The following is a 56978-nucleotide window of genomic DNA, read 5'->3' on the forward strand; positions in this document are numbered from 1 at the left end:
CGGCGATTCGGCCATGCCGCGCAATAGTGGAGTGTCCACCCCCATCGGGCATACGCAGCTCACGCCAATCCCCTTGTCTCCGTAGCAAATGGACAACCATTCGGCGAACCCGACGGCGGCATGCTTGGTCACGCTGTACGGTGCCGCGCCCAGCTGAGTGAGCAGGCCGGCGGCCGACGCGACGGCGACGAAGTGTCCGCTACCGCGCTCAAGCCATTCCGGCACAAGAGCTTTCGCTGCACGGATGTGGGCGCGCAGGTTTACATCGATGATCCGATCCCACGCCGCTTCATCGTCGCCGAGTCCGGATTCGCCGGCAATGCCGGCATTGGCGACGAAGATGTCTACCGGTCCGAACGCGTTGCGTGCGGTGTCGAGGAGGGTGGCGATACCGTCGACGCTCGAGGCGTCTGCCGCCACCCCGACGCCCCCGGTCACTGCGGCCGTCTCGGCGACCGTGTCGGCATGGACGTCACCGACCACGACCGAGGAACCGGCCGCTGCCAGTGCCACCGCAATGGCCCTGCCGATACCCGAGCCCGCTCCGGTGATCACTGCTATCGATCCGTCGATGTGCACGGGGACCTGTCTAGCGCACCGGAGAGGGTCGAGTGCCCCTTTCGCGAGCACGTGCACTACCGAACGTTGCTGTTGACAGTAATTAGCGCAGTTTTTCGAGCATCTGACTGGTGGTTTGCTTTTGTTCTTCTTTGCGCATCCGTTATTCTTGCTGAGGCCTTTGGTTGTCCCGGAGAGTTGTGCCACCGGACGGTGCAGGAAGGGGCCTCGATGCCCAAGACCGGCCGGGTCGCAATCGGTGCTTCGGTGATTTTCGCTGCGTTCGTGGTCTGGATCTTGAGTGGCTGGTCGCAGGGAGCGGCGGTCACGGCGGTCGACGACATCGTGTTCGTCGTGCTGAGTCTTGCGGGCGCTGTCTTCACCGCCCTGGCGGCGCGAGCAGTACACGGGCGGATGCGCGTCGCGTGGGCCGCCATGACGATCGGAATGGTGGGCTGGGCGCTCGGCGAGGTGCTGTGGGCGTACTACGACCTGGCTCTCGACGAACCGCCATTCCCGTCACTGGCCGATGCGGCGTATCTGGTCATGCCGGTCGGCTTCTGCGTGGGTTTGCTGCTATTCCCCGCCGACAGCCGCCAGTCGCGGGGACGAACGTTGCTCGACGGGGTGATCGTGGCAGGGTCGCTCTTCCTGGTGAGCTGGGTGACCATCTTGAGCCCCATCTACTCGGCCGGCGCGGAGAGCGCGACGGCGATGATCATTTCGCTGGCGTATCCGCTCTCGGATGTGGTGATCCTGACCATGGCGGCGATCGCGTGGCTGCGGGCGGCCGCTGACCAGCGTCGGGTGCTGAACGTGCTGACCTTGGCGATGCTCTTCATCGCAGTGTCCGACAGCGGCTTCGCCTACCTTTCAGCGAAGGACGGCTACTCCAGCGGAGGTCTGATCGACGTCGGATGGGTTGCCGGTCTACTGCTGATCATGGTCGCGGCCACGGCCAGTCGTGACGAGGTCCTCCTATCGAAGCCGCGAGCCGAAGTCACAAGCTGGGCTTCGGTCTGGTTTCCCTATGCTCCGCTGCTCGTGGCCGGCCTCGTGGCGGCTGCCGAACCAGCCACTGTGTTTCAAACCCCACTGGTGGGAACCGTGGGAACGCTGCTGATGGCTGCGGTGCTGGGTCGGCAGTACTTGGCGGTCACGGAGAACCGCCGGCTGTTGGCGACCGTGGCCGAACAGGCGCTACGGGACCCGTTGACGGGCCTGGCCAACCGGACGATGTTCTCCGACCGTCTCGAGGAGGCGATGCAGCGCCGTGAACGCGACGGTGGGACGGTGGCGTTGATCATCCTGGACCTCAACGATTTCAAGCGCGTCAACGACACTCTGGGCCACCCAGCCGGTGACGAACTGTTGAACCGGGCCGGCGAACGGATTCTGGGTTGCGTCCGCAACAGTGACACTGTCGCCCGTCTCGGCGGCGACGAGTTCGTCGTGCTCATCGACGACGACACCTTGCGCGAGCACGCCGATCAGATCGCGAAGCGGGTGGCGGAGTCCTTCGACAAACCATTCACCATCGACGGCCAAGAGCTGTTCATCAGGCCCAGCGTCGGGCTGGCGGTGGCGGGCGCCGACGAACCCGAGATAGCGGCCGGGGACCTGGTCAAACGGGCTGACACGGCGATGTACGCGGCCAAGAAGACGCGCACCGCCGGCGTGCAGAGGTACACCGATGATCTGCAGCTGACCACCTCGCCCGCCAACGGCCTGATCAACCGGTTGCACAGCACCCCCTCGCCTGAGGATGCCGCCGCGATGCAGCTGCTCGGTGAATTGCGCCAAGCCATCGATTCCGTCGAGCTCACGTTGGCTTACCAGCCCAAGTTCAACCTGATCACCGGCCAGATGGTCGGTGTCGAAGCCTTGATCCGCTGGCCGCACCACCGGCGCGGTCTGCTCAGTCCCGACGATTTCCTGCCCTTGGTTCGACACCACGGTCTGATGCGGCCGGTTACCGATCTGGTGATCGACACCGCACTCGACGCCGCGCAGAGGTGGCATCAGGCGGCAGTGCAGTTGCCTGTGGCGGTGAACATGTCGGCACCGCTGCTGGCCGACCCGCACCTGCCCGCCCGCATCCGTCGATCCTTGGCCGACCGCAGCCTGCCGGCGAGCGCGCTGACCGTCGAGATCACCGAGGACCTGGTGCTCGGCAACATGGAGGGCACCCGTGATGTCCTGAACCAATTGCGCCGCAATGGTATTCGTATCGCCATAGATGACTTCGGCACCGGCTACTCCACCTTGTCCTATCTGTGCGAACTGCCTGTCGACGAGGTCAAGCTGGACCGACGGCTCGTCGTGCAGATCATGGACGACATCCGAGTGGCGACCGTGGTCCGCGCGTTGATCGCGCTCGCGCACGAACTGGGCTTGATCGTCGTGGCCGAGGGAGTCGAGGACGCCGAAATCGCAGCATGCCTCATCGAATTCGGCTGCGATGTGGTGCAGGGCTTCTACTTCAGCGTTCCGTTGTCCGCCGACGAGGTGCTGCGGCTGGCTGCCGGTCCCGACGCCGCCTCGCCGGGCGAGAGCCCTGTGACGCTGGGAACACACCCTGCTCGATCCAGGCTTGATTTGGGATGATGGAAGGGCGATAACCGCTTGGGCGAGGAGGTTGCGATGACGCCGACTCACAATCCGCCGAGCGCGCCTGTGCTGTTGTACGACGGGGTGTGCGGTGTGTGCAACAGCGCAGTGCGCACCATTCTTCGATACGACGATCACGGAACCCTACGGTTCGCCGCTTTGGACAGCGATTTCGCCCGCGAGACGATCTCGCGGCATCCCGAGATAGCGGGTCTCGATACCGCCGTGTTCGTACGCGACCCGGGGCAACCCAGCGAGAGGGTGTATCTGCGGTCTGCAGCGCTGCTGCGGATCGCGGAGTACCTGGGGGGCTGGTGGCGATTGGCCTTGGCGGCATACGTGATCCCGGCGGCAGCGCGCGATTGGCTCTACGGTCGGTTTGCCGCCGTGCGGTATCGCGTCGGGGGCCGATACGACACCTGTCCCATACCGCCAGCTGATGTGCGGACACGCTTCCTCGACACCACCTACGGCTGAGCCGAGCACGCGATTGGGCCTCGGCGCGCAATCAATCGACCCCCTCGTCGATCGTCGATCAGCCTTCGCTAGCGTCACGTGAACATACGAACGGAGGTTCACATGGCCGGGCGCATACCGATGGTCGATTACCTGGTGCTCGACGACGGTGAACCGCACCTCGTGGCACATGAATGCACGACCTGCGGTGCTCGGTTCTTCGACCGGCGCAATGCGTGTGCGAAATGTTTCGCCACCGATTTCACTCTCGTCCCCGTCGCCAACGAAGGCACGGTGCGCGCGTTCACCATCGTCACCTTCGCCGCGCCGGGCGTGCCTGTCCCCTTCGTCGCAGCCGTCGTCGACTGTGACGGCACTCAGGTGCGCGCCAACCTCGTCAACGTCGAGCCCGACCCGGAACACATCCATGACGGGATGAACGTGCGCCTGAGCACCTACTCGCTCGGCGGCGACACGAACGGAACCGAGGCCGTCGGGTTCGGCTTCGAGCCCGTCGCCTGACTCCCCACCACTGAACCGCTGCAAGGAGATGTCATGAGTGCCAGCGACGAGATCTGGATCCTCGGTATTCGGATGACGAAATTCGGTAAGCACACCGATAAGGACACCGTTGACCTGGCCGCCGAGGCCGCAATGGCGGCGCTGCAAGACGCCGGCGTGAGCATGGCCGACATCGGCGTGTTGGCCGCAGGCAATCTCATGAACGCCAGCGCCGGAATCGGCCAGCAGCTGCAGAAGCAGATCGGCCAGACCGGGATCCCGGTGTACAACGTGGCCAACGCCTGCGCCACCGGAGCCACCGCACTGCGCACGGCGATCATGGCCGTCAAGGCCGGTGAGGTGCGCTACGGCATGGCTGTTGGAGTGGAAAAGCTCTCTGGTGCAGGACTTCTCGGCGCTGGCGGCCGGAAAAAGGACGATTCCGGCGTGTGGGAGCCGTCGGGCCGGTTCGGCGCCGTCGCGCCGATCGACGGGCGCATCGGCACCGAGGCCATGCCCGGGGTGTTCGCGCAGATCGGCACCGAGTACGGCCACAAGTACGGCGGCACAAGCTTCGAATTGTTCGCCAAGATCAGCGAAAAGAACCACGCGCATTCGACGTTGAATCCGCTGGCTGCCTACCAGAAGCGATTCACACTCGAGCAGATCATGAACGACGTGATGATCGCCTACCCCAACACTCGGCCGATGTGTTCCGCCAACTGCGACGGTGCGGCGGCGGCAATCGTGTGCAACGGCGAAACACTCAAAACGCTGTCGGCCGAACAACGTCGGCGGGCGGTCAAGGTGTCGGCATCTGTGCTGACCACAGACCCTTACGAAGAGGGCTGCCAGGTCCTGCCGAATGTGAACACCTTGACGCGCAACGCCGCCGCCACCGCCTACGAGCAGGCCGGCATCGGACCGAAGGATCTAGACCTGGTCGAATTGCATGACTGCTTCGCCACCGCAGAGTTGGTCCACTACGACAACCTGATGCTGTGCGACGAAGGCGGTGCCGCCGACTTCTTCAATTCGGGTGCCACCTGGCGTGACGGTGCGACGCCCGTCAATGTCTCCGGCGGTCTGGAGTCCAAGGGCCACCCGATCGCCGCGACCGGCATCGCCAACATCTGGGAAATCTGTCATCACCTGCGCGGTGAGGCCGGTGACCGGCAGATCGAAAATGCCAAGGTAGGCCTGGCCCACGTCATCGGCCTCGGCTCAGCCTGCGGCGTGCACATCCTCGAGAAGTCAGCGGCCTGAATCTGGTTGAGGCGCTGCTGAGTCCGCGCCGCGAAACTCTCACCCCGTAGTCGACGGCACGGCGATATCGGTGAGCGCTGTTGCGCGCCCGAACAGGTGGCCCTGCGCGAGTCCGCATCCGGCCATGAAGATGGTCTCCGCCTGGTCCGCGGTTTCGATACCTTCGGCAATCACGTTGAGGTTCAAGGCCTGACACAGTCCGATGACCGACCGGTAGAGGGTGAGATTGCGCCTAGGGTCGACGCCCAGAGCGAGGCCGCGGTCCAATTTCACGATCTGCACCGGCAACTCATGCAGGTAGGTCAGCGAGTTGTAACCAGCGCCGAAGTCGTCCAAAGCCACCCTGATCCCAAGGTCGTTCAAGCGCCGGATCGCGCCCGCTCCCTCGGCCAGGTCGACGATCGGAACCGTCTCGGTGATCTCCAGGACCAGCCGGGCCGCGGGTAAACCATGCCGGGCAAGTGTGCGGGTGATGACACCTTCGAACTCCGGGTTGCCGAGTCGGGCCGCTCCGATGTTGACATGGACGTCCAAGTCCAGATTCGCTGCTTGAATCTCCGCACAGGCTTGGTCGAGCACCAACGCATCCAATTGGGCGCCCATGCCGTTGGCCTCCGCCAGGGCGACGAAGGTTTGCGGGGGGATCTGCATTCCGCTCGGTGTCGTCCACCTCGCGAGCGCCTCCACCGCCACCGGAGTGCCCTGTGGGAGAGCGACGACTGGCTGATACTTCAGCCGGAATCCTTGCGGAATACCACCTTTCGCCTGCCGCAGTGCCGTCGGAAAGTCCTCCGAGACACTGAAGGCCGGCCGGTAGACCACCGCGGTGTCCTTGCCCAGTCGCTTGCCCGTGTACATCGAGATGTCGGCCTGCCGGAGCAAGTCGTCCGATGTCGGGGCAAGCCCGTGGTGTCCGGGGCTGACCAGGCCCATGCTCGCCCGCACCCGGATTGACGTCCCGTGCACCGAGAACGGACTCCGCAGCGCGACCCGTAACTGGTCGGCGATGATCTCGGGCGCTCCGACCTCACCGGCGATGAGGATGGCGAACTCGTCTCCCCCGATGCGCGCCAGCGTGTCGGCACGCCCGAGGCAGCTGCGAAGGCGGACGCTGATCGCACGCAACAGTTCGTCGCCGGCCGCATGCCCGAATCGGTCATTGACGTCTTTGAAGTCGTCGATGTCGACGAAGATCAACACGAAGGGCCCATCGCGGATCGCGTCGTCGAGCCGCTGAGCCAGAAGCAACCGGTTGGGCAGATTGGTCAACGCGTCGTGGTGTGCCTGATGAGCCAGACGGCGCTTGGCGTCGACCAGCTGTTGGGTCAGCATCCGCTGTACACGCATCGCCACCAGGTAGCGGGTCGCGACAAGCAACGCCAACGCGAGGTAGGTGCTCGCGAAGAACACGTCGATCCCCCGCCCGACGAGTACCTGAAACGTGAGCAGGGCCGTGCTGCCCATGAAGCCCACATAGGGCAGGGTCAGCTGCGCCCAGTTGGTGGGCAATTCGTTCTCGGGGCGGGGCCGCGGCGGCAGATCGAGCAGACTCCACGCGATCAACAGTGGCGCGAGGATGAAACCGGTGCCGATCCACAGATTCAGGCTCGCCACCTCGACGCTTCGGAGGTAGGCCAGTAGTCGATCGGACGAGACGAGGGTGATCACCGCGGCCGCGAGCAGCATGTAGTTCGCTCGCCCCAGGCGATACGGCGGGTACCACATCGCGACGAGGACAGCGACCATGACCACGACGAGTTCCACCGTCGCGATTCCGAATACGACTGCCGTGTTGGTCGATCGCGGCAACGCGGCGCTGTCCGCAGCACCTGGCCGGGCGAGGTAGATGAACTGAGAGAACGCCAGTGCGCTCACCAGTCCGTCGAGCACGGTGGTGAAAACTCGTGGCCACGCCAGCGCTCGGCCGGGCACGTAATAGTCCCGGCCGGCGCGGATCAGCAGGACCATCGCCGCACAGAAGAAGAACGCGCCGACGAAGTAGCTGACCACGCTCAGCCAGGGCGCAGTCGCGTGTCGGTCGGCGTCGCCCGTCAGTTGCCACAGGAGCTCGGCTCCCAGAAAGATGGCCACGGCCGTCACTAGCGCAATGCGCCACCACCGCGACAGGCCGGTCACGTGCGGTACGACGACCAGCCCGACGACCACTGCGGTAATACAGACGACCGTTTCCAGCGCGAATTGGACCCGTAGCGCCGTCGGCACCCCCCACAGGCCGAGCGCGTTGAACGCTGCCGCCGCAACGACGGCGGCAGTTAGCCCGCAACGCAGGCGGCGACTCCCAAGCGACAACGCGCCCCCTCCACCCTGCGACGCTGACCCCCAATATCGTGGCAGAATAGCGCGACGGCTGGACCGTTATCGGCCAACTGAGTACGCCCGGCGCTCAACCGGCAAACCGGTCAGGCGGCCCGTATGTATCGCTTCCCGAACGGGTACTTCAACGTTGATGAGGTTGATTCGGCATGAGTAACGGGCGCCCAAAAGTTCTTATCGTCGGTGGCGGCTTCGGCGGCCTGTTCTGTGCCCGCAGGCTCGGGCGGGTCGACGTCGACGTGACGCTGCTGGACCGCGCGGCCTGTCACGTGTTCCAGCCGTTGCTCTACCAATGCGCTACAGGGACGTTGAGCATCGGTCAGATCAGCCGGTCGCTGCGCGAGGAACTAGCGCACCACCGCAACGTCACGACGCTACTCGGTGAAGCGATCCGACTCGACGCCGATGCACGCCGGGTCACGGCTCGTCGGCCCGACGAATCGATGTTCGAACTCGACTACGACTACTTGGTGCTCGCCGCCGGCATGCGCCAGTCCTATTTCGGCAAGGAGGAGTTCGCTGCCTGGGCGCCCGGCATGAAGACCCTCGACGATGCGCTGAGCATTCGTCGCAGAGTCTTCGCCGCGTTCGAGATCGCCGAGACCTTGCCGCCGGGCCCCGCGCGCGATGAGTGGCTCACCTTCGCTGTCGCCGGCGCCGGTCCTACCGGCGTGGAATTGGCCGGTCAGATAAGGGAACTCGCTACCCGTGCGCTGGCCAATGAGTTCCACAGCATCGAGCCGGAGGAAGCCCGGGTGCTGCTGTTCGACGGCGGCGATCGAGTGCTCAAGACATTCGCCCCCGCCCTCACCGACCGCGCCACCCGCGAGCTCGAAAAGTTGGGTGTGGAAATGCATTTCGGCGTGCACGTCACCGACGTTCGTCGTGACGGGGTGACCGTGAGTTCGAAGGGCGGTGGTCCCGATAGGGATTACGCGACCCGAACGGTGCTGTGGACGGCAGGTGTCGAGGCCGTGCCGTTCGCCCGGCATGCCGCGGAAGTGATGGGCGCCAAGACCGACAAATCGGGACGCATCTCGGTCGATGCCGACCTGTCTGTGCCCGGGCTGCCGGAGGTGTTCGTCATCGGCGATCTCGCCGGCCGCGACGGGCTGCCCGGTGTTGCGGAAAACGCCATGCAGGGCGGTCTGCACGTCGCCGCGTGTATCAAGCGCGACCTCGGCCGAAGCGCACGGAAGAACTACCGCTATCGCGATCTCGGGTCGGCGGCATACATCAGTCGCGGCCACGCCCTGCTGCAGGCCGGGCCCATCAAGCTCAGCGGCATCATCGGATGGCTCGGGTGGGGGTTCATCCACATCGCCTTCCTCACCGGCGTCCGCAACCGATTCAGCACGGTCGCAACCTGGATGGCGTCCATCGCGCGAGCCAACCGCAGCGACCGCACGTTCATCCTGGGTGGGTCAGGCCACCCCGAGGAGCCCTACACCTGGGAGTCGCCGGTCCACCAAGGTCATCAGGAGCAGCGGAAGAACTCCGGCGGCGACTAGATCACCGGCTAGAGCTGGCCGAGCGGACGGCAGGCATTGGAAACCGGATTCCAGTACTGACCATTGCCGCAATCAGGCGGCAGCGGCACCAACGGCGGCTGGCAACTGTTGCTGACCGGATCCCACCAGTCGCCGTTCTGGCAACCCAGGGGCACCGGCCCGGCCGGCGGTTGACAGATGTTGGCGACCGGATCCCACCACTGCCCGTTCTGGCAATCGAGCGGTTCCGCGGAGGCCCCTGGAGCCAGTAACGACATCGCGGCGATTGGCGCAAAAGCAGCCGTCAGAATCATTGAACGACTCACGATCTTTCCCATGCCATCAGCCTGCCCCGTCATCACGCCTTCCAAACGGGCTCAGATATGCCGCTGCACCCCGAGGTGACGGGCGAGAAACCGTGCCGAATCGTCGCGCAGGTAATCGGGTGTCGGCCAATACGGGCCCGGGTAGGCGTGCAGGGACTTCTCGCTCGAGCCGAAGGCCTCGAATAACGCCACCCCGGATACCCGGTCGAACTCCCGGTCATCCCAAGGGATGTGGTAATCGACGGGGATCGTGACCTGCCGGGCGGCCCGGGTCAGAGCGTCGTCGACGAAGACGCCGCCGAAGCTTGCGGCGGCGACCCGGGATTCGGCGGCCGCCAACATCACTCCGGTCACGACACCCGTTGTGACGCCGGCGTAGCCCACCGGTGCGTCGCTGCCGATATCGGGCAGCGACTGCAGGACATCGAGCGTCCGTTGCCATTCCGGAACGGCCCGCTCGGCCAGTGACATGCCGTATTCGATGACGAGCGGGGCGATCGGCCCGCCCGCCGCACGAGCCTGATGGATCGCCTCGACCCATTGCCGGTCTCGGCCGTTCCGCGGCCGTCCACCGTGTCCGGGCGCGTCGATGGCGGCGACACTGAATCCGTGAGCGGTCACCATGTGGATTGCGGTGGTGACGAGCCCGGGGGCCCTCTTGTGCATGCCGCCGCCGTGCCCGGCGAGCAGCAGCGGTGAGCCGACGGTGTCGGATGTCGGTGACCACAGGACACCGGTGATCCCACCTAGCGAGAAGTCTCGTTCGAGAACACCGGATGACGATGTCGCAGAAGTGAATTGCATGATGGTGCCTTTCGGGATGCGTTGTTCGGACGCTCCCGGCGACACCTACGGGTATCGCTCGACCGTGAACGCGCGTGGGAGCACCCACATGGTTCGTTCGTTCATGGGTCTCACCTCCTCGCGTGGTGTCACGGTCTGGCGCACACTATCAATCGGTGCCGGATGACGTCCACGCATTAAATGGTGATGGTCACTGCGCCGCGCCCGTCTGGACCCAGCCATCACCATGGCTTCGTCGGTATGCGTCGGCCTGGATGCGCTTGGCATCGAGCGGTAGCCTCCCCATACCCCACGGGAAGGATTGCGATGTCGGGCCAGCTTCACCACGTCGTCATGTGCAGCCACTCTGCCGAGGTATTCGTTGCCTTCCTGACTGAGGTGGCCGGTCTGACGATCCAGCAGCAGTTCTACGTACCGAGCGAACTTCTCGAGTCGACCCTGGGCTGGCCGCCGTCGGACGGAACGCAGGTGACGATGGTGGGCACTGGCGACAGCGGTCTCATCGAGGTTCTCGACGTGCCTGTGTCGCTGCGTGAAACGGTGCCCGAAGGCCTTGCCGGGCTGTCTTTCTTGTCCGGCGACGCCGCCGGCGTGCGGGCGCGCGCCCAGGCGTCGGGTCACGATCCGAGGCCGATCGACGTCGGAGTGCCGGGCTTCGATCTGTTCTTCTGCACCGTCGGCGGTGTGCCGATCGAATTCATGGGCGGATTCTCGGAGACCATAGACCTGGGCGAGGCCGCGCAGGCCTGAGGCCCGCGTGTGTGCCGTCGGAGACGAGGGTCAGTTACCGGCGTCGACCTGGGCGGCGGCTTGGAGCAGTGTCGCTGCCGGAGCGCCACCACCGACCTTGCCCGCCACGAAGTCGGCGGCCTGGTCGGCCATGCCGTTGCTCTTGTACGCGCTGTGTGCGGCGCGGTTCAGCCCACCCGGGTAGCACACCGGATCACCAGTGGCGCACAGCTGCATCGTCTTGCCGGCGTACAGATCACCGATAGTGATCGGGGGTGCGTTGCGGTCAGCCAAACCCAGGAACCAGTCGTCGGGAGTGCCGAACAAGGCCACGGCCGCAACATGGGAAGCAACGGACGCGGGCAACGGGCCGGAGATGCCGGCGGGCAACGCGATCCCAGCCGGAACGGTGCTGGACGTTGTGTATCCCGCCACCGCGGCGCCCTGCGAATAGCCGCCCAGGACAATCTGGGTCGACGGGCATTCCGTCGCAACAGACTGAATTCTGTTGGCGGCGTCGGCAACTCCGTCAATCGCCTGCCCGAAGTCGAGCGATGCCGGATAGTTCACGCCGCAGGCCTCGACCCTCTTACCCGGGAGCCGGGCGGTCAGGGCGTCGACGAACGCCTGCCCGGTGGCGCCCACGCCCGGCGCCTCGAAGGTGCCGCGGGCGAAGACGACCTCCACCGCGGCGCAGGAGCCTTCGGCGGCGCTGGCGGTTGCGGCGGGACCGGCGAAAAGACCGGCGATGACTGCGAGTGATGCGAGAGCGCTGAGCGCTGCCGTTCGAGGGGCAAACGCTGTGCGTGCCGGCGGTGTGTTCATGGTGGGCATCCCGTCCTTGCAGTGGCTTCTGCCAGCTACAAGCCGCGAGCTGCTACCTGCGATTCCGCAGATGTCAAGTGATCTATCTCACCGGAGGAGAAGCTCTGTGCCGGGATGGTTCGCGGTCACCCCGGCGTTGGCACCGGACTCAGTCAGAGTCCATCTTCAGCCGTCGTAGGCGCGCAGCAGTGCCCGCGTTCGAGCCCGGCCCTCGGGAGACGGATCGAAGGGCGCGGCGACGTACTCGTCGACTCCGGCCGCCACCAACTCGTCGAGGCGGGACCGGACGGTCTCCTCGTCACCGATGATCGCGGCGTCCTGCGGACCCGCATAGCCCTCGCGGTCGAGCATCGCCCGATACGACGGCAGCTGACCGTAGATCGCGAACTGCTCGGCCGCCTGCCTGCGTGCCGCGTCGACATCGTCGGTGACACTGATCGGCAGTGACGCCGCTACCCGTACGGCGCCCTCGCGGCCGGCATCGGCGGCCGCTTGCCGCAGCGCGGGCCCGACGTGCTCGGCCAGCGTCTTGGGCCCGGTCATCCAGGTGCAGGTTCCCGCGGTGCGTCTCCCGGCGATCTTGAGCAGCTGCGGGCCCAGGGCCGCGATGTAGACATCGGGTCGAGGTGCACCCGAGATCATCAGAGCGCCTCGGGTGGTCACCGTCTCCCCCGCCGCGTCCGCGGCTTCACCGGCTAGGAGGGGCAACAGTCCGTCGAGGTATTCGTTGAGCCGGCGTACCGGCTTGTCCCACGGGATGCCCCACATACCCTCGGTGACCGCTTGATGGGTCATGCCCAACCCGAGCGTGAAGCGGCCACCGGATGCGAGGCTCAGCGTGAGCACACGCTGGGCCATCAGCATCGGATGCACGTTCTGAATCGGCACCACGCCGCTGGCCACCTCGATTGTGTCGACCTCATGCAACGCAATTGCCAGAACCGTGAGAAGGTCTGGCTCATAAGGCAATTGACTCATCCAGACCCGCTTGAAGCCCTCGTCGCGCAGCATTGCGAGGTTGGCGATGGTCGCGTCGATCGGAGATCCGTCGCCCGATCCGCTGAGTTGCCCGAACATGGAAATCTGCATCACCACCACGCTCCTATGCGTCACCGTCCGTCATCGCGTCGATCCGCTCGTCGACCCGATCCGTTCACCACTCTGCTGCACGCGGACTCCGCACATCAAGCGCCCGACGATGGCATCGGTCAACCGTGACATCTCGGTGACGAACGCGTCAAATGCATTCCCCGGCTTCTCGATCTTCTACAAGCTGTCCGGAACATGGTTGCTGCGTCGGAAGCGAGGTAAGGCGCTGTGCTGCAACGGATGGCCTTATTGGCTCTGGCAGCACCAGGTCGGATTGTCGCGGGCGCGGTGTTCGTGATGATCCTGGCTGCCCTGATCGGCGTGTCGGCCGCGGGCAATCTCAAGGCGGGCGGATTCGTGGACACCCACGCGGAATCCGCAGCGGCGACACGCATCCTGACCGAGACGTTCGGGCAGGGCGACATGCAACTGCTGTTCGTCGTCACCGATCCGCAGAATGCTCAGAGCCCGGCCGCCCGCGCCGTCGGGCAAGCCATTGTCGATCGAGTCAGCACCGATCCCGCCGTCGCGGCAGTGGCCTCGCCGTGGACGACGCCGCCCGCCCTTTCCGGTCGACTGATCAGTGAAGATGGACGCTCAGGACTCGTGGCGGTGGCTCTTCGCGGCGGGGAGGACGCAGCGCCCGAGCACGCGCAACGGCTGGCCGACCTCGTCATGGCCGGTCGCGACGACAAGTATCAGCAGGTCGACGTGATCGCGGGCGGCTCGGCGATGGTGTTCTCGCAGATCAATTCCCAGACGCAGCGCGACGTCGTGGTCATGGAGTCGATTGCGATTCCGCTGACGTTTGTGGTGCTGATCTGGGTCTTCCGGGGCCTGGCCGCCGCGGTGCTGCCGGTGTCCGTCGGGGCGTTCTCGATCGCAGGCTCCATGGCGTTGCTGCGCATCATCGCGTCGTTCACCGATGTGTCCGTTTTCGCGCTCAGCTTGAGTGCGGCTCTGAGCCTCGCACTGGCGGTGGATTACACACTGCTGCTCCTCAGCCGCTACCGCGACGAGATCGCCGCCGGAGCATCGCCCGAGGGCGCTTTGATCACCACCATGGTGACGGCCGGGCGAACAGTTCTGTTCTCGGCGCTCACCGTGGCGATGGCGATGGCCGCGCTGGCGCTGTTTCCGCTGTACTTCCTGAAGTCGTTCGCGTACGCCGGCGTCGCCACCGTGGTGCTGTGTTCTCTTGCGGCGGTGACGATCACACCGGCCGCGATCGTGTTGATGGGCAGTCGGGTGACCGTGCAGGACGCGGTTGGCAGACACCGCCGGGTGAACGACCGATTCTGGTACCGCACAACGGTGTTCATGACCCGCCGGGCCAAAATAGTCGCAGTTGCCGGCTCGGCCGCATTGCTGGCCCTCGGGTTGCCGTTCCTGGCGGTTCGATGGGGTCTGCCGGATGAGCGAGTGCTGCCGAGTTCGGCTTCGGCCTACCGCGTGGGCGAGATGCTGCGCACAAGTTTTCCCGAAAACGCCCAAGATGCGATCAAGGTCGTGCTGCCGGACGCCCGAGGGTTGTCGAGCCAGGACATCGACGCCTACGCCCAGGCCGTGTCGCGGGTTCCTGGTGTCGCCGACGTCAGCACGCCGACAGCCACCTTCGTCGCAGGCGCACGCGCCGGCCCGCCGGCCGGAACCGCAGGCGTTCGCGATGGCGCAGCGTTCCTCACGGTGAGCACCAGTGAGCCGGCCTTCTCCCCCGCCGCGGTCAGCACACTTCAGGGTGTAGACGCGGTGCCCGGTCCCTTTGGGCGCGACGTCTGGTTGACCGGTCCGACCCAGGTCAGTCAGGACAGCCTGGCGGCGATCACCTCGCGGCTGCCCGTCGTGCTCGGCGTCGTGGCCGCGGTGATGTTCGCGGTGATGTTCGCCCTGACCGGCAGCGTGGTGTTGCCGATCAAGTCCCTGATCCTGACCCTGCTGTCGCTGACGGCATCATTCGGGGCGCTGGTCTGGGTCTTTCAGGAGGGCCATCTCGGTGCGCTGGGTACGACGGTCACCGGGACCTTGGTCGCCAACATGCCGATTCTGCTGTTCTGCATCGCGTTCGGCCTGTCGATGGACTACGAGGTGTTCATCATCGCGCGGATCCGCGAGTTCTGGCTGGCCAGTGGTCGATCACGGCACGACAATGACGAAGCCGTCGCGCAGGGCTTGGCCCACACGGGCCGGGTGGTCACCGCCGCCGCGCTGATCATGACGATCTCCTTCGGCGCGCTGTTCGCCGCGAAGGTGTCCTTCATGCGAATGTTCGGCGTCGGCCTGACCTTGGCCATCGTCCTTGACGCCACGGTGGTGCGGATGATGCTCCTCCCCGCTTTCATGCATCTTCTGGGCCGGCGCAACTGGTGGGCCCCGGCTCCGTTGGCCCGCTGGCATGAGCGCCTGACCGGCCGGCACACGCCGTCGGCCACCTCCGTCAAAAAAGAACCCATCCATGAGGGCGTCGACTCCGAATGACGGATGGCATCGTTTGTGACAAGGAAGGGATTGGCCGTTGACGAGCGGTGACCGAATCGGCACACCTGTGATGACACACGTCGAGCCGTCGGGTGCGCGCCATGCCCCCAGTACCGAGGCCGCCCCGCGGCCGCCGCGCTGGCTCGACGATATGCGCACGGCGGCCCGAGCCCACATCGGCGACTTCGTTCGGGCCGAGTGCGTGCCACGACTGGCGCATTCCGGGGTCGACATCGCGGGTGAGGTGCTGCAGGAGTTCGTCGACGGCGGAAAGTACCTCCGTTCGACGTTCATGTACCTGGGGTGGTTGTCCGGTGCCGCCCCCGATGAGCCCGCGTTGCGGGCATCCGCAAGCCTGGAGTTACTCCACGCGTTTGCCCTCATACAGGATGACGTGATGGACGGTTCGGTCATGCGGCGCGCGATGCCGGCGGTGCATGTGCGGTTGCGGCATTGGCACCGCGACCGCTCCCTCGGCGGCCCCGCCGACCGATTCGGAGAGTCGGCCGCGACGCTGCTGGCCGACCTGTGCCTGGTGTGGGCCGAACAAATGCTGCGACGAAGCGGAGTAGACGACGCCGCCCTGGCTCGAGTGTGGCCGCGCTATGACGATATGCGGGTCGAATTGGCGGTCGGCCAGTTCGCCGATCTGGTGGCCGGAGCCGGCGGCCTGCCCAATCTGGACGCTGTCCTGGAGATGCTGCGCCGGAAATCGGGGAACTACACGGTGCGGCGGCCCCTGGAGCTCGGCGCCGCAATGGCCGGCTGCGACGCCGACGTTCTCGATGCCCTCTCGCGATACGGCAGTGCCATCGGGGAAGCCTTCCAGCTGCGCGACGACGTGCTCGGTGTGTTCGGATCCCCGGAACTGAGCGGGAAATCGGCGTGCACCGACATGGAGTCCCGCAAAGCGACCAGCGTGCTGGTGGCGGCGCACGAGCTGGCGGACCCGCGCGTGCGCTCCGAACTCGACGAGGTGATGGCCCTGCGAGAACTGGACGACGAAGCGATCGAGCGCTGGCGTTCGTTGGTGCGTGCCAGCGGCGCCGTGCAGTGGGTCGAGGAACGGATTGCCCAGTTACGCATTCGTGCGCTGAATTCTATTGAAGGGCTTGACATTCCGGAACAACCACGCAGCGCATTGGCCGGGCTGGCGCACGCCTGCACGGTGCGGGTGGCGTAATGATCGGTTCCGAACTCGACGCCGCCGGCGTGCGTCAGCCAGAGCTGCGCGAGGCCTATCGGCAATGCCGCGTGATCAACGCCCGCCACGGCAAGACCTTCTTCCTGGCGACCAGACTGCTCGCGCCGTACCAGCGGCCGGCGGTGCACGCGCTGTACGGGTTCGCTCGCCAAGCCGACGACATCCTCGACGATCGCGACCCGGGCCGAAGTGCCGATCAGCGGACCTCGGAACTGACATCGCTGTCGAATAGGTTGTTCAACAGTCTGGTCGAACACGAACCGGGCGACGACGACCCGATCCTGGCGGCGGTGGTCGACACGGCACGTCGATACGAGATCGGCTGGGAGTTGTTCGACGACTTCTTGGCCTCGATGCGCATGGACCTCACTGTCACCGACTATCCGGATCGCGCCGCCCTGGAGCGCTACATGTATGGGTCGGCCGAAGTCATCGGCTTCCAGATGCTGCCGATTTTGGGCACCATCGTGCCGCGAGAGGAGGCGGCGCCCTACGCCGCGGCACTGGGAAAAGCCTTCCAGCTGACCAACTTCCTGCGTGATGTCGACGAGGATCTTGCGCGCGGACGGGTGTATCTACCCGCCGACGAGCTGGCTGCTCATGGAGTCGATCGCGACCTGTTGTTGTGGTGTCATGAGAACCGGCGCGTCGACGCACGGGTGCGTGCGGCCCTGATCGAACAGCATGCCATCACCCGTGACGTCTATGCGCAGGCCTATCCCGGAATCACGATGCTGCAAGCCATTTCACGACCGTGCGTCGAAACTGCGCTCAATCTGTACTCAAGGATTCTGTCCCGCATCGAAGCGCTGGACTTCGAGATCTTCGCGCAGCGGGCGAGGGTCGGCACACCGCAGCGTGCCGTCGTCGCCGCGGGCGGCCTCGGACGGGCGTGGGCCGCCCGCATCCGGGACTGGAGCCGATAAGGTGCGCACCCGTTTCGCCAAGACCCGGGCCGTGCCGCGATGTCGGTAATCCTGGCTTACACCGCACCCGCGCTGGGCCATCTCTTTCCGTTCTGCGCGTTGTTGACCGAGCTCGCTGCGCGCGGTCACCGGGTGCACGTGCGCACCCTTGCCGGAGGAGTGCAGCTGTGCCGCCAGCTGGGTTTCGACGCGCACGCCGTCGATCCGCGCATCGAGGCGTTGCAGAGCACGGAGCCGGCTGCCGGTGGCGTGCTGCGCGCCGCCGGCAACACCGTCCGAGTGCTCGGACGGTGCGCGGAGTACGAGGTCGAGGATTTCGGCGATGCGGTAGCCGAGGTCGAGCCCGACCTCTGTTTGATCGACGCCAACTGCTGGGGAGCCCAGTCGGCCGCTGAGACGATGCCTGGACCGTGGGTGGTGCTCAGCCCGTTCATCCCCTACCTTCGTTCACCCGGCTCGCCGCCGTTCGGCGCGGGTGTTGCACCGCGGCCCGGCCCTCTCGGCTACGTCCGCGATTGCGGCATACAAATGGTGACCAGCGCGATCTTCGACGTGCCGTTCCGGGCGGAGATAGCCCCCGTGCGGGACCGTCTGCGATTGCCCCGGGTGCGAAACGCCGGCCAGCTGCTCCGACGCGCGCCGTTGCTATTGGTCGCCACGGGTAAGCCGTTCGAGTACCCGCACACCGACTGGGGACCGAACGTCGCACTCATCGGTCCGGCAGCCTTCGACCCGCCGAGCACTGACGACGAATCATGGCTGCACCACATCGAGGCGCCGATCGTGCTCGTGACGACCTCGTCGCTGGCCCAGGCCGACACCGCTCTCGTCGGTACTGCCATCGAGGGCCTCAAGGGATTGCCGGTGCATATCGTGGCGACGCTGCCCGGTGGCGGCAAAATCGATGTGCGACAAAGACCCGGCGTCACCCTGTCGCGATTCACCGCACACTCGGCGATCCTCGAGCGCTCGGTGTGTGTCGTCACCCACGGCGGGATGGGCATCACACAGAAGGCCTTGGCACACGGAATTCCGGTCTGTGTGGTGCCTTTCGGCCGTGACCAGTTCGAGGTGGCGCGCCGAGTCGAGATCGCGCGGTGCGGGACGCGGTTACCCGCGCGCCGCCTCACGGCGGAACGTCTGCGGTCGGCCGTCGAAGAGGCGATGACGATGGGCGACGGTGCGGCTGCGGTTGCGGCCGGGTTCGAGGCGACCGGCGGGGTGCGTCACGGCGCCGACCGGGTGGGGAGTCTTCTGCAGAGATGGCCGCTGCGGACGCGGTGACGCAACAGCTGCGAGGCTGAGATTTCCGTCGTGCCGATTTTGGCGCGGAGCTGCCGGGTCACCGATTGTTCAACAAGTGAACGCTCGAATGTTTGCCCGCACCTGCTACGGTGCACGCCGCCGCGCGGAGCGGCAGCGTAAGCGAACAGGCGGTGTTGACGGGAATGAGCAGAGGCGAAGTGAGTCGGCGCCGACTGTTGTTGCTCGCAGCGACGGTGGTCACCGGCGGCACGGTCATCGCCGCGGACTGGATCTATGACCGACAGCCGCGCGCAGTTGCCGGCGGGTCGGGCCCGGTCACGCCGCCCAGGCCGCCGGTTCTGGCGGCAGCCACACCGACGGCGACGCCGCGGGTACTTCCGCCGCCCGACCCGCGCCATCGCGTCCGATTGCCGGGCAACGGCGTATTGAGCCGCCTCCCTGCGAACGACGACACGGTGGCTTTGACGCTCGACGATGGCGTGAGCAGCGAGGTGGTTGGGGACTACCTTCGGTTCGCCCGCGACACCGGAGTTCGGCTGACGTTCTTCCTCAACGGGGTGTACCGATCGTGGACCGACAACCGCGACGAGTTGCGCCCACTGGTCGATTCGGGGCAGATCCAACTCGGCAACCACACGTGGTCGCATCCCGACCTCACCACCGCGTCCACCTCGAGGATTCGCAACGAACTCGCCCGCAACGACCACTTCATCAAGAACACGTTCGGTGTCGACGCCGCGCCGTATTTCCGTCCGCCGTACGGCAAGCACAACGCGACGGTGGATGTCGTCGCCGCTGATCTCGGCTACACGGTCCCCACCCTGTGGTCCGGGTCGCTGGCCGACTCCACGGTCATCACTGAGGACTACATCGTCAAGATGGCCAATCAATACTTCACGCCACAGACCATCGTGCTCGGGCATCTCAACCATCTGCCGGTGACGCACGTCTACGGTCACCTCGTCGACATCATCCGCGCGCGCCACCTGCGCACCGTCACGCTGAACGACGTCTTTCTGCCATCACGCTGAAAACTCAGCGCTGCGCCAACCACGGCAACGCGGCCGCGAACGCTCGCCCGGCGAACGGCCAGTCATGCTTGCCGGGATACGCGACGACCTCACACCTGATGCTCTGTTTACCTCCGAGATCACACAGCCGGTTGGCGACGTTGCGCTCGGTCTCGTTGGCGCCGATGACCCGGCCACTGCCGTCGATACGCGCACCGGAGACGATGAATAGTCCCGAGACGCCTTCGTATCGTCCATGTTTGGACATCACTGCGACCGGGTCAAAGGCCTCCCACGCGGCTGCGCGGCCGCCGAACAGCCGCGCTATGGTTTGCGCTTTGTCGCCGGCATTCGGACCCATATCCCCCGCGATATCGACGAAGGTCCGGAACAGTTCCGGATGCATCACGCTCAGATCGATCGCACACGTACCGCCGGCGGAGAATCCCACTACCCCCCAATCGGCTGGATCGGTGCTGACACCGAACCGCGAAACCATCAGCGGAGGCACTTCTCTGGTCAAATGCGTTGCGGCATCACCACGAGGCCCGTCGACGCATTCGGTGTCGATGTTGAAAGCGCCACCCGAATCGACGAACACGGCGACCGGGGCGTTGCCGCCGTGACGCGTCGCGTAGGCGTCCAACGTGGTGATCGCGTCACCGGCGACCAGCCAGTCGGTCGGGGTGTTGAACTCGCCGCCGATCATCATCACCGCCGGAAGCCGCGGTGGCGGATCACTGGCGAACCAGGCCGGCGGTAGGTACACCAACTCGTTGCGATGCTTGAATTTCACGGTCCCGGTATCGATGTTCACCGACACCACAACGCCTTTGGCGGGAATCGTGCCAGCGCGTTGCATGGCGCTGATCGTGGCGGCGTCGGTCTGCCCAGGCAGCGTTTCGGCGAACAGCTGGGTCCATGCCGCCCCGACCGTGGGAACATAGCCCAGCCATGTGTTCAGCGACTGTGCCGCACACAGTGCCGCCAACGGAACCGCGACAACAGCCACCGCACGCCGCCACCAGCGAATGCCCTGCCAGCCGGCCAGCAGAACCAGGGCGGCCGCACCGGTGATCGCGAGCCATCCCCAGAATCTGGCTGGTGCGGGCTCACCAGCAACGCCCTCACTCGAGGCCAACGTGTACGCCCACAGCGCCAGCAAGGAACCGCAGAGCACTGCGGCCGGGCCCCACAGCAGCCACCACTTGCGTGACCGTGCACCGATCGCCACGATCACGGCCGCTGCGGCTGCCATCTGCAGCATCACCGGGACCGGCCCATGCATCAGCGATATGTGCACCAGGCCAAGACTCGACCCCCATTCTGCCGGGCCGTCTGCAAGTAACACCGCACGCCTCCGCGTTGAAGCTGGTGACCCGACGTCATGATGCCGGATTCGCATCCATCTCCACGCGATGCCATGACGAGTCGGTGAACACCACACGACATCGCCGTAGCGGCGAGCCGAATAATGCCCAGGGGCGCCCTGATACGGCTAGACGAGGCCGAGGCGGGCCGCCTGCGCGACCGCAGCCGTTCTGGACGTGGCACCCAACTTGCGGCGAATGTTGGCGACGTGGCGGTGCACAGTGTGTGGGCTCAGCTGAAGGTGCTCGGCGATCTCGCGGTCACCGAGGCCGTGTGCGACACAACCGAGGATCTCACGCTCGCGACGGGACAGCAGGACGGGTTCGCGCAGGTCGGCCTGCGGGGCCGAAGGCTCATGCGATGCCAGTCCCTGCCGGCAGGCCCGGACAACGGAGTCGACGTCGCCATGCCAGGGGAAGTGTGATTGTCCTTGCAGCGGAATGAATGTCGCGCCGGGAATCGCGGCGGCGACCTCGCGCCCGAGCCGGTAGGGCACCGCGCGGTCGTCTCGGCGATGCACGACGGTCGTCGGCTGGCGGACCCGCGGAAGGTGCTCGCGGACATCGAAACGGTAGACAAGACTCAGCAGCGCGGCAGCCGTTTCGGCGGTCGCTGAGTCACGCTGCAATCGCGCGAAGCGCTCGTGTTCATCCGCATCGGCGCTGCCAAGGAAAATGTCGCTGAGCATCCGCGAGCCGAGTCCCCAATGCGCCCGCACTGCCGCCACGATCGCGTCCCCCACACCGGGTGCGGTCAGGACCTCGCCATGGGGGTACGAGCCGTACAGCACCAGCCGCTCGACGCGATCCGGGTACGTCGCCGCAAAGGCGGTCGCGGTGCAGCTGCCCGACGAGCCTCCGATCAGCGACACCCGATCCAGCTCGAGCTCGTCGAGCAGCGCACGCAGCATCGCGACTTCGCCGGCGAGGCTGAGGTCGGCGTCCTGCATTTCGCGGTCGGACATCCCGACACCGAGCCGGTCATAGCGGATGAGGGTGTAGCCCTCCGCGACGCCCTCCCAGAATCGCCGCACGTCGGGGTTCTGCCAGTCCAGTTCGAGGTGACTTACCCACCACGCGGGCGCGACCAGCGGCGGGCCGTCCCCGCGCACCTCGTACGCCAGACGGCGCGCGCCGACCGGCAGGAAGCGGATCTCCGATTTGTCCAGCATCGCCCCGAGCGTACGACGTGCCGACAGCTGCACTCAGCGCTTTTATGGCACGCCCTGCAGCCCCGCCCCGGTGAGCACGTACCCCGCGGCCAGGCCGGCCGGGTCTGCCTGCACCAGGCCGACCAACCATGCGCCCGCGATCTCGGGGGTCAGCAGCTCGCCCAGCTGCCCGAGGTAGGCCTCTTCGGACTGGCCGGTACGTGCCGCATAGGCCCGCACCCCTCGCCTTCCCACGTCGCCGAACGGTGTCATGCGCGGCATCACCGTCGTCACGGTGATGTCCAGGCCCGCAGCGCGGGATTCTTCGTGGGCATATGCCGCGATAAATCGTTGAGTGGCTTTGGATCCGGCATATCCTCCGCTGGCCGGTGACCCGTTGAGGGCCGCCCCGCTGCTCACGACGATCACCCGACTGCCCGCGGGCAGAGGTTGCAGTATTGCCTCCCGGAGCCAGGTGAAAGCGATCTTGACATCGGACTGCCAGTTGAGGGAGAACGTCTCCCACGTTTGGTGCTGTAAGGGCCGCATCACCGGATTGGCGCCGGCGACCAGAACGAGAACGCTCGGCGCGTAGCGGTCGATTAAGTTCCACGCGGCGGCGGGATCGGTCGCGTCGGCCACCTCGGTGCGAATGTTGGTATTGGTCGCGGCCAACTCGGCAAGGGCTGCACCACTTCGTGCGACCGCGATCACCGGGGCATCGGCCTCGGCGAATGCCTGCGCGATTCCTCGTCCCAGGCCCCGACTCGCGCCGACGACAAGCGTTGTCCTGCCGGATAACTCGTTCACCATTAGGTCTCCCTCTGGTTCGGCTTCGCTACTGAGCCGGTTGTGCCAGCACGGCGGCGTACTGACGTTCGAGTTCTTTGGCCGCCCCGGCGTGCCAGTTCTGCGCGACCGACCGTGACATCGGATCGGGAAAGATGTCCGCCTCTGACCGATCCACACCGTCGAAGATGGCCCGAGCCACGGACTCCGGCGATGCTTTCGGGATGTCCACGCCCCGCGACATCTCGGTGTCGACCGGCCCGGTCATCACTGCATGAACTCGCACACCCCGGTCAGCGAGCAGGGCCCGCAGAGACTGCGTCAGGTTGAACGCGGCCGCCTTGGACATCGAGTAGGCGGGGATGACGGGCAATGGTGCGAGCGCGTTGAGTGACAGATTGTTGACGATGGCTCCCTGGGATCGAAGGAGCAACGGCAGGAATGCCTGCGTCACCTCGTGAGTGCCGAGGAGATTGACGGCGAGGTGCTGCTCGATCACCGCACGGTCCTTCAGGTCGTCGTAGACGGCGACGCCGGCGTTGTTGATCAAGATGTCGAGAGAGTCGACGTGATCGACGGCGTCCTGAATCTGCCGTGCATCGGTCACGTCGAGCCTCAGGGCCGTCACCCTGGCGTTCGGGTGCGCCGCCGGCCGTCGTGCGCCGGCGTACACCCGCGTTGCACCCCTGTCCAGCGCCTCCTCAACCAGCGCCCGACCGATCCCCCGGTTCGCCCCGGTCACCAGAATTGTCTTGCCTGAAATGGTCATCCATCCTCCTCGGCCGAATAGCTGTCGAAGATGTAGACGCATCGCCGCCGAGAAATTGGTCCCACATTCAGCGCCCAGTTTCCGGGTTCGCAGACGTCCATACTTCTGCAGGCGTGGCACACGGCCACGCCGACATGTGAAGGTGGCGCAATGGCATGGGCGATGACTGATCTGGTGGCCAAGGCGCGGGCCGGTGACGGGGATGCGTTCCGTGAGCTGACCGAGCCGCACCGCGCCGAATTGCAGGTGCACTGTTATCGGATGCTGGGGTCGTTGCACGACGCCGAGGACGCGCTGCAGAACACGATGTTGGCTGCCTGGCAAGGTCTCGACGGATTCGAGGGTCGCGCCTCGATACGGACCTGGTTGTACCGCATCGCGACCAACCAATGCCTCAGCGTCCTTCGCTCAACGAAGCGGCGCCCGGCCGAGGAGTGGAAGATTCCCGATATCGAACCCCCTCAACCCAGCCGTCTCAGCGAAGTCGTCTGGCTTGAGCCATATCCCGACACCCTGCTGGACGCCGTCTCGGTCGGTCGACCGGTCGGCCCGGAAGCACGGTTCGAACAAGCCGAAGCCATCTCCTTGGCGTTCGTGACCGCCCTGCAGGTACTTCCCGCACGCCAGCGTGCCGTGCTGATCTTGCGTGAGGTTCTCGGGTATCACGCTGACGAGGTGGCTGAGATGCTGGACACGACGGTGGATTCGGTCACCAGTGCCCTCAAGCGGGCTCGCGCCGGTCTGCAACGTCACCTGCCTGGCGCGGACGAGGCGCCGGCTGTCCCCGACTCACCGGCGGAGCGCGACTTGGTTGCGAGGTTCGTGCGCGCCTATCAAGCCGGCGACGTCGGCGCGCTGGTTGAGCTGCTCACCGCGGACGTCCGCCTGTCGATGCCACCGATTCCCTTGGAATACCACGGCATCGGCGCAGTGACCCGATTCTTCGCGAGCGTCTTCGATCGTGGCCGGCGCTATGACCTGATACCCACCCGCGCCAACGGGCAGCCCGCTTTCGGTGCGTACCTGCATTCCGGCGGTGGTGGCTCGCGCCACGCCGCCGGCCTGCTGGTCGTGACGATCTCCGGCGGCCGCATCAGTGGGCTCACCCGCTTCGACAACGACCTGCTGCCGCACTGGGGCCTGCCGCATTCGCTTCCATGACCCGGCGGCAGCCGTCGGACAACGGCTGCCGCCGGGTAAGTGGTTGTGCCGCTACGACTGCATCTGCCCCAGCGTGACCTCGACGGTGCGGGAAGCTCCCGACGGATCGTCGTAGGTCAACGTAACGGTGTCGCCGGGCGCCTTCGAGTGAATGGCCGCGACGAGCGACTCCGGGCCGTCGATCACCGTGTTGTCGACCTTGGTGATGACCGCGCCTTTCGGCAGGCCGGCGGTAGCCGCAGGGCTGCGATCTGCGACGCCGGCGATCAACGCACCCCGCGCGCTGTCGTCGGAGCTGAGCTGGACCCCGAGCGAGGCGTGTTGCACCGTCCCGGTCGAAATCAGTTCGTCGGCAATGCGTTTGGCTTGATCCACCGGAATGGCGAAGCCCAGGCCGATCGAGCCGCTCTGCGCGGCCTGCGAATCCTGGCCGCCGCCAAGGGATGCGATGGCCGAATTGACCCCGATCAGATCACCGTTCATATCCACCAGTGCGCCACCGGAGTTGCCCGGGTTGATCGCAGCATCGGTTTGGATGGCGCTCATCACCGAATGTTGACCGGACTGCGCGTCGCCGGTCGCGACCGGGCGGTCCAGCGCGCTGATGATGCCGGTCGTCACTGTGCCCTGCAGGCCCAGCGGGGAGCCGATGGCCACGACATTCTGTCCGACCTTGAGGTCCTTGGACGATCCGATGGTAATCGGGGTGAGCCCCGAGACGTTCTGGGCCCGAACCACCGCGATGTCGTCGGCGGGGTCGGTGCCCACAACAGTGAACGGCACGGTCCGCCCGTCCGAGAAGGTCACCGTCGCGTCCAGGCCACCGCTGCCCTGACCGAACGGGCGCCCGCTGCGGCCGCCGGGTGCGCCCTCGGCGGCCATCGGCCCGTCACCTGCGGCCTGGGCGGCCGCGGCCACGACGTGGTTGTTGGTCAAGATCAGTCCGTCGGAGCTGAGGATGATTCCAGACCCTTCCTCACGCCCCTGGCCACTGGTGAGCTGCAATTTCACGACACTCGGTAGCACCTTGGCCGAGACCTGCTCGACCGAACCGGCAGGTGCGGCGCTGGTCTGCTGGCCCGCCACGGCCGGCACCTTCGGCGCGGGAGCTCCGGCGACGGCCGGCGCGTGCGCGGTGGCCGCAGGTTGCCCGGCGTGGTCGACCACGGCGACCGCTCCGGCGGCGCCGGCAATCATGGCGACCACGGCGGTACCGCCGACCAAAATGCCCACCCGGGGCTTCATTCGTTGCCGAGGCTTTTGCTGTGACGCAAGTCTCTCGTAGGCAGGCCGGACCCCGTACGGAGGCGGGTAGATCTGGGTGCTGTCGGTCGTGCCGTAACCATACCGATACCTGCCGGGGCTCCACTGCTCTGAATTAGAATGTTCCACAGAATCTTTCGACTGCCACCGGGGGTGGCTTTCCTGCGGTGCGTTTCCTGACCTGTAGTCCATTGCGTTGGGCTTCTCTTTCTCGTCACACGACTTCATCGCGCCATCGGCGCCTGCAGATAGTTTGCCTGTGCCGTCTGAGGCTTTGCTGAGAATGAGTTCGGTGCCGGCCAAGACTTTTGGCCGACCACATCGCTGTAGCGTGACGAGCGTGAACTTCTCCCGTCTGCCCTCCGCTGTTGCCCTCGGGGCCTGCACCGCCGCATTTGCCGTGACACTTGCGGGTTGCGGTTCCGACACTGCTGCGCCGTCGGCAAGCACGTCCTCGACCATCCCCGCAGTCGCCTCGTCGGTCACTCAAGCTGCGGGCCCGGACGCCAGCTGCCCGACGGCACCGCCGGCCACCGCGGGCACCCCGGAGTGGACGTTGCCCGGGGCGACCGGCAGCGTCGCCGTCATCGGATCCACGGATACGGTGGCCCCGGTCGTCAAGGTCACCCCACCGTTCAGCGTGAACGCGACCGAGGTGCACACGCTTCAGGCAGGTACCGGACCGGTCGTCGCGCCGACGGCCACGGTCTCGGTCTGCTACGAAGGGGTCAACGGCCGCGACGGCAGTGTCTTCGACAGCAGCTACCAGCGCGGTGAGCCGGCAGAGTTCTCGCTCGACGGTGTGGTTCCCGGATTCCAGAAGGCAATCGCGGGTCAGAAAGTCGGATCCACGGTCGCCGTCGCGATGGTCTCCGCCGACGGCTATCCGCAGGGACAACCGAGGGCGGGCATTCTGCCGGGCGACACGCTGGTCTTCGCGATCAAGATCCTCAGCGCCTCGTAGCCGGCTAGGGCAGGCAGTTGCCCTGGAAACCGTTCACCAGCGCGTAGATGTCGTCCTTCTTCTGGTCGGCGTAGTCGATCGCCGTCCACGTCGACGGCTGCGGCCAGGCGTTGGACACCGTCGGGCCGTAGTTGCCGTAATTGCCGTAGCCCAAGCCATACCCATAGCTCGGTGAGACCACGAAGAGCGCCCCCACGGCGTCTCGCATGTCGTCGCTCGCCCGGCGCAGGTCGACGAGCGCCGGTGCCAGCCCGGGGACGATGCCCGGACCGTTCACGTCTTCCAGGTAGTGAACGCCGTGGCTGATCATGGCGAGCTTCACATTGGTGTCACGTTGCTGCGCGGCGCCGCTGGCATACGGCGAGCTGATGACGATCCGCACTCCGCCGATGCCGGCGTTGATGTCGTTGTCGAGGCTCTCGCGGACCTGGTCGAGTACCCCACATGGCACGCGTGCGGGTTCGGCGGCGGCCGGCGGCGTCAAGCCGATGGAAGCGCAGGCCGCAGCCACCGCAACGGCAGATGCGAGACGCGGAGTCCTCCGCGGGAATTGAGTTTGTTCCATCGTCCCACCACTGATCCGGTATCAACGTGATGCCGGTATATAGGTGGAATTGACGGCAGTGTTACCGCTGCGCGCGATGTAGCCGGAAGCTACCGTGCGACCGGCCAGTCCCAGATGGACATGTCGCCGCGCGGGTAGTTCATGCAGACGTCGGTGGCCTTGGCGACGACGCCCTTGTTGTTGAAGAACAATTTGGCCCAGTTGCCCCAGCGGGTCGCGACGAATTCGTAGTAGACGTTGGTCGCGGTGTCCTCGGAGTACTGCCGGCGCGCGACGGGATCGAGCGAGAAGAACCAGTGGATGCGATCGAACGCGATCTGCTGCACGTCGGCGGGCCGGTTGCTGCGGTCGATCATGTACCGCTCGAAGTAAACCGGGCTGGTGTCGCGCGCCGCGGCCATGTACTGCTCGACGTCGCACTGGGTGATGATGATCCGGTGCGGGATCGGATAGTCGTCGCTGGCATCGGCGGCGGCGGGGCCGGCCGCGATGACTCCTGCAGCGGCCATCGCACTCAGCGCAAGACTCGCCAGCTTTGCGCGACTCTTCAAACCAGCCATCGTTCTCCTGCCCCAATCCCTAAAACCTTAAGCGGACTAACTATATAGCGGTCCACATCGCAGTATCCACCCCAGGCCGACATTCGACGGCGAAAGTGACGCGTGAGACTCCCGGCCAGGAACCGCTCAGCCGCCGTTGGTCACCGGGTTGGACGACAGGGTGATGAATTGGTCGTTGATCCAGACCCCCCAGCGGCCGCCCCACATGTGGGTCCACACCACGGGATGGCCGGCCCACACCTCGGCGGGCTTACCCGGCGCCCAGGCCGGAACCGGCTCGCCGACGTTCTGGTCCGGCGGCGGCGGGTCTGCACTCGCCGGTGCGATACCGATCGCGAGTCCAACCGCGAGTGCGCCAACAGCAGTCAGCGCGGTTTTGATCAAGGTCATGAGCACGACTCCAGCGTCCAGACGTCAGCGAGATACTTAGCAAATATAACCAGCAGATGGCGCGGGTAATCCCCTACCCCGAACTTCACGAGTCGCGGAGCTACGGTGTCGGTGCAGGTGTGGCAGTGATCGGGGCCGGCTGGCCAGACCCGTTGTACTCATACCCGGGCGGCGGGGGGCCGTTCAACGAGTAGTAACCGGGTGGCAGGGCGGGCGTCCCGGGCGGTGGCGGTTTACCCGGGCCGAACTCACTCGGGGGCGCCTCTGAGCCGGGTGCGGTATACGACTTGTATCCGGGTGGCAGCGGCGGCGGCGCGCCCGCCCCCGGTGGCGGCGCGACCGAGCCGCCTGCATAGGCCTCGTCCTGGGGGCCGTAATAGGGGTCCCGAGCCTGGTGCCAGAGATCTTTGAGACTGCCGAGCACGCCGCCGCCATTCTGCGAGCCATAGGTCGGGTTCGCGATCTGGGGAACCGAGGGCGGTGCCCCAGGCGGCGGGGGTGCGGGCGCCGCCGCGGGATCGACGGGCACCGAGACCGGCTGACCCGGGGGGACCGCGGCAGGATCCGAGGGCACCGGAATGGGCGTCGGCGTCATCGGGTCGGCCGCCGCGGGGGTGGCCCCGGTGACCATGGCGCCGATGGCGAAGCCGGCGAGCAGGATTGCGCGCGCGACTGGCGCGCCGCGGTGCCCTTCAGTCATGAATCCGGCGGTCCTCTCTGTAGCCCCAAGGCCTCGGGGGCATCGTCGCACATATCGGTGATGGGTGTACCGGGGGCGAACCCCGTGTGCTCCCCTCTTATCGCCGGTGCGCCGCCCGCCGTTTCAGCGTTCCCCCTGGTGCCCGCGCGTTCCGCCGGGCACCAGGGGACGGGTCAGGCCTTGTTGATCTCGGGGTTGCTCTCGGTGGCACCGGTGGCCGATCCGGAGCGATAGCGGGTGAAGAAGCCGAGCGACACGACCGCGGCGGCAACACCGATCACTGCCCACAGCACGATCGGGAACACCAGCGAGCCGAAGATGAAGTTGTAAGTCACTGCCAGGTAGATCGACCAGAGGACTCGGTAGATCGACCAGAATGCGAGCAGGCCGGTGCTGATGCCGATGTACAGGCTGTACTGGCGATCGACGCGGTCGATCTGCTGTGCAATGGGAGCCGGCAGGATTTTCATGGGTTCTTCCTCTCGTTGTCCGTCGCCTCGTGGCGTCGATGCGAGAAGTAAAGAACCGGCGATCGCCTACCGATCCCAACTCATTCCGAGTAGTCGACCGAGAACCAGCGGTCCGGACGGATGGTGAAGAGCACGGTCTGCTCACCCTCAAGGCTCGAAGCGAACTGGCGCCCCGCCTGTTCGCCGAGATAGCGCACAGCGATGCCCTCCGCCACCTCCGCGGGCGTGGGCTCGGTGACCTCCACAACCGACCCCTCCACCGATACATATTGATATGGCGGCTCTTCGTTCTGCACGACCAGCGTCAGCACACCGTTCTGCTTGATGAGCCTGGCCTTTCGCCGCGACGCGCCGGTGGTGATGCGGATGTTGCCGCCGGGGGTGTAGTCGTACCAGATCGGGACGCTGGCCGGGGGCCGGCCGTCGGTGGCGGCGACGGATATGACCGCCACATGCTTGGCGGCCAGGAACTCCTGGCGCTCGGACTCTGTCAGTTCTCTGGGCATATAGCGCCAAACCCCTCGATCTGCGCGGCTATTCCTTGCGCGGACCGTGCACTCGAACTCGTGCAACACCATGGCCGGGTTCGTCGGATTGTCGGCGAGGTTCGGTAGGGTCTCCGCGTGACTTCGAGCCCAACCGTCAAATCTGTAAATGCCCGTCTTGCTGCAGAACTCGCCGTTGCCGAGACCCAGGTGGCCGCTGCGGTCCGCCTGCTCGACGAGGGCGCGACCGTCCCGTTCATCGCCCGCTACCGCAAGGAAGTCACCGGCAGCCTGGACGACGGTCAACTGCGCGACCTCGAAGAGCGGTTGCGCTATCTGCGCGAGCTCGATGAGCGGCGCACCGCGGTGCTGGCGTCCATCGAGGAGCAGGGCAAGCTGACCGACGAGCTGAGAACGGCACTGCTCACCGCTGACACCAAGTCCCGGGTCGAGGACATCTACCTGCCGTACAAACCCAAGCGGCGCACCAAGGCCCAGATCGCCAGGGAAGCGGGCCTCGAGCCACTCGCCGACCGGCTGCTCGCCGACCCGGCCGTCGACCCGAACGACGCGGCATCGGAATTCCTCAATGTCGATGTCAGCGACGCCGCCGCAGCGCTCGACGGTGCGCGGCACATACTCGTCGAACGGGCAGCCGAGGACGCCGAACTTGTCGGCGCGATCCGGACCAAGTTCTGGGCCGAAGGCGCGCTGCGGACGGCTCCCTTCTCCGACGAAGCGGCTAAAAGCCCTGCGGCGCAGAAGTTTCGGGATTATTTCGAGTTCAGCGAGCGACTGGAAGACATGCCGTCGCACCGGGTGCTGGCCGTGATGCGCGGCGAGAAGGAGCAAGCGCTGGCCTTGCGGTTCGACGGCGGCAGCGACGATGCGTACGAGGTGATGGTCGCCCAGGCCCTCGGGGTCGACCTGGGCGCGAAGGCCCCGGCCACCCCATGGCTGGCCACCACCGTCCGATTGGCTTGGCGCACGCGGCTGATGATCTCCGGCGCGGTTGATGCCCGGATGCGGCTGCGTCAGCGCGCCGAGGAGGACGCGGTCAACGTGTTCGCCAAGAACCTCAAGGATCTGCTGCTGGCGGCGCCGGCCGGCACCCGCACCACGCTCGGACTCGATCCGGGTTTCCGCACCGGCGTCAAAGTCGCCGTGGTCGATGACACCGGCAAGGTGCTCGAAACCTGTGCGATCTACCCGCATCAACCGCAGCGTCAATGGGACTCGGCGAAAGCAACATTGGCCGCACTCGTAGCCCGCCACGGTGTCGAGTTGATCGCGATCGGCAACGGCACCGCATCGCGGGAGACCGATGCGCTGGCCACCGAGCTCATCGCCGACATCCGCGGCGCCGGTGCGACGGCTCCGGCCAAGGCGATGGTCAGCGAGGCCGGCGCATCGGTGTACTCGGCATCGGCCTACGCCGCACGAGAGCTGCCGAGCCTGGATGTGACCGTGCGTGGGGCGGTGTCTATCGCGCGGCGGCTGCAGGATCCGCTGGCCGAACTGGTCAAAATCGAGCCGAAGTCCATCGGAGTCGGCCAATACCAGCACGACGTCACTCCGGGCACACTCGCCCGAAGCCTCGACGCGGTGGTCGAGGACGCGGTCAACGCCGTCGGAGTCGACCTGAATACGGCATCGGTCCCGCTGCTGTCGCGGGTGTCGGGAGTGTCGGAATCGCTGGCCGAGGCGATTGTCGCCCACCGGGAGAAGACCGGACCGTTCCGCAGCCGTCGTGCACTGCTCGACGTCCCGCGGCTGGGCCCCAAGGCTTTTGAACAATGCGCGGGCTTCCTGCGGATTCGCGGTGGTGACGACGCCCTCGATGCGTCGGGTGTGCACCCGGAGGCCTACCCGGTCGTCCGGCGGATCCTGGACCGCTCGGGCATCACGTTGGCCGAACTGATCGGCAATGAACGATCGCTGCGCTCGCTGCGGCCCGCTGACTTCGCCGACGACCGATTCGGTGTGCCGACGGTGACCGACATCCTCGCCGAGCTGGAGAAGCCGGGCCGCGATCCGCGTCCGGCGTTTTCCACCGCGACCTTCGCCGCCGGGGTAGAGAAGGTGGCCGACCTGAAGGTCGGCATGGTGCTGGAAGGTGTCGTCACCAACGTCGCGGCGTTCGGCGCGTTCGTGGATGTCGGCGTGCATCAGGACGGTCTGGTTCACGTCTCGGCGATGTCGGACCGGTTCGTGTCCGATCCACACGAGGTGGTGCGATCCGGTCAGGTGGTGCGGGTGAAGGTCCTCGACGTCGATGTCGATCGCCAGCGCATCGGCCTGACGCTGCGCCTGAGTGATGAGCCGAAAGCCAAGCAAGCCAAGGGCTCTGGCAGCCGTAGCGCGCCCGCTGGCCGCGGCGAGGGCCGCCAGCCCAGTCGTGGCGGCAACGGCGGCAGGCGGGGCAACAACGATCGGTCTTCCGGCTCGATGGCACAAGCCCTGCGCGACGCCGGTTTCGGCCGATAGCACTCCCCCTCCTGTTCGGTTCAGCCTCGGCGACCCCGCACAAGACGGCTGACCAACTGCCGCAATTCTTTTCATGATCAATCGTCCACGAAATTCTGGGAGGCAGAGTTCAACGATATCTCGGGTTATCAGCAGTCCCCCAGCCGATGCGCAATTAGTTGTCAGAATAGCCCACATTTCTGGGAATTCTCAGGCTTCATTTATGTTGTGCTTCTTGGCTTTTCACGAATGCCGGGCCGATCGAGACTTATACAGATGGAAGGTGGATATTTCAGCTTCGTGTGCAATATTTCACGGCCGCGCCATACGGGAATGGCTTTAGCGCATCCGCAGCGTTGCATCGCGCATGACAGATATCGCTTTCTCCCACTCGTTGAACCCACTTGGCACGCCCCGGCACGGTGATCCCCGCGTCGCAGGCACCGCCGTCGCGTTGACGACGAATCGCTACGACCAGGACGAGGTGGCCAGGGCGCTCACCGAGTTCGCCGAACCCGGTTTCGCCCGCTTCGCCCGAACCAGCGGCGTCGAATACCGCAACCTCGCGCTGCCGGTGGAGCGCTACCCGAAGCTGACCGGTTTCACCGAAGCCAATGAGGCATACCTCGAGGTTGCCGTCGAACTCGGTGAACAGGCGGTGCGCCGCGCCCTCGACGAGGCGCACCTGCGCCCCGACGAGGTCGACGCCATCCTGACCGTGTCCAGCACAGGCGTGGCGGTGCCGACCATCGACGCCCGGATCGCGTCTGCGGTGGGGTTGCGACGCGACGTCAAACGCATCCCGCTGTTCGGGCTCGGCTGTGTGGCCGGCGCAGCCGGGATGGCGCGGCTGCACGACTACCTGCGCGGCTTTCCCGGTCACGTCGCCGTGCTTCTGTCGGTGGAACTGTGTTCCCTGACATTGCAGCGTGACGACACCTCGATTCCTGCGTTGATCGGCGTGTGCCTGTTCGGCGACGGCGCGGCGGCGGTGGTCGGCACGGGCGCCGATCGGGTCCCGGCCGGGCTTCCCCTGAAGTCGGGTCCGCAGATCCTGGCAACCCACAGCGCGCTGTTGCCCGACACCGTGGGAGTAATGGGCTGGAATGTGAGCTCCAGCGGATTCCAGCTGGTGATGTCGCGCGACGTGCCCAAGATGGCCGATGACCACCTCGGCGCGGAAGTCGACCGGTTCCTCGCCGCCCACGGGCTGACGACCGCCGACATCACGACCTGGGTGTGTCACCCGGGCGGACCCAAGGTGCTCGAATCGATCACCAACGCGGTCGGCATGCCGGCCGAAGCGTTGCGGCACAGCTGGGAATCGATGCGCGACAACGGAAACATGTCGTCGGCGTCGGTGCTCGACGTCTTCAACCGGACTCTCGCGGAAGCGCCGGCGGCCGGCTCGCTGGGAGTGATGCTGGCAATGGGGCCCGGTTTCAGCTTCGAATTATTGCTTCTGAGTTGGTGAAGGAGTCCCGATGATCTACACCCCAATGTTCTATTACGGGTTCATCCTCGCGATCGGCGCCGAACGTCTTGTCGAGCTGGTGGTGTCGCGGCGCAACGCCCGATGGTCCTTCGCCCAGGGCGGCCAGGAGTTCGGCCGCGGGCACTATCCGGTGATGGTCGGCATGCACACCTTGCTGCTGGTGTCCTGCATCGTCGAAGTGGCGACCCTGCACCGGCAGTTCCTGCCCTGGCTCGGGTGGCCGATGGTGGCTGTCGTAGCCGCCAGCACCGCCCTGCGCTGGTGGTGCGCGTCCACGCTGGGGAAACGCTGGAATCCGCGGCTGATCGTCATCAAGGGTGCGCCCTTGGTCGAGCGTGGCCCCTATCGCTGGATACACCACCCCAACTACACCGCCGTGGCCGCTGAAGTGGCCGCGCTGCCGCTGGTCCACTCTGCCTGGGTGACTGCCATCGTGTTCAGCATCGCCAACGCCCTGGTGCTCAAGGTGCGGATCCGCGCCGAAAATGCAGCGCTGGGATATGCCTGAGCCCAAGCACTTTCGTCGGTGAACATCGGACGTTTCGGCTGCCGGTGGGTGTAACCGGTGTTACGTTGTGACCCGTTGAAGTCGTGCACTGCCACATCAAGGGGCCTTCAATGAGCACTGCAGCCGAACGCGCCGACCAGCTCGCTCTGGTGGCGCGGCTGAAGTCCGCCTACCCGGAGTTGCCCGATGCTCCGACCCCGGATCTGCTCGACCATGCCAGGTTCGTCGCCTACATGAAACCGGTACACGACGTCGGCGGCGAGCCCGATGCCCCGATGAAGTACGAGAACAAGGACTACGAGTACTGGGAGCACATGACCTACGTCATCTGCGAGGTCCTCGCGTGGCGCGGCATCTGGCTCTCGGAGGAACGGCGGCGCATCGGCAATGTCGATGTGCAGCGCGCGGTGTACCTCGGGTTCCCGTACTACGGCCGCTGGCTGCTGTCCGTCGCGCGAGTGCTCATCGAAAAGCACCACATCGGCCTGACTGAACTCACCGAACGGATGGCCGAGGTCAAACAACGCTATGCCGGTGGACTAGAAGGTAAGTCGCTGAGGGCCGAGCCCAAGTTCGAAGGCGACGGCTCGCAGGTCAAGCGGAACAGCCACATCGTGCACGCCCAGGGCAAGGGCGATCCGCAGGTGTACGCCGGCCGTGCCGGAGAGCCGCGGTTCAAGGTCGGTGACCCCGTCGTCGTTCGCGAACTGCCGGTGTTGTTCTACACCCGCACACCCGAGTACGTGCGCGGCGCGAAGGGCGTCATCGACGCGGTGGCCTATGAGAGCCCGGCGGCAGAAGACGAGACCTGGGACATCCCCGACGCCAAGCCCGAATGGTTCTACGTCGTCAAATTCAGCATGTCTGAGTTGTGGAACGACTTCAACGGCCCGGAGGCCGACAGCCTGCGCACCGAGATTCCCGAGCACTGGCTGCAGCCCGCTTAGCGAGAACGGACGACATGACAGATCACGGCCACGATCATGACCATGACCGCACCGTCAAGCCGATGGTCGATGAGATCACCGACTTCGAGGTGCTGGAGATCGCGCTGCGCGAATTGTGCATCGAGAAGGGCATTTTCACCGCGGAGGAACACCGCCGCTTCACCGAGTTCGCCGAACAGATCGGTCCCACGCCGGCCGCCCGCCTGGTGGCCCGCGCCTGGCTTGACCCTGAGTTCAAGGCACTCGCCCTCGCCGAGCCGATGACCGCCAGCAAGGAGGTGGGCGTCGATTGGCTGGAGCCGACGGGCTTCGGCACCCCCAGCGATTTCACGGCATTCCAGATCCTCGAGGACACCCCGACCGTCCACCACGTCATCGTGTGTGCCCTGTGCTCGTGTTATCCCCGCCCCATTCTGGGCAACTCCCCCGAGTGGTATCGCACACCCAACTACCGGCGGCGGCTGGTCCGCTGGCCGCGCCAGGTGCTCTCCGAGTTCGGCTTGTACCTGGGCGACGACGTCGAGGTGCGGGTGCAGGACTCCAACCAGAAGCACCGGTTCATGGTGATGCCGATGCGCCCCGAGGGCACCGACGGCTGGAGCGAGGATCAGCTCACCGAGATCATCACCCGCGATTGCCTGATCGGTGTCGCGTTGCCGAAGCCCGGGGTGACCACGAACGTCATCACCGAGACGCGCCCCGCCGTGCATCCGGTCGGCGAATGACACCCGACCCGCTGCGCCAGATCGTCGAGCGCAATCAGGTCTGGCCGGTCATGGCGGCCAAATACGGTGTGGAGAACCCGGTGCCGCCGTGGAAAACCAGCCTCGACGGACTGTGTGACGCACTCGACCATGCCGCCTGCGACTCCGATGTCCCGACATTCAAGGAACGGCGCGACGAAGAAGACGACCTCTCCGCCACCATGTACTCCGACCTTCCGTATCCGGAAAGCCAGCTGGTGTCACTTGCGCATTCACTGCTGGCCCGCGGCATAATCACTGAAAGTGAACTGCAGCAACGACTTTCCGCGGTCCGCGCCAGACTGGAAGCCTGACGCAAGGGGTTGTGTCCCCCGATCGGCCGACACCCGGTTCATCCGGTATCCCAGCCGATCGGTGGATGGTTCGCGAGGTGACGCGCCGTCATAGTTGCCTGGTGAGCCGTCAAGCAAGCGGCGGCTCCCCTTACTCAAAGGATGGCAACGGTGAACAGCGGCTTGGTTTTGTCAAAGCGCACGGCGGCAACTTCGAGTGCATTAGGTATCCGCCCAGCGTATTTCGTTCAGCACGGCAACGGCATCTTCCGACCAACCCCGTCGGCAGCGGCCTCCTGGAGTGAAGGATTGCTCAGCGGTCAGGCGATTGCCGGACTTGCGGCGTCGACGTTGGAGCGAAAGTACGGCACGGTCGGCTACCTGCCCACTCGGCTGACACTCGACCTGCTCAAGCCAGCACGTGCCGTGTCCACTCGTGTCCAGACCCGACTGATCCGGCACGGCAACCGGATGCGCACCGCCGAATGCGACGTCGTCCAGGACGACTGGATCGTGGCCCGCGCAACCATGCTGCAGTACCGGCAATCTCACACTCCGGGCGCTGCCGACTGCGCGAACGCACCGACTTTCGGTGATGCCGACGATCAAGCCCTCTACATCGACAGTGACGGAACCGGCTGGAGTCCGATGGGCGAGCAGCACCACAACGCCGGCCGCAGGCGCGCGTACTACGGCGGCTTGGACGCGGTGGCCGGCCTCGCGGCCACGCCCTTCGTCCGTGCCGCGGTGGTCGCCGAGGCTGCCGCCAATCTGGTGACGAACCTGGGCGCCAGCCGAATCGGCTACATCAACGGTGATCTGACGGTGGCGCTGTCGCGACTTCCGCGCGGGGTGTTCATCGGTGTGCAAGCCGACACCAACTTTGCCGAGAACGGCGTGTCGGTGGGCAGCGCAACCCTCTTCGACGACGCGGGTGCCTTCGGCACCAGCATGGTCACCGCGGTCGCAAATCCCGCGTCCCGCATCGACGCCCGCCCGCGCGGCTAGCCGGTCAGGAGCCGTCCCAGTTCGCCAGGACGCGCAGCTGGGACCACGGGATGGCGGCCATGTCGTAGTAGTCCCACGACAGGCCGGCGCCAGTCCACACCGCGCCCGGTTTCGTCGGCGACGCCGCGTCGGAGGTGACCTCGAAGACGAACGCCATGCGCGCACCACCCTGGTCGCCGACATAGGCGCCGTAGGTCTGAAGCGTCTTGGCGATCACCTTCTCGGCATCCGAGATCCCGGGAATGGCGTCGACATTGATGGACGGATCCAGCTGGATCCGGGTGCCCTCCGGTATCGGAGTCGTCACCCCGGCAAGGTTGGTGCCGTCCGACTTCGTCGCCGGGCCGGTGAACAAAGCGCCCGCGATGTCACTGGAGATGAACAGCGCGTGGTTGATCCCGGTATGGGCGGCGACCGCGGCGCTGAACTCCGCCGCGGTGACGACACCGGCGTACCGGGCGATGTTCGTCGCCGTGGCCGAGCCGGAAGTGTCGATACCGTTGCCGCTCAGGTCGGTCATGCCGCCCCATGCTGCCGACCAGGTGTTTGTCGTCCCGTCGTAGGAGGCTTGCCAGAGGCCGTACGCCTTACCGGTGTTGGGATCGAGGATCGCGATCTGCCGGTCCGAACCGGACGGCAGGTTCAGCCCGAGGGGAATTGCCACGGTGTACGAGCCGAACGGGTCGCTGCCCCACGGCTCGGTGAATTTGACGTCATAGCGCGGCGTCGAAGCCGTGATCTGAGTAGCGGAGACCAGGGTCACACCGCTGTCGTAGAGGTCGGCCACATGTTGGGCGTCCGCGGCGGACAGATACGTGACCCACGTGGCGCTGTTCGCGGCGATGACGGGATTGGCCGCGATCGGCTTCCACAACCAGTCGGCGGCCTGGAAATAGGGCGGCGTCTGCGTTGCGGGCGGGGTCGACGTGGCCGCCACGACGGTGATCTTGTCGATGCGCAGGTTGCGGTCCTTGGACGCTGACAGCCGCAGATCATTGGTGAACGCGATGCTGATCGTGTGGGTTCCGGCCGACAGCGACACCGGGATCGAGTAGTCGGTCCACGACGTCGAGGACACCTGTGTGGTGGCGACCAGAACCCCGTCGACGGACACCGTCATCACCGGAGCGCCGTTGTACTGGTCTCCTCGAGCACGGATCACCAGTCCGGTCGCCGACGGCAGCGAAAGTGATTTTGTGGCAGTCGCATTCGCCGACAGCAGCAGCGCTTTGCGTCCGGAGGCCGCCGTATCCGAGTAGATGCTGCCGGCCCTCGCGGGATTAACCGTCAGCGATTCGCCTTCGATGACGACGGTGGTGGTGCCGCTGGCGACGATTCCTGAGGCGGCCGCCGTCGGTCGGACGCCTGTCGACGTACCGAAAAGTGAATCGAACTCTTTGCGTGCCCACGCCAGCAATGACAGCAACAGCTGAGGTGGCGGCAAGCTCGGCGGCTTGATGTTGTTCAACAGCGTTTCCAGCGTGGTTCTGGTGGCGCTGATGATCGCGTCGACCGTCACCGCGGGGCTGGCGACACTGCGGGCCACCGCAACGGTCTGCGTGACCGCGACATCGCCGGCGACGGCTGCGGCAGGGGTGGCGGTCGACTTCGCCGGTCCGTCGAGCGTGCCGCCTCCCGCAGGGGCGACGCCCGTGGCTGACGGGGCCTTGCGGATCGCCGTGACAGGTTTGGATGCGGCTGCCTGCGGACTCTCGGCTTTCGTGGAGGGCCGCGATCCGGGCCGCGGCGCCGATGGGCCGGCGGCCGAGTGTCGCGCCGCGCGCGCCGATCCGGCCTGTGCCGACCGGCCGGCCGCCGACTGCGCGGAATCCGAATCGGAGCTGTCCGCGTGGGCGACACCGCCGGCCATCAAGGCCGAGCCGATTCCCAACGCCACCGCGAGCGCGCCGATGCGGCCGACGGCATAGGTACGACAAACACCGACGGAGTTCGCGGGCGCTGTTGATCGTCGTGAATACGACGGAAAGTCGTCTACTGACACCCGTGACCCCCCAACCACCCCGACCATTGACGAGCAATCACGTCGGTAGGTGAAAGCCCTTGCCCGTCACGGTTTCTGTTGTCGTAAGCGAAAATTACCCCGTCGTCAGCCACGCGTCTTGATGTTCACGCAAACAATAAATGACATTTCCGAATAGCGATATGCACAAGTTTGCTGCCAATCCTCAAGCGACAATTATAAGACCCCAAATATGGGCAATTTGCTGGAAAAGATTCATGATCATGCAGAAGCAGCAAACTCCCTTGGCGTCACGCATATCGCCCAACCCTGCGCGAAACTAGAGTGCAGCAATGAGCCTCGTCACCTATGAGCTGGAAGAGCACGTCGCAACCATCACCCTCAACCGGCCGGAGGCACGCAATGCCATCAACGGTCCGCTGCGCCGGGACATCAACGCGGCGTGGGATCGATTTCGCGACGAGGAAGAGGCCTGGGTCGGGATTCTGACCGCCAACGGCGACGTCTTCTGCGCGGGCGGGGACCTCAAGGACGGCGAAGGTTCGGTGGGCACGTTCGGCGGGACCTTCTGGGAAAAGCCGACGATCAACTCGTTCGAGTCCGGCATGGAATTGTTCAAGCCCACGATCGCCGCCGTGCACGGCCCGTGCGTCGGCTACGGAGTCACCGGAGTTTTGTTCTGCGACTTCGTGATCGCCTCTACCGAGGCGACCTTCAGCTTCCCCGAGGTGGCGCTGGGCGTGCCGACGATCGTGGGCGCCATCCGGTTGCCGCAGCGGGTCGGCTGGGCCAACGCCATGGAGCTTCTGCTGACCGGAAAGCCGATCAGCGCCGAACGCGCCAAGGAAATCGGGCTGGTGTGGAAGCTCGTCGAGCCCGAGGACCTACAGGCGGAGGCTCGGGCATGGGCGAGGACCCTGACCGAGGCTGCGCCGCTGGCGCAGCGGGCCACCAAGGAGGTGGCCTGGCGAACCGCGGACATGGGTTGGATCGAGTCGGTGCGCTTCGGCGAGGTGATGCGCAAGGTCGCCGGCGCCACCGAGGACGTCGGCGAAGGTCTGTCGGCTTGGCGGGAAAAGCGCAAGCCGCAGTGGAAGGGTCGCTGACCCGGCTAGCGCGGTGGGTCGGATGCCGGCGTGTGCAGCCAGTGCTCGTAGATCCGGGCGTAGGTGCCGTCGCGCAGCACGCCGGTCAGCCAGGCGTCGGTCTGACCGGCGATCGGGCTGCCCTTCGGAAGCAGGTACGCCTTGGCCTCCGCGGTGAACGGCTGCTCTGGGTGCTGGGCCACCAACTCCGGGTGCAGCGACGACTGATAGACGGCTTCGATGGCGTCGGTGACCATGACGTCGGCGCTACCGGCCGCGAGTTGGTCGAAGATGGTGGTGTTGTCCGGCCAGATCGTGAGCTGCGCCTCGGGGAGGTTCTTACGGGCGAACTGCTCGTTGGTGCCGCCGCCGTTCTCGATCACGCGCACGCCAGGCTGATTGATCTGCTCGATCGTCGCGAGCCGGCCGGCATTGCGCGCCGTCACCAGCGGCGTCTTGCCACTGGCCAGGTAGGGCCTGGTTACGTCGGCGACGTGGCGCCGCTCGGGCGTATCGGTGATGCCGCCCATTGCGATATCGCATTTGTCGGCCGACGTGAGATCCGCGACGAGAGTCGACCAGGTGGTGGCGACGAACACCGGCTCGCGGCCGAGATGCGCGGCCAGGTCGGTGGCCATGTCGATGTCGACCCCGCTGTACTGCCCTGTCATCGGGTCGCGGTACGTCAGTGGCCGGTAATCGCCGGTGGTGCAGACCGTCAAGGTGGCCGGCCCGCCCGCGGAGGCAATCGACGGAACGACCGACGCGGCGATTACGGTGGCGACTGTCACGACCCGGAAAGTCAACGGCCACATGTGCTTAACGCATCCCCAACGCGCCACCGAGGTACTCGGTGCGGCAAGCCCGGCGGGCCAGTTTGCCGCTGGTGGTGCGCGGGATGGAGCCCGCGGGCAGCAGCCGTACGTCGGCCGCGGCGACGCCGTGGCGTTCGGAAATCGCCGACCGGATGGCCGCGATCGCGGCCGCCGGGTCGCTCCGGCTGGTACCCGCTGCGCGCTCGGCGATCACCACCAGGCGATCCGCCGTGTCTTGTGTCGGTGCACCGGGTATTTCGTTGGCCGGCACGCAGAACACCGCCACGTATCCGCGCCGGACGATGGGCGACACATCCGCGACCGTCTTCTCGATGTCCTGCGGATACAACGTCCGTCCATCGAGTGTGACGATGTCGGCGAGGCGGCCGGTCACGTATAGCTCACCGCCACGGTAGAAGCCGAGGTCGCCGGTGCGCAGCCAAGCCACGTCATCGGCAACGCCGTCGGCGTGGCTGCCCTCGGGCATCCGACGGGTCAGTCTGGCGTCGAAGATGTGGCTGCTCTCCTCCGGCCGGCCCCAGTAGCCGCGTCCGATGTTGTTGCCGTGCAACCAGATCTCGCCGACCCGGCCATCGGGCAACTCGTGGCCGGTATCCGGGTCGACCATCACCGCCCAGAGGGTCCGGGCCACCTGGCCGCACGACACCTGGACGACGGCGTCGGCGTCGTCCGCGGAGGCCTCGCTGACCACCCCCTCGGCCAACCTCTCACGGTCCAGCCGAATGACTGTGGGCGCCGCCGTCGGTGCGATGGTCGCGACGAACAGCGTGGCCTCGGCGATCCCGTACGACGGTTTGAACGCGGTCGGTGGCAGGCCGTGCGGGGCGAATGCCTCGGAGAATGTGGTGATCACATCGGCGCTGACCGGCTCGGAGCCGATGATCATCACCACGTTGCTCAGGTCGATGTCGTCACCGACGTCGGGCAGGCCACGCGCAGCGGTCCACTCGTAGGCGAAATTCGGTGCGGCAGTGACGACATGGCCTTCCCGAGACGCATTGGACAGCGCACGGATCCAGCGCTGCGGCCGACGGATGAAGGCGGTCGGCGACAGCAGGGTGGAGTGTCCGCCGTAGACCGTCGGAAAGCCGATCATCGACAAGCCCATATCGTGGTAGAGCGGTAACCAGCTGACGCCATGGGTGTTTCGGTTGAGCAGATCGATCGACAAGATCATCTGGATCAGGTTGGTACCGACGGCCCGGTGAGTGATCTCCACCCCGGCCGGCGGCCGGGTCGAGCCAGATGTGTACTGCAGATGCGAGACATCGTCGACGTCGATCGTGATCGGGACGAAGTCGTCGGCCGCGGAATCCGGAATCTCGTCGATGATGAGGACCTGCGGCTGCCGAGCCTCTAGCAGCTTCGACAAGAACTCGCGCACGCCGTCGGCGGCGGCAGCGGTGGTGAGGACCAGAACGGGCAGCGAGTCAGCCAGCGCGGTGTCGAGACGCTCGGCGTGGCCGGGCAATTCGGGAGCGAACAGCGGGACCGCGACAGTGCCTGCCTTGATCGCGGCGAAGAACCCGGTGATGTAATCCAATCCCTGCGGCGCCAGTATCGCGACCCGGTCACCGCGGACGGCGATGCGTTGGATGTGAGTCCCGATCGCCCGAAGACGCCGGCCGAGCTGCGCCCACGTGAGTTCGAAGACCGCCGGATCGGTCGAGCGGCTGTAGTCGAGGTAGCGATAGGCAACGGAGCTGCCGACATTGGCGATATTGCGGTCGATCAACGAGATCAACGTCACGCCCGGCGGCAACACCACGTTGCCGTCGGCGTCCAGACAGTCTTCGATCCGTAGCAGGCCATCAGGTGCGTCGACGTGGCCGCGATCCATGACCGCAGTCTATGCACGCTATCGTGAGTGCGATTTCGGCCACGACAACGCGGGGAGAGCATGCCGAGCTGGGTCGCCGAGCTGGTCCAACTCGACCGCAGCGGGCACACATTCCGTGCATCGGCGTCATACGGTGCGGGCCCGCGACTGTTCGGCGGACTCGTCGCAGCGCAGGCGCTGGCCGCCGCAGGCTCCACCGTCGACCCGGGCCGGCTGCCGCAGTCGCTGCACGCCTACTTCATCAAGGGCGGCCGGATCGGTGTCGACGTAGAGTTCACCGTCGAGATCACCCGTGATGGACGCTCGTTCAACACCCGGCGGGTCACCGCGACGCAGGACGGCGCCGCGATCTTCGAGATGTTGGCGTCGTTCCACCAGCCCGAGACAACCACCGACTGGCAGCGGCCGCAGGAACCACGACTACCGCTGACGGACGCGACGATTCTCACAAAGCTGCCGATCGAGTGGGCCGACCACTTCGACATTCGGATCGCGCCCGGCCAGCAGAGCCGCATCGACTGGCCTACACAGCCGTTCTGGTTTCGTACCCGCGAACCGGTCGAAGACGATCCACTGCTGCGAGCGTGCACCCTCACGTTGATTTCTGACCTGGGCATGGTCTCCTCGGCGCGGCCGCCGGGACCCGAATTCCCCGGCCCGGGCGGGGCCGCCAGCCTCGACCACGCGCTGTGGCTTCATCGCCCGAGCGACCCCCACCGGTGGCATCTCTACGATGCGGTCGCGGTGAGCCACAGCGACGCGCGGGGGCTGGCACGAGGCTCTCTGCAGCGCGATGACGGTACCCTGATCGCCAGCGTCGTCCAGGAATCACTCTGGCGAACCTGAACGCCGCGTTTTTCCATCCTTGTCGGCGTGCGAATCCGCAGGCCACAGCCACGCAGTAGCCAGTGCAAAGACAACCCGAAACAACGGTGTTTAGCCGGGACCGGCTACGGGAACAAACTCGCATTCGACCGCGTTGACGCGACGTCGAATGCGGAAGGAATGAAAGGCACGGACCATGACGGTTGATTATGACGCTCCCCGCCGTACCCAGGCCGAGCCTGAGGACGAATCGCTTGAAGACCTGGCGGGAAGGCGCAAGGACACGGCTACGGCCGTGATCGATGTCGACGAGGCGGAAGCGGCGGATTCCTTCGAACTGCCCGGCGCCGACTTGTCCGACGAAGAACTCACCGTGCGGGTGATCCCCAAGCAGGCGGACGAGTTCACCTGCACCAGCTGCTTTCTGGTGCACCACCGCAGCCGGCTGGCCGACGCCACCAGCATGGTCTGCTCCGACTGCGCATAGTTGAGTTAGCGGTGGCCTGATTCGGCCAGAATGGTCGGATGCCGAGTGCGGCCAGCCGACTGGTGCCGCTGATACTGCGCGCCACCGGACGCGGGAAGCCGTTGTCCGATGTGGCCGCCGCGCGTCAGCGGATCGTCGATAGAGCCCTGCGCCCCCGGCCTTTCGGGCCGCCGCGGCTTCGCGACGATGTCGAGGTGACCGTTGTCCACGACGGATGGCCGGTCTATACGGTGTCTCCCGCCGGCGGGCGCGCGCGACGTCGGGCGGTCTATCTGCACGGCGGCGGCTGGGTCAACGAGATCGAGCCGCCGCACTGGCGGCTGATCGCTGCGGTGGCGGCCGAGACTCAGACCGCAGTGCGGGTGCCGATCTATCCGCTGGTGCCGTGGGGCACCGCCGGGGAGGTCGTGCCGCGTGTCGCTGAAATCGTCCGTGCCGAAGTATCTCGGGCGGGACCACGGCAGACCGTTCTGCTCGGCGACTCGGCCGGCGGACAGATCGCACTCTCATCGGCAATCTGGCTGCGCGACAAGGGCTTTAAGCAGCCAGGCCGGATCTTCCTGATCGCGCCGGTGCTGGACGCCGCGATGGCCAATCCGGAGATCTCCGCCGTGGAGCCGAAGGATCCGTGGCTGTCCCGTGCTGGTATCGGCGAGTACGCGCGCTACTGGCGGGGCGAGCTGAGCATCGACGATCCCCTGGTCAGCCCGTTGTCGGCGTCGCTCGAGGGGTTGACGGCGCTGACAGTCTTCACCGGCACGCGCGACATCCTCAATCCGGACGCGCACCTGTTGGCAGGCAGAGCTTCGGCGGCCGGGGTCGATGTGGATTTCGTCCAGGGTGAGGGCATGGTGCACGTCTACCCGCTGCTGCCGATCCCGGAAGGGCGTGCCGCGCGCCGACAAATAGTCGAGCAGATCAACGGCACGCCCCGGGGATCGCTCAGGCGATGACGCGGACCAGATAGGGCGCCATGTCTTTGGCGCGAACCGCCGACACTGCGACGACGGTGTCTGTGACCTCGAGCATCTGGTTGTTGCCCAGGAACATCGCGACGCTCTGGGTGCCGTCGGGCCCGTAGAAGATCAGGTCACCCGGCAGCGCATGGTCGGCGGTGACGTGCTGGCCCACCTTGTACATATCTCCCGAGGAGCGCGGCAGTTTGGCGCCGACGCCGGCGTAGATGTACTGGATCAGACCGGACGAGTCGAAGCCGACGACGGCTGCGCTCGGTCCTTTGCCCAGGGTGGGTCCATTGATGTCGCCGCCCGCCCATGCGTAGGGCACGCCGCGCTGGGCGAGGCCACGCTGGATCACCATGTTGACGTACTGATCCCGGCCCACCGGTGCGGCGCCGGCCGTCGGTGCCAGCAAGCCGGGGATTGCGACCAGCATCATTAGGCTGACCGCCAGGGCATACATGCGCTTCTTCATCGTCTCCACCTTCCGAGCGCCTCTGAGCAAAGCTCCGTCCTTGTCACAGAGGTCACTTCTGTCACTTTCTACCGCAAATAGCAGTCAGCTGCTTGCTCTGGTTAGCGCCTGAGCTGGGCATTTAGCCGAATCGTGACGCAAAGGTGGCCAAAGTGGTGTGCATCCTTGCCCGATCGGTTGCGAAGGCTGACGTGCGGTCAGCAACCGTCGCGGCCCGACACGGGCGCGCTCAGCGACGCCGGTCGCGCACCCGGTAGGTCGACGGCCACGACTTGCGGGAGTCGTCACCGGTGAGGGCCATGCCCATCCCGCCGACCTTGACGTCGTAGGCCTCCTTGCCGGCTCCGACTTCGCGGTTGGCGTGCTCCTGGGCCAGGTAGTACAACTCGTCGATCGCCGCTTCGCTGTAGGCGACGAAGGAGGTCTCGCGAACGACGTCGTCACCGAGGACCATCGTGTCGGGCAGGATGCGCGAAGCGATTGCGGCCAGACCCAACAGCGCGAACGGGATGACCCAGTAGCACAGGAACGACAGCGGGGTCGCGGTGTCGAGGATGGTCGCATCCCCCTGCACGATCGGCGGGATCGCCGAAGACACCGTCATACCGGCGAAAGCGGCAATCCAGATCCACGTCAGCAGTGAGGTGATCCGTTTGAACAGCTCACTGTTGATGATCTCGTCAGAGCGGCCGGCCGCGGCGAAGTCGCGCACGAAGGGCTTACCGGCAAGTGCGCCGACCAGAGCGACCGCGAAGATGCCTGCGTTGCTCAGCGGCTGCATCCATCGCTCCATGAATGACTGGCTCGCCACGAAGGTCAGCACCGTCAGCACGACGAATATTGCGACAGCACTGATTTCGAAGGTCAGGCTGGCCGCCTTCCTGGTGCGGCTCATCACCAGCCCGATGACGGCGACGCCGAGGGCGACCAGCACCGCGGTCTTGAACGGGACGTTGCCGACGAGTACCCAATAGACGATCCACGGCGCGAAGCCAACGAGAATGCCCACGATGGCCAAGTGTATGGGCGGACGTTGAGCAACTGCTCAGCGGCGTGCCGTGTTGGGGTGGGAGCCGACGGGTACCCCGAATCGTGAGTTCAACGAGCCAGCGCAGCCTGGGCGACACCGACAGCCCCATCGAGGACGAACTCGAAGCCGCCTTCAACCGCATGGTGGAAGAGGGCACTCAGCGCTTGCATCGCAGCTGGCGTGAAGTGCTCGTCACCGGATTCTTCGGCGGCACCGAGGTCGCGATCGGAGTGCTCGCCTACCTGTCCGTACTGCACGAAACCCACAATCCCCTGCTGGCTGGGCTGGCGTTCTCGATCGGGTTCCTCGCGCTGCTGCTCGGCCGCAGCGAGCTGTTCACCGAAGGCTTCCTGGTACCGGTCACGACGGTGGCCGCCAAGCGAGCCAGCATGGGTCAACTGGTCAAACTCTGGAGCGGCACGCTGGTGGCCAACCTCGTCGGCGGCTGGGTGATCATGGCGCTGATCATCGCGGCATTCCCGAAGTTGAGGGAGCAGACCATCTCCTCCGCCGAGCATTTCGTCAGTGCACCGGTGTCGGTGCAAACGCTGGCGCTGGCGGTGCTGGGCGGCATGGTGATCACGTTGATGACGCGCATGCAGCATGGCACCGACTCCGTCCCGGGCAAGATCGCCGCCGCGGTGGCCGGGGCGTTCGTACTGGCCGGACTTGCGCTGTTCCACTCGATCTTGGACTCGCTGTTGATCTTTGGGGCTTTGGCGACCGGCGAGGCGCCGTTCGGCTACCTCGACTGGCTGGGGTGGTTCTGGTACACCCTGCTCGGCAACTTCGCCGGCGGGCTGGTGCTGGTGACGCTGTTGCGGCTGCTCCGAAGCAAGGAGCGGCTCAAGGACGAACGCCGCGATGCCGAGGATCCCGCGGAGAACGCGCCGGACACGAGCGCTACTCCCCCGCCGCGTTGAGGGTCAGCATCGCGACGTGCAGCGACGTCCTGGACTCGGCGTCGTCGAGATCGAGGCCCACAATCCGCTCGAGGGCATCCAGCCGGGCGTACAGCGTGGGCCGCGACATGTGCAGTTTCCTGGCCAGCTCGGCCTTGTTGCCGCCGGCCTCGAGGAAGCGCCGCAGCAGGTCGAACGCCTCGTCGCCGTGCTTGGCGCGATGCGCCAACAGCCCGGCCAGCTCGGTCTCGGCGAACGCCTGCACGCGGGGATCGGTCCGGATCAGCGAAAGCAAGCCGCGCAACCGGACGTCGGCGACCCGGTGAAACGGCTTGTCCTGCAAGGGCATCGACAGAGCAACCTCGGCGACGTGGGCCGCCTCGCGTAGACCGCCCACCGCGTCGACCAGCCGGCTGGACTCCGGCCCGACGCCGATGGCGCATCCGCTCACCCCGTCCAGACGCATGACCGCGCGGCGAATCGCGGCGCACACCTGCTCGAGAGTGCCCGTGCGCTGCGGCGCCAACACGATGTCGATCTGGCCGTCGTCGCGAGTGGCTGCCAGACCGGTATGACCGGCGACCCGCACGGTGTGCATGATCGCGTCGAGCGTGCGCACCCGCCGCTGGGCGATCGCCACCTGATCGGCGCCCGGGCTCTCCCCCAGCCGCACCGCCATCGGAACATAGATCAGCGCCGGCCGCAGCCCCAGGGCATGGGCGCGGGCGGTGGCCTCGGCCTCGTCGGTGATCCGGCCGCGGCGCAGGTCGTCGACGAGGCCGCCCTGTGCACGCAGCTCGAGTGAGCTGCGATTCTGTTCGACCATCCGATTCAGGGCCAATGCCTGCGCCGCACGCTCCAACGTCATCACCGCGCGGTCATCGGCCGGCGCGATCCGCGGTGCGATCAACCGGCCCCACTGCTCGCGGTGCGGCCCGACCGGACACGCCGACCACACCTCACCGCCCGCCAAGCGCGATCGCCGCTCCCAATCGGCCAGCAGCTCCTTTACCGGGACGCCCCACCGGTCAAACGCAAGGACCTGCCGATTGAGGTCCTCCAACACCACCGGAGTGTCGAGCATTTCGGCTGCGGCACTGATTATTTGGTCAACCGATGCGCGCCGCATGCTCAACGCGGTGAACGCCTCGTGCACCCGTTGCGCGTACGCCAACTCGGCGTATTGATCGGCGACGATCCTGCGGTGCACCTCTTCGGTGACGTCGATGAAGCGCACGGGCCGGTGCAGCACGATCACCGGCAGCGCCAGCTCGGACCCGATCTCGCGCACCGGGTCGGGAAGCCGGTCGACGTGCAGTCCGAGCTCGATCACCACCCCGACGGCGCCGGCCTCGGCGAGGCCGGGCAGATACGCGTCCCGCCGGACCGGGTCGGCCAGCGCCTGCCCGGTGGTGAGGACCAGTTCTCCGCCGGTCAGCAGACCCGACAGGTCGGCGAGGTCGCTGACGTGCACCCAGCGCACCGGGTGATCCATCGGCCCGCTACACACCACCTCGGGCTCACCGCGGCGCACCGACGGCAATTCGAGGATCTCGGCCAGGGTCAGCTGCATTGACACAGTGTAATACTGTTACTGTTTCTGCTTACATACCGTCGACATCACGCAGGTGTTTTACGTCGCAGAATCGTAGGTATGACCCTTACCGCGCCCAACACCCGCGTCCGCACCATCGCCCACTGGGCCGACGGCAAGAACTTCGCCGGCGGCAGTGACCGGACGGCAGCCGTCACCAACCCGGCCACCGGTCAGGTCACGGGCCAGGTCGCGCTCGCCGACGTCGCCGACGCCCGCGCGGTCATCGACGCCGCCGTTGCCGCGTTCCCGGCCTGGCGCGACACGTCGCTGGCCAAGCGCGTTTCGGTGCTGTTCCAATTCAGGGAGCTGCTGAACGCGCGCAAAGAGGAACTCGCCGCGATCATCACCGCCGAGCACGGCAAGGTGCTGTCCGATGCCCTCGGCGAGGTCGCCCGTGGTCAGGAAGTCGTCGAATTCGCTTGTGGCATACCGCATCTACTCAAGGGCGGCATGACCGAGAACGCCTCGACCAACGTCGACGTCGCCTCGATCCGCCAGCCGCTGGGCCCGGTGGCCGTCATCAGCCCGTTCAACTTCCCCGCGATGGTGCCGATGTGGTTCTTCCCGATCGCCATCGCCGCCGGAAACACCGTGGTGCTCAAGCCTTCCGAGAAGGATCCGTCGGCGGCGCTGTGGATCGCCAACCTGTGGGCCGAGGCAGGTCTGCCGGCCGGTGTCTTCAACGTCCTGCAGGGCGACAAGGTCGCCGTCGACGAGCTGCTGACCAACAAGGCCATCAAGGCGGTCTCGTTCGTCGGCTCCACGCCGATCGCCCAGTACGTCTACTCCACCGGCACCCAACACGGCAAGCGGGTGCAGGCCCTCGGCGGCGCCAAGAACCACGCCGTGATCCTGCCCGATGCCGACCTCGACCTGGCCGCCGACGCGATGATCAACGCGGGCTTCGGCTCGGCCGGTGAACGCTGCATGGCCATCTCGGCCGCCGTTGCCGTCGGCCCGATCGCCGACGAGCTGGTGGCCAAGATCGCCGAGCGCGCACGGTCATTGAAGATCGGCGACGGCACCCGCAACACCGACATGGGTCCCCTGGTGACCAAGGCCCACCGCGACAAGGTGGCCTCCTACATCGAGGCCGGCCAGGCAGACGGCGCCACCATCGTCGTCGACGGCCGCGGCACCGCCGTGGACGGAGAGTCCGACGGGTTCTGGCTGGGCCCCACCCTGATCGACAACGTCACGCCGGAGATGAGCGTCTACACCGACGAGATCTTCGGGCCGGTGCTGTCGGTGGTCCGGGTGGACACCTACGACGACGCGCTGCAACTGATCAACTCCAACCCCTACGGCAACGGCACCGCGATCTTCACCAACGACGGTGGTGCGGCCCGTCGGTTCCAGAACGAAGTCGAGGTCGGCATGGTCGGCATCAACGTGCCGATCCCGGTGCCGACGGCCTACTACAGCTTCGGCGGCTGGAAGAGTTCGCTGTTCGGCGACACCCATGCCCACGGCACCGAAGGCGTGCATTTCTTCACCCGTGGCAAAGTGGTCACCACGCGGTGGCTCGATCCCTCCCATGGCGGCATCAACCTCGGCTTCCCGCAGAACTCCTGAGCTCGAAAGAGGCGTCTATGACGACTATTGATTCCCACCTGCTGCCCAACGGCCAAGACCTCGACACCGCCCGCGCCGAAGCCGCGCGGGCCTACGAGCTCGACCGCAAGCACGTCTTCCACTCGTGGTCGGCGCAGGCTCAGATCAAGCCGATGACGATCGTCGCGTCGGAAGGCTCCTACGTCTGGGATGGCGACGGCAACAAGCTGCTCGACTTCTCCTCGCAGTTGGTGTTCACCAACATCGGGCATCAGCATCCGAAGGTCGTGGCCGCCATCGCCGAGCAGGCCGCCAAGCTGTGCACGATCGCTCCGCAGCACGCCAACGCGGCCCGCTCCGAGGCCGCGCGACTGATCGCCGAGCGCACCCCCGGTGATTTGAACCGGGTGTTCTTCACCAACGGCGGTGCCGACGCCGTCGAGCACGCCGTCCGGATGGCCCGCCTGCACACCGGGCGCTACAAGGTGTTGTCCCGTTACCGCTCGTACCACGGCGGCACCGACACCGCGATCAACCTGACCGGTGACCCGCGCCGCTACCCCAACGACTACGCGAGTTCGGGCGTCGTGCACTTCAACGGCCCCTTCCTGTACCGCTCCTCCTTCTTCGCTGAGACCGAGCAGCAGGAGTCCGAGCGGGCGTTGGACTACCTGGAGCGGCTGATCCAGCACGAGGGTCCGGCGTCGATCGCCGCGATCATCCTCGAGTCGGTGCCCGGCACCGCCGGCATCATGGTGCCGCCGCCCGGCTACCTGGCCGGTGTGCGGGAGATCTGCGACCGCCACGGCATCGTGTTCATCGCCGACGAGGTGATGGCCGGCTTCGGCCGGACCGGAAAGTGGTTCGCAATCCAGAACTTTGACGTTGTGCCCGACCTCATCACATTCGCCAAGGGCGTCACGTCGGGGTATGTGCCGCTCGGCGGGGTGGCCATCAACGACGCGATCTACTCCACATTCGCCGACAGCGCCTACCCGGGCGGGCTGACCTACTCGGGGCACCCACTGGCGTGCGGTGCGGCGGTCGCGACGATCAACGCGATGGAAGACGAGGGCATGGTGGAGGGCGCCGCCCGGATCGGCGAGCAGGTGCTCGGCCCCGGTCTGCGCGAGCTGGCGGCCCGCCACCCGTCGGTCGGTGAGGTCCGCGGCCTCGGCGTGTTCTGGGCGATCGAGTTGGTGGCCAACCAGCAGACCCGGGAACCGCTGGCGCCCTACGGCGGTTCCAGCCCCGCGATGAACGAGGTGCTCGCGGCCTGCAAGTCCGGTGGCCTGCTGCCGTTCGCCAACTTCAACCGGATCCACGCGGTGCCGGCCTGCAACATCACCGACGTCGAGGTGGCCGAGGGCCTGGCCATTCTGGACAAGGCGCTGGGCGTCGCCGACGGGTATGTGACCGGCTGAGAATTCAGTAGGGGGTGGTGTGCTGGGTCAGGACGAACAGCAGCAACCCCAGGCACATCAGCACGTTGATGGCGATCAGGATCGCAGCGAACACGATGACGCCGCGCACGCAACTCCGTTGGGCGCGGGTGACTTTGGACCGACGTTGCTCGCTGCGGAGTTGCGTCGCGGTCAGCGCGAACGTCACGTCGACCAACTCGTCCTCGGTGGCCGCCTGCCCCATGGCGATCTGCTGCAGCCGTTCGGGCGGGATCCCGACACCGACTCCGGCGAAATTCCGGCTCAACCGTTTGAGCTGCCGAGGACTACTCGTCTGGTTCCTCGGCAGCCGCGGATCGGACCAGTCGGTCATAACCAATTGACACTAGCGCGGCATCACCGGCTCCGCGAGAGAACTGCCGAGGCGTCACAACCCCGGCTGATCCTCGATGATGCCGAGCCAGATCTGGGCCACGTCGATGGCCACCTTCTCGCTGATGAACGCGTGCTGGGTGCCGGTGTAGATGTCACGGAACGCGCGCTCGAGGCGGCTGCCCTCCCGGATCGAGGTGGTCCCCGCCGCGAGGTGCGCCCACTCGGCGGCCTCGCGCGCCACATCGGTGGCATACACGGCGGCCACCCGCATATCAGCGCGCAACCTGGGCGTCAGCGGCTCGCCGGCAGCCACCGCGGCCTCGGCGGTTCCGAACGCATCGAGCACCAGGAGCCGCGCCGCACGCCACGCCGCGACATGGTGGGCCAATCCCTTCTGGAATGTGGGGCGGCTGGCCAGCGAGGCCATGTCGCTCATCCGGAACTTCGTGGCCGCCAGATCCTCGACATCGTCGAGCATGCTCTTGGCGACTCCGAGGGCCCAAGACGCGTGACCGGCCGCGGTCACCGGCATGAGTCCCATCCGGGTGGCCGGCGAAGTGCCCCGGTACGGGGAACTGGAGAAGAGCGCGAACGTCCGGCAGGCCGGGACGAAAACATCCTCGACCCCGTAGTCGTAGGAGCCGGTTCCCTTGAGACCCTGGACATGCCAGCCGTCCTTGAAGACCACCTCGTCGCGGGGGATCACAGCCACCTGCATGTCGGGCAGTCCCCCGGGACCCATCACCGGCTGGCCGTCGACCATCGGGAAGAACCCGGCGCAGACGTATTCGGAGTGGCCGGTGCCCGACCCGAAACTCCACGAGCCGGTCAGCCGGTAACCGCCGTCGACGGTCACGCCCGAGCCGTTGGGAAAGAACTGGCCGCCCATCGTGACGCGATTGTCGTTCGCAGTGAAAACGTCCGCGAAGCCCTCGTCGGACAGATAGCACGCGGCCGCGAACGACGACGGCAGATTGGCGATCCCGATCCAGCCGAACGACCCGTCCTGCCAGGCCATCTCGATCCACGTCTCGATCATCTCGGCGAACGACGGCTCCGCCCCGCCCGCCGCGACCGGATTGAACGACGACATCAGCCCGCTGGCCCACATCTCCTCGACGACCGCCGGGGCGATGGTGCGCAGCCGTTCGGACTCACCGGCCCGCGCCACCACCAGATCACGCATTCCGCGGGCCAGCCCGAGCGGCCGGCTCTTCGATTGAACTGTCGACGTCATCGTCATTTCCGATCTGCTTGCGGCTCAGCGGCAGTGAACAACTTTGCGCAGTGAACACTTTTGAAAGAATGTATACGTCGGGCGCGCCCGGCGGTGGCGATTACCAGAGGATCTCGGCGGCGGCTATCGCGCGAGCCGTTCGGCCCGGTGCCGCCTGGTGTGACCAGTAGAGATTGGTGTGTGCGATCACCTGATCGGGTGGCGGGGCGCCCCATTGGGAGAGGTCCTCGGTGGTGTGAGCGTCGGCGACGAGGGTGATGTCATAGCCGCGCACCAAGCCCCCGTGAATTGTCGAGCGAACGCACTGATCGGTCTGGGCGCCGACCACCACCAGATGACCGACCCCCAACCCGGCGAGCGTCGCCTCCAGGGTGGTGTCCTCGAACGAGTCGCCATAATTCTTGGCCACCAACGGCTCGGTCCCCGCCGGCGTCAGGTCGGCGACGATGCGCCACTGCTCGGTTCCCGCAACAAGTTCCGCGTCGGCGTGCTGGACCCAGACCACGGGAACACCGGCCACTCGCGCACTGTCGACCAGTCCGGCGATCCTGGCGACAACCTGATCTCGGTCGTGAGCCCGGGCCACAACGTCGTTCTGCACGTCGACGACGAGCAGTGCGCTGTTCGGCCGGTTCTCCAAAGTCGTCATGACCGTGATCGTAGGGGTGGCGGCAACAGTTCACGGGACTGACTCATGGACCTCGCCTCGCCGAAATACGGCGATGCCAGACTGCGTGTCCCGCACGGATCGAGAAGCGGTCCGCCGAGCAGGAGAACGCAATGACGGATGTCGTCAGCAATGCGCCGGGAGATGTCGTCGACCACGACGGCATCGGAGCGCGGCCGGATGAACACAGCCGCACCGGGTTGTCGGCCGATGCGCTGCGCCGCGCAATCGCCGACCATCTGGCTTACTCGATCGCCCGTCCGCCGAGTGTGTTGACCGCAGAGCACTACTATCGTGCGCTGGCACTGGCCGTGCGTGACCGCATGCAACAACGTTGGATGGCCACCACCCAGGATCTGCTGCACGGCCCCGCGAAGGTGACGTGCTACCTGTCCGCCGAATTCCTGATGGGCCCCCAACTCGGCAACAACCTGCTCAACCTGCGCATCGAGACCCAGGCCCGCGACGCGCTCGCCGCCCTGGGGCAGGACCTCGACGCGATCCTGGCCTGTGAGGAGGAGCCCGGGCTGGGCAACGGCGGCCTCGGCCGGCTGGCCGCCTGCTACCTCGACTCGCTGGCCACCCTGCAGCGGCCATCGATCGGCTACGGGATCCGTTACGAGTTCGGCATTTTCGACCAGGAGATTCAGGACGGCTGGCAGGTCGAGAAGACCGACAACTGGTTGGTGGCCGGAAACCCCTGGGAGATAGACAAACCCGATGCCAGCTATTTGGTCAATTGGGGCGGACGCACCGAACAGTACGAGGATGTGGCAGGCAATCATCGCGTGCGGTGGATTCCCCGGCGGGTGATCAAGGGCGTCTCGTATGACACCCCGGTCCAGGGTTACGGGGTGAACACCTGCAACACACTGACCCTGTGGAGTGCGCGATCAGTCTCCTCCTTCGCGCTGGACGCATTCAACACCGGTGACTTCTACAAGGCCGTCGAGGACGAGGTTCTCTCGGAGAAGATTTCCAAGGTGCTCTACCCCAACGACGAGCCGGAAGCGGGCAAGCGGTTGCGCCTGCAGCAGCAGTACTTCTTCGTCAGCTCGTCACTGCAGGACATCCTGCGCATCCACACCGAGCGCGCCCGGCTGCCTTTGAGCGCCCTGCCCGACAAGTGGGCGATCCAACTCAACGACACGCACCCCTCGATCGCAGTCGCCGAACTGATGCGCCTGCTGATCGACGAGCACCACCTGGGCTGGGACGAGGCGTGGGACATCACCACCGCCACGTTTGCCTACACCAATCACACGCTGCTGCCCGAGGCGCTCGAGACCTGGCCACTGGGCCTTTTCGGCGAATCCCTGCCCCGGCACCTGGAACTCATCTACGAGATCAACAGCCGATTCCTCGAGCAGGTGGCTACCAGGTTCCCCGGCGATGAGGAACGGGCACGGCGGATGTCGCTCATCGGTGAGGACGGCGGCAAGAGCGTGCGGATGGCACATCTGGCCACGGTCGGTAGCCATACCGTCAACGGCGTGGCTGCACTGCACTCCGAGTTATTGAAAGCCAGTGTGCTGAAAGACTTCTACGAGATGTGGCCGGAGCGCTTCGGCAACGTCACCAACGGTGTGACGCCTCGGCGATTCCTGGCGTTGTCGAACCCTGGTCTGCGGACCCTACTGGATGAGACCGTCGGCGATGGCTGGCTGACCGACCTGGACCAGCTGCGCCGACTCGAGGCCTACGTCGACGACCCTGAGTTCCGGCAGCGCTGGCGAGACATGAAGCGCACGAACAAGAG

54 protein-coding genes and 1 pseudogene (2 of these 55 only partly in view) are annotated in these 56978 nt (G+C 66.1%); 29 read left to right on the forward strand and 26 right to left on the reverse strand.

Features of this window, described 5'->3' with window-relative positions; genetic code table 11:
* Positions 1 to 579, reverse strand: the 5' portion of a protein-coding gene (locus AB431_RS15895; RefSeq protein WP_047330748.1) for an SDR family oxidoreductase. Its footprint begins 213 nt before the window's first position; only the first 579 of its 792 coding nucleotides appear in the window; it begins with the start codon at positions 577 to 579; its stop codon lies beyond the left edge, outside the window.
* A 210-nt stretch (positions 580 to 789) separates the two neighbouring features.
* Between AB431_RS15895 and AB431_RS15900 the strand changes: the two genes are divergently transcribed.
* From AB431_RS15900 to AB431_RS15915, 4 genes are all read left to right on the forward strand, one after another.
* Complete coding sequence (locus AB431_RS15900; RefSeq protein ID WP_047333468.1) at positions 790 to 3165, forward strand: bifunctional diguanylate cyclase/phosphodiesterase; 2376 nt, start codon at positions 790 to 792, stop codon at positions 3163 to 3165.
* Between the two features lie 36 nt (positions 3166 to 3201).
* Positions 3202 to 3645, forward strand: a complete 444-nt coding sequence (locus AB431_RS15905; RefSeq protein ID WP_047333469.1) for a thiol-disulfide oxidoreductase DCC family protein — start codon at positions 3202 to 3204, stop codon at positions 3643 to 3645.
* 102 nt (positions 3646 to 3747) lie between these two features.
* A complete protein-coding gene (locus AB431_RS15910; protein WP_047330749.1) occupies positions 3748 to 4146 on the forward strand; it encodes a Zn-ribbon domain-containing OB-fold protein in 399 nt (132 codons plus the stop codon).
* A gap of 33 nt (positions 4147 to 4179) precedes the next feature.
* On the forward strand, positions 4180 to 5391 hold the full coding sequence (locus tag AB431_RS15915) for a thiolase family protein (RefSeq protein ID WP_047330750.1): 1212 nt from the start codon (positions 4180 to 4182) through the stop codon (positions 5389 to 5391).
* 39 nt (positions 5392 to 5430) lie between these two features.
* Here the strand turns inward: AB431_RS15915 and AB431_RS15920 are convergent, their stop codons facing one another.
* Entirely contained in the window at positions 5431 to 7701 is a 2271-nt protein-coding gene (locus tag AB431_RS15920; RefSeq protein WP_082135695.1) for a bifunctional diguanylate cyclase/phosphodiesterase, read from the reverse strand.
* Between the two features lie 173 nt (positions 7702 to 7874).
* Between AB431_RS15920 and AB431_RS15925 the strand changes: the two genes are divergently transcribed.
* Positions 7875 to 9236, forward strand: a complete 1362-nt coding sequence (locus AB431_RS15925) for an NAD(P)/FAD-dependent oxidoreductase (RefSeq protein WP_047330752.1) — start codon at positions 7875 to 7877, stop codon at positions 9234 to 9236.
* A gap of 8 nt (positions 9237 to 9244) precedes the next feature.
* Here AB431_RS15925 and AB431_RS15930 read toward each other — a convergent pair whose 3' ends face one another.
* Together AB431_RS15930 and AB431_RS15935 are read right to left on the reverse strand one after the other, a co-directional pair.
* Entirely contained in the window at positions 9245 to 9553 is a 309-nt protein-coding gene (locus AB431_RS15930) for a hypothetical protein (RefSeq protein ID WP_047330753.1), read from the reverse strand.
* Positions 9554 to 9592: 39 nt separating this feature from the next.
* Entirely contained in the window at positions 9593 to 10345 is a 753-nt protein-coding gene (locus tag AB431_RS15935) for a hypothetical protein (RefSeq protein ID WP_047333470.1), read from the reverse strand.
* 306 nt (positions 10346 to 10651) lie between these two features.
* Here AB431_RS15935 and AB431_RS15940 point away from each other — a divergent pair, with 306 nt between their 5' ends.
* Positions 10652 to 11095, forward strand: coding sequence for a VOC family protein (locus tag AB431_RS15940; RefSeq protein ID WP_047330754.1), 444 nt, complete (start codon positions 10652 to 10654; stop codon positions 11093 to 11095).
* Positions 11096 to 11125: 30 nt separating this feature from the next.
* Here AB431_RS15940 and AB431_RS15945 read toward each other — a convergent pair whose 3' ends face one another.
* Together AB431_RS15945 and AB431_RS15950 are read right to left on the reverse strand one after the other, a co-directional pair.
* The gene (locus AB431_RS15945; RefSeq protein ID WP_047333471.1) at positions 11126 to 11899 is read right to left on the reverse strand and encodes a cutinase family protein; all 774 of its coding nucleotides are present in this window, start codon (positions 11897 to 11899) and stop codon (positions 11126 to 11128) included.
* A 165-nt stretch (positions 11900 to 12064) separates the two neighbouring features.
* Positions 12065 to 12988: a TIGR03564 family F420-dependent LLM class oxidoreductase gene (locus tag AB431_RS15950; RefSeq protein WP_047333472.1), complete on the reverse strand. Its 924-nt coding sequence runs from the start codon at positions 12986 to 12988 to the stop codon at positions 12065 to 12067.
* Positions 12989 to 13228: 240 nt separating this feature from the next.
* On the opposite strand from AB431_RS15950, the gene AB431_RS15955 reads away from it, so the two are divergent.
* The 5 genes from AB431_RS15955 to AB431_RS15975 all read left to right on the forward strand — a co-directional run bounded on the left by AB431_RS15955 (position 13229) and on the right by AB431_RS15975 (position 19890).
* A complete protein-coding gene (locus AB431_RS15955; RefSeq protein WP_235435689.1) occupies positions 13229 to 15463 on the forward strand; it encodes an MMPL family transporter in 2235 nt (744 codons plus the stop codon).
* A 37-nt stretch (positions 15464 to 15500) separates the two neighbouring features.
* Positions 15501 to 16646 (forward strand): polyprenyl synthetase family protein, encoded by a 1146-nt coding sequence (locus AB431_RS15960; protein WP_235435690.1) that lies wholly within the window; start codon positions 15501 to 15503, stop codon positions 16644 to 16646.
* Complete coding sequence (locus AB431_RS15965; RefSeq protein ID WP_047330757.1) at positions 16646 to 17593, forward strand: phytoene/squalene synthase family protein; 948 nt, start codon at positions 16646 to 16648, stop codon at positions 17591 to 17593. Before AB431_RS15960 ends, AB431_RS15965 begins: the two co-directional genes overlap by 1 nt.
* Positions 17594 to 17632: 39 nt before the next feature.
* On the forward strand, positions 17633 to 18877 hold the full coding sequence (locus AB431_RS15970; protein ID WP_047330758.1) for a glycosyltransferase: 1245 nt from the start codon (positions 17633 to 17635) through the stop codon (positions 18875 to 18877).
* Positions 18878 to 19056: 179 nt separating this feature from the next.
* Positions 19057 to 19890, forward strand: coding sequence for a polysaccharide deacetylase family protein (locus AB431_RS15975; protein WP_047330759.1), 834 nt, complete (start codon positions 19057 to 19059; stop codon positions 19888 to 19890).
* A gap of 4 nt (positions 19891 to 19894) precedes the next feature.
* Here AB431_RS15975 and AB431_RS15980 read toward each other — a convergent pair whose 3' ends face one another.
* The 4 genes from AB431_RS15980 to AB431_RS15995 all read right to left on the reverse strand — a co-directional run bounded on the left by AB431_RS15980 (position 19895) and on the right by AB431_RS15995 (position 23948).
* The gene (locus AB431_RS15980; protein ID WP_235435691.1) at positions 19895 to 21172 is read right to left on the reverse strand and encodes an alpha/beta hydrolase family protein; all 1278 of its coding nucleotides are present in this window, start codon (positions 21170 to 21172) and stop codon (positions 19895 to 19897) included.
* A 195-nt stretch (positions 21173 to 21367) separates the two neighbouring features.
* Positions 21368 to 22411: an alpha/beta fold hydrolase gene (locus tag AB431_RS15985; RefSeq protein ID WP_047330761.1), complete on the reverse strand. Its 1044-nt coding sequence runs from the start codon at positions 22409 to 22411 to the stop codon at positions 21368 to 21370.
* Positions 22412 to 22453: 42 nt separating this feature from the next.
* Positions 22454 to 23203: an SDR family oxidoreductase gene (locus AB431_RS15990; RefSeq protein ID WP_047330762.1), complete on the reverse strand. Its 750-nt coding sequence runs from the start codon at positions 23201 to 23203 to the stop codon at positions 22454 to 22456.
* Between the two features lie 25 nt (positions 23204 to 23228).
* On the reverse strand, positions 23229 to 23948 hold the full coding sequence (locus tag AB431_RS15995) for an SDR family NAD(P)-dependent oxidoreductase (RefSeq protein ID WP_047330763.1): 720 nt from the start codon (positions 23946 to 23948) through the stop codon (positions 23229 to 23231).
* A gap of 150 nt (positions 23949 to 24098) precedes the next feature.
* On the opposite strand from AB431_RS15995, the gene AB431_RS16000 reads away from it, so the two are divergent.
* Positions 24099 to 25109, forward strand: coding sequence for a sigma-70 family RNA polymerase sigma factor (locus AB431_RS16000; RefSeq protein ID WP_369802905.1), 1011 nt, complete (start codon positions 24099 to 24101; stop codon positions 25107 to 25109).
* Between the two features lie 51 nt (positions 25110 to 25160).
* On the opposite strand, the gene AB431_RS16005 is transcribed toward AB431_RS16000, so the two are convergent.
* The gene (locus AB431_RS16005; RefSeq protein ID WP_047330764.1) at positions 25161 to 26354 is read right to left on the reverse strand and encodes a S1C family serine protease; all 1194 of its coding nucleotides are present in this window, start codon (positions 26352 to 26354) and stop codon (positions 25161 to 25163) included.
* 358 nt (positions 26355 to 26712) lie between these two features.
* On the opposite strand from AB431_RS16005, the gene AB431_RS16010 reads away from it, so the two are divergent.
* On the forward strand, positions 26713 to 27336 hold the full coding sequence (locus AB431_RS16010; protein WP_200902647.1) for an FKBP-type peptidyl-prolyl cis-trans isomerase: 624 nt from the start codon (positions 26713 to 26715) through the stop codon (positions 27334 to 27336).
* A gap of 4 nt (positions 27337 to 27340) precedes the next feature.
* On the opposite strand, the gene AB431_RS16015 is transcribed toward AB431_RS16010, so the two are convergent.
* The 6 genes from AB431_RS16015 to AB431_RS16040 form a co-directional block, all read right to left on the reverse strand.
* Entirely contained in the window at positions 27341 to 27901 is a 561-nt protein-coding gene (locus tag AB431_RS16015) for a hypothetical protein (RefSeq protein WP_144418275.1), read from the reverse strand.
* 89 nt (positions 27902 to 27990) lie between these two features.
* Positions 27991 to 28461, reverse strand: coding sequence for a DUF5078 domain-containing protein (locus AB431_RS16020; protein ID WP_047330766.1), 471 nt, complete (start codon positions 28459 to 28461; stop codon positions 27991 to 27993).
* A 126-nt stretch (positions 28462 to 28587) separates the two neighbouring features.
* Positions 28588 to 28851 (reverse strand): hypothetical protein, encoded by a 264-nt coding sequence (locus AB431_RS16025; RefSeq protein ID WP_047333475.1) that lies wholly within the window; start codon positions 28849 to 28851, stop codon positions 28588 to 28590.
* Between the two features lie 100 nt (positions 28852 to 28951).
* Positions 28952 to 29551: a hypothetical protein gene (locus tag AB431_RS16030; RefSeq protein ID WP_052960293.1), complete on the reverse strand. Its 600-nt coding sequence runs from the start codon at positions 29549 to 29551 to the stop codon at positions 28952 to 28954.
* 173 nt (positions 29552 to 29724) lie between these two features.
* Positions 29725 to 30021 carry a hypothetical protein gene (locus AB431_RS16035; RefSeq protein ID WP_047330767.1) on the reverse strand — a complete coding sequence of 99 codons (297 nt, stop codon included), beginning with the start codon at positions 30019 to 30021 and terminating at the stop codon, positions 29725 to 29727.
* A gap of 80 nt (positions 30022 to 30101) precedes the next feature.
* Positions 30102 to 30527 (reverse strand): pyridoxamine 5'-phosphate oxidase family protein, encoded by a 426-nt coding sequence (locus tag AB431_RS16040; protein ID WP_047330768.1) that lies wholly within the window; start codon positions 30525 to 30527, stop codon positions 30102 to 30104.
* Positions 30528 to 30644: 117 nt separating this feature from the next.
* Here AB431_RS16040 and AB431_RS16045 point away from each other — a divergent pair, with 117 nt between their 5' ends.
* The 7 genes from AB431_RS16045 to AB431_RS16075 all read left to right on the forward strand — a co-directional run bounded on the left by AB431_RS16045 (position 30645) and on the right by AB431_RS16075 (position 37966).
* The gene (locus AB431_RS16045; RefSeq protein WP_047330769.1) at positions 30645 to 32993 is read left to right on the forward strand and encodes a Tex family protein; all 2349 of its coding nucleotides are present in this window, start codon (positions 30645 to 30647) and stop codon (positions 32991 to 32993) included.
* 346 nt (positions 32994 to 33339) lie between these two features.
* Entirely contained in the window at positions 33340 to 34446 is a 1107-nt protein-coding gene (locus tag AB431_RS16050; RefSeq protein ID WP_082135697.1) for a type III polyketide synthase, read from the forward strand.
* A 25-nt stretch (positions 34447 to 34471) separates the two neighbouring features.
* Positions 34472 to 34975, forward strand: coding sequence for an isoprenylcysteine carboxyl methyltransferase family protein (locus AB431_RS16055; RefSeq protein ID WP_047333478.1), 504 nt, complete (start codon positions 34472 to 34474; stop codon positions 34973 to 34975).
* Positions 34976 to 35085: 110 nt separating this feature from the next.
* Positions 35086 to 35922, forward strand: coding sequence for an SH3-like domain-containing protein (locus AB431_RS16060; protein ID WP_047330770.1), 837 nt, complete (start codon positions 35086 to 35088; stop codon positions 35920 to 35922).
* Between the two features lie 14 nt (positions 35923 to 35936).
* Complete coding sequence (gene scnC, locus AB431_RS16065) at positions 35937 to 36647, forward strand: thiocyanate hydrolase subunit gamma (protein WP_047330771.1); 711 nt, start codon at positions 35937 to 35939, stop codon at positions 36645 to 36647.
* Positions 36644 to 36979, forward strand: coding sequence for a hypothetical protein (locus AB431_RS16070; protein ID WP_047330772.1), 336 nt, complete (start codon positions 36644 to 36646; stop codon positions 36977 to 36979). Before scnC ends, AB431_RS16070 begins: the two co-directional genes overlap by 4 nt.
* 141 nt (positions 36980 to 37120) lie before the next feature.
* Positions 37121 to 37966 (forward strand): acyl-CoA thioesterase domain-containing protein, encoded by an 846-nt coding sequence (locus tag AB431_RS16075; protein ID WP_082135698.1) that lies wholly within the window; start codon positions 37121 to 37123, stop codon positions 37964 to 37966.
* Positions 37967 to 37970: 4 nt separating this feature from the next.
* Here AB431_RS16075 and AB431_RS16080 read toward each other — a convergent pair whose 3' ends face one another.
* Positions 37971 to 39485: a carbohydrate-binding domain-containing protein gene (locus AB431_RS16080; RefSeq protein ID WP_052960294.1), complete on the reverse strand. Its 1515-nt coding sequence runs from the start codon at positions 39483 to 39485 to the stop codon at positions 37971 to 37973.
* Between AB431_RS16080 and AB431_RS30825 the strand changes: the two genes are divergently transcribed.
* On the forward strand, positions 39466 to 39894 hold the full coding sequence (locus AB431_RS30825; RefSeq protein ID WP_158423542.1) for a hypothetical protein: 429 nt from the start codon (positions 39466 to 39468) through the stop codon (positions 39892 to 39894). The genes AB431_RS16080 and AB431_RS30825 overlap by 20 nt on opposite strands.
* Positions 39895 to 40279: 385 nt before the next feature.
* Positions 40280 to 41053 carry an enoyl-CoA hydratase/isomerase family protein gene (locus tag AB431_RS16085; protein ID WP_047330774.1) on the forward strand — a complete coding sequence of 258 codons (774 nt, stop codon included), beginning with the start codon at positions 40280 to 40282 and terminating at the stop codon, positions 41051 to 41053.
* A gap of 5 nt (positions 41054 to 41058) precedes the next feature.
* Here AB431_RS16085 and AB431_RS16090 read toward each other — a convergent pair whose 3' ends face one another.
* Complete coding sequence (locus AB431_RS16090; protein ID WP_158423543.1) at positions 41059 to 41823, reverse strand: transporter substrate-binding domain-containing protein; 765 nt, start codon at positions 41821 to 41823, stop codon at positions 41059 to 41061.
* Between the two features lie 28 nt (positions 41824 to 41851).
* On the reverse strand, positions 41852 to 43708 hold the full coding sequence (locus AB431_RS16095) for a fatty acyl-AMP ligase (RefSeq protein ID WP_047330776.1): 1857 nt from the start codon (positions 43706 to 43708) through the stop codon (positions 41852 to 41854).
* Positions 43709 to 43768: 60 nt separating this feature from the next.
* Between AB431_RS16095 and AB431_RS16100 the strand changes: the two genes are divergently transcribed.
* The 3 genes from AB431_RS16100 to AB431_RS16110 all read left to right on the forward strand — a co-directional run bounded on the left by AB431_RS16100 (position 43769) and on the right by AB431_RS16110 (position 45973).
* Positions 43769 to 44554, forward strand: a complete 786-nt coding sequence (locus AB431_RS16100; RefSeq protein WP_047330777.1) for an acyl-CoA thioesterase II — start codon at positions 43769 to 43771, stop codon at positions 44552 to 44554.
* A 175-nt stretch (positions 44555 to 44729) separates the two neighbouring features.
* Positions 44730 to 45020 carry a DUF4193 domain-containing protein gene (locus tag AB431_RS16105; RefSeq protein ID WP_047330778.1) on the forward strand — a complete coding sequence of 97 codons (291 nt, stop codon included), beginning with the start codon at positions 44730 to 44732 and terminating at the stop codon, positions 45018 to 45020.
* Between the two features lie 38 nt (positions 45021 to 45058).
* Positions 45059 to 45973 carry an alpha/beta hydrolase fold domain-containing protein gene (locus AB431_RS16110; protein WP_047330779.1) on the forward strand — a complete coding sequence of 305 codons (915 nt, stop codon included), beginning with the start codon at positions 45059 to 45061 and terminating at the stop codon, positions 45971 to 45973.
* On the opposite strand, the pseudogene ripD reads toward AB431_RS16110, so the two are convergent.
* Positions 45969 to 46454, reverse strand: a pseudogene (gene ripD, locus AB431_RS16115) (NlpC/P60 family peptidoglycan-binding protein RipD); the annotation flags it as partial. The gene AB431_RS16110 and the pseudogene ripD overlap by 5 nt on opposite strands.
* A 229-nt stretch (positions 46455 to 46683) precedes the next feature.
* Positions 46684 to 47463: a hypothetical protein gene (locus AB431_RS16120; RefSeq protein WP_047333481.1), complete on the reverse strand. Its 780-nt coding sequence runs from the start codon at positions 47461 to 47463 to the stop codon at positions 46684 to 46686.
* A gap of 83 nt (positions 47464 to 47546) precedes the next feature.
* Between AB431_RS16120 and AB431_RS16125 the strand changes: the two genes are divergently transcribed.
* Positions 47547 to 48407, forward strand: coding sequence for a formate/nitrite transporter family protein (locus AB431_RS16125; protein WP_047330780.1), 861 nt, complete (start codon positions 47547 to 47549; stop codon positions 48405 to 48407).
* On the opposite strand, the gene AB431_RS16130 is transcribed toward AB431_RS16125, so the two are convergent.
* Positions 48388 to 49959 (reverse strand): PucR family transcriptional regulator, encoded by a 1572-nt coding sequence (locus AB431_RS16130; RefSeq protein ID WP_047333482.1) that lies wholly within the window; start codon positions 49957 to 49959, stop codon positions 48388 to 48390. The genes AB431_RS16125 and AB431_RS16130 overlap by 20 nt on opposite strands.
* 81 nt (positions 49960 to 50040) lie before the next feature.
* Between AB431_RS16130 and AB431_RS16135 the strand changes: the two genes are divergently transcribed.
* Positions 50041 to 51558 carry a CoA-acylating methylmalonate-semialdehyde dehydrogenase gene (locus AB431_RS16135; RefSeq protein WP_047330781.1) on the forward strand — a complete coding sequence of 506 codons (1518 nt, stop codon included), beginning with the start codon at positions 50041 to 50043 and terminating at the stop codon, positions 51556 to 51558.
* Between the two features lie 17 nt (positions 51559 to 51575).
* The gene (locus AB431_RS16140; protein ID WP_047330782.1) at positions 51576 to 52961 is read left to right on the forward strand and encodes an aspartate aminotransferase family protein; all 1386 of its coding nucleotides are present in this window, start codon (positions 51576 to 51578) and stop codon (positions 52959 to 52961) included.
* Positions 52962 to 52965: 4 nt separating this feature from the next.
* Here the strand turns inward: AB431_RS16140 and AB431_RS16145 are convergent, their stop codons facing one another.
* The 3 genes from AB431_RS16145 to AB431_RS16155 all read right to left on the reverse strand — a co-directional run bounded on the left by AB431_RS16145 (position 52966) and on the right by AB431_RS16155 (position 55201).
* Positions 52966 to 53313 (reverse strand): hypothetical protein, encoded by a 348-nt coding sequence (locus AB431_RS16145; protein ID WP_047330783.1) that lies wholly within the window; start codon positions 53311 to 53313, stop codon positions 52966 to 52968.
* Positions 53314 to 53367: 54 nt separating this feature from the next.
* Complete coding sequence (locus tag AB431_RS16150) at positions 53368 to 54552, reverse strand: acyl-CoA dehydrogenase family protein (protein ID WP_047333483.1); 1185 nt, start codon at positions 54550 to 54552, stop codon at positions 53368 to 53370.
* Positions 54553 to 54652: 100 nt separating this feature from the next.
* Positions 54653 to 55201, reverse strand: a complete 549-nt coding sequence (locus AB431_RS16155) for an isochorismatase family protein (RefSeq protein ID WP_047330784.1) — start codon at positions 55199 to 55201, stop codon at positions 54653 to 54655.
* A 131-nt stretch (positions 55202 to 55332) separates the two neighbouring features.
* On the opposite strand from AB431_RS16155, the gene AB431_RS16160 reads away from it, so the two are divergent.
* Positions 55333 to 56978, forward strand: partial view of a glycogen/starch/alpha-glucan phosphorylase gene (locus AB431_RS16160; RefSeq protein WP_047330785.1) — the 5' portion only. Its footprint extends 877 nt past the window's final position; the window shows 1646 of its 2523 coding nt (coding positions 1–1646); its start codon is at positions 55333 to 55335; its stop codon lies off the right edge, out of view.

Origin of the sequence: Mycobacterium sp. EPa45 (assembly GCF_001021385.1) — a bacterium.
Taxonomy (GTDB): domain Bacteria; phylum Actinomycetota; class Actinomycetes; order Mycobacteriales; family Mycobacteriaceae; genus Mycobacterium.

Bases quoted from the DNA above. Each gene is read 5' to 3' on its own strand.
- AB431_RS15995 (WP_047330763.1), bottom strand. From the start codon at position 23,948: ATGACCATTTCAGGCAAGACAATTCTGGTGACCGGGGCGAACCGGGGG.
- AB431_RS15935 (WP_047333470.1), bottom strand. From the start codon at position 10,345: ATGCAATTCACTTCTGCGACATCGTCATCCGGTGTTCTCGAACGAGAC.
- AB431_RS16140 (WP_047330782.1), top strand. From the start codon at position 51,576: ATGACGACTATTGATTCCCACCTGCTGCCCAACGGCCAAGACCTCGAC.
- AB431_RS16085 (WP_047330774.1), top strand. From the start codon at position 40,280: ATGAGCCTCGTCACCTATGAGCTGGAAGAGCACGTCGCAACCATCACC.
- AB431_RS15970 (WP_047330758.1), top strand. From the start codon at position 17,633: ATGTCGGTAATCCTGGCTTACACCGCACCCGCGCTGGGCCATCTCTTT.
- AB431_RS16155 (WP_047330784.1), bottom strand. From the start codon at position 55,201: ATGACGACTTTGGAGAACCGGCCGAACAGCGCACTGCTCGTCGTCGAC.
- AB431_RS15990 (WP_047330762.1), bottom strand. From the start codon at position 23,203: ATGGTGAACGAGTTATCCGGCAGGACAACGCTTGTCGTCGGCGCGAGT.
- AB431_RS16005 (WP_047330764.1), bottom strand. From the start codon at position 26,354: ATGAAGCCCCGGGTGGGCATTTTGGTCGGCGGTACCGCCGTGGTCGCC.
- AB431_RS16070 (WP_047330772.1), top strand. From the start codon at position 36,644: ATGACACCCGACCCGCTGCGCCAGATCGTCGAGCGCAATCAGGTCTGG.
- AB431_RS16015 (WP_144418275.1), bottom strand. From the start codon at position 27,901: ATGGAACAAACTCAATTCCCGCGGAGGACTCCGCGTCTCGCATCTGCC.
- AB431_RS15985 (WP_047330761.1), bottom strand. From the start codon at position 22,411: ATGCTGGACAAATCGGAGATCCGCTTCCTGCCGGTCGGCGCGCGCCGT.
- AB431_RS16060 (WP_047330770.1), top strand. From the start codon at position 35,086: ATGAGCACTGCAGCCGAACGCGCCGACCAGCTCGCTCTGGTGGCGCGG.
- AB431_RS16100 (WP_047330777.1), top strand. From the start codon at position 43,769: ATGCCGAGCTGGGTCGCCGAGCTGGTCCAACTCGACCGCAGCGGGCAC.
- AB431_RS15965 (WP_047330757.1), top strand. From the start codon at position 16,646: ATGATCGGTTCCGAACTCGACGCCGCCGGCGTGCGTCAGCCAGAGCTG.
- AB431_RS16130 (WP_047333482.1), bottom strand. From the start codon at position 49,959: ATGCAGCTGACCCTGGCCGAGATCCTCGAATTGCCGTCGGTGCGCCGC.
- AB431_RS30825 (WP_158423542.1), top strand. From the start codon at position 39,466: ATGATCGCGTCGACCGTCACCGCGGGGCTGGCGACACTGCGGGCCACC.
- AB431_RS15915 (WP_047330750.1), top strand. From the start codon at position 4,180: ATGAGTGCCAGCGACGAGATCTGGATCCTCGGTATTCGGATGACGAAA.
- AB431_RS16110 (WP_047330779.1), top strand. From the start codon at position 45,059: ATGCCGAGTGCGGCCAGCCGACTGGTGCCGCTGATACTGCGCGCCACC.
- AB431_RS16145 (WP_047330783.1), bottom strand. From the start codon at position 53,313: ATGACCGACTGGTCCGATCCGCGGCTGCCGAGGAACCAGACGAGTAGT.
- AB431_RS16150 (WP_047333483.1), bottom strand. From the start codon at position 54,552: ATGACGTCGACAGTTCAATCGAAGAGCCGGCCGCTCGGGCTGGCCCGC.
- AB431_RS15930 (WP_047330753.1), bottom strand. From the start codon at position 9,553: ATGGGAAAGATCGTGAGTCGTTCAATGATTCTGACGGCTGCTTTTGCG.
- AB431_RS15945 (WP_047333471.1), bottom strand. From the start codon at position 11,899: ATGAACACACCGCCGGCACGCACAGCGTTTGCCCCTCGAACGGCAGCG.
- AB431_RS15910 (WP_047330749.1), top strand. From the start codon at position 3,748: ATGGCCGGGCGCATACCGATGGTCGATTACCTGGTGCTCGACGACGGT.
- AB431_RS15905 (WP_047333469.1), top strand. From the start codon at position 3,202: ATGACGCCGACTCACAATCCGCCGAGCGCGCCTGTGCTGTTGTACGAC.
- AB431_RS15925 (WP_047330752.1), top strand. From the start codon at position 7,875: ATGAGTAACGGGCGCCCAAAAGTTCTTATCGTCGGTGGCGGCTTCGGC.
- AB431_RS16105 (WP_047330778.1), top strand. From the start codon at position 44,730: ATGACGGTTGATTATGACGCTCCCCGCCGTACCCAGGCCGAGCCTGAG.
- AB431_RS16095 (WP_047330776.1), bottom strand. From the start codon at position 43,708: ATGGATCGCGGCCACGTCGACGCACCTGATGGCCTGCTACGGATCGAA.
- AB431_RS15940 (WP_047330754.1), top strand. From the start codon at position 10,652: ATGTCGGGCCAGCTTCACCACGTCGTCATGTGCAGCCACTCTGCCGAG.
- AB431_RS16040 (WP_047330768.1), bottom strand. From the start codon at position 30,527: ATGCCCAGAGAACTGACAGAGTCCGAGCGCCAGGAGTTCCTGGCCGCC.
- AB431_RS16075 (WP_082135698.1), top strand. From the start codon at position 37,121: ATGGCAACGGTGAACAGCGGCTTGGTTTTGTCAAAGCGCACGGCGGCA.
- AB431_RS16135 (WP_047330781.1), top strand. From the start codon at position 50,041: ATGACCCTTACCGCGCCCAACACCCGCGTCCGCACCATCGCCCACTGG.
- AB431_RS15950 (WP_047333472.1), bottom strand. From the start codon at position 12,988: ATGCAGATTTCCATGTTCGGGCAACTCAGCGGATCGGGCGACGGATCT.
- AB431_RS16055 (WP_047333478.1), top strand. From the start codon at position 34,472: ATGTTCTATTACGGGTTCATCCTCGCGATCGGCGCCGAACGTCTTGTC.
- AB431_RS16000 (WP_369802905.1), top strand. From the start codon at position 24,099: ATGGCATGGGCGATGACTGATCTGGTGGCCAAGGCGCGGGCCGGTGAC.
- AB431_RS16020 (WP_047330766.1), bottom strand. From the start codon at position 28,461: ATGGCTGGTTTGAAGAGTCGCGCAAAGCTGGCGAGTCTTGCGCTGAGT.
- AB431_RS15900 (WP_047333468.1), top strand. From the start codon at position 790: ATGCCCAAGACCGGCCGGGTCGCAATCGGTGCTTCGGTGATTTTCGCT.
- AB431_RS16050 (WP_082135697.1), top strand. From the start codon at position 33,340: ATGACAGATATCGCTTTCTCCCACTCGTTGAACCCACTTGGCACGCCC.
- AB431_RS16030 (WP_052960293.1), bottom strand. From the start codon at position 29,551: ATGACTGAAGGGCACCGCGGCGCGCCAGTCGCGCGCGCAATCCTGCTC.
- scnC (WP_047330771.1), top strand. From the start codon at position 35,937: ATGACAGATCACGGCCACGATCATGACCATGACCGCACCGTCAAGCCG.
- AB431_RS15955 (WP_235435689.1), top strand. From the start codon at position 13,229: ATGGCCTTATTGGCTCTGGCAGCACCAGGTCGGATTGTCGCGGGCGCG.
- AB431_RS16035 (WP_047330767.1), bottom strand. From the start codon at position 30,021: ATGAAAATCCTGCCGGCTCCCATTGCACAGCAGATCGACCGCGTCGAT.
- AB431_RS16025 (WP_047333475.1), bottom strand. From the start codon at position 28,851: ATGACCTTGATCAAAACCGCGCTGACTGCTGTTGGCGCACTCGCGGTT.